The organism is Erwinia typographi, assembly GCF_000773975.1.
Classification (GTDB): domain Bacteria; phylum Pseudomonadota; class Gammaproteobacteria; order Enterobacterales; family Enterobacteriaceae; genus Erwinia; species Erwinia typographi.
Window position 1 is genome coordinate 1 of the sequence record NZ_JRUQ01000079.1, and the last position, 46,916, is coordinate 46,916.

General features: G+C 54.4%; 40 protein-coding genes. 10 read left to right on the plus strand and 30 right to left on the minus strand.

From position 1 onward, the window contains the following. Positions 1 to 15 precede the first annotated feature (15 nt). The 9 genes from gbpA to NG99_RS24130 form a co-directional block, all read right to left on the minus strand. Positions 16 to 1,449: an N-acetylglucosamine-binding protein GbpA gene (gene gbpA / locus NG99_RS24090; RefSeq protein ID WP_034898646.1), complete on the minus strand. Its 1,434-nt coding sequence runs from the start codon at positions 1,447 to 1,449 to the stop codon at positions 16 to 18. A 235-nt stretch (positions 1,450 to 1,684) separates the two neighbouring features. Then, positions 1,685 to 2,419, minus strand: coding sequence for a phosphate signaling complex protein PhoU (gene phoU / locus NG99_RS24095; RefSeq protein WP_034898648.1), 735 nt, complete (start codon positions 2,417 to 2,419; stop codon positions 1,685 to 1,687). A 17-nt stretch (positions 2,420 to 2,436) separates the two neighbouring features. Then, a complete protein-coding gene (pstB, locus tag NG99_RS24100; protein WP_034898651.1) occupies positions 2,437 to 3,207 on the minus strand; it encodes a phosphate ABC transporter ATP-binding protein PstB in 771 nt (256 codons plus the stop codon). 42 nt (positions 3,208 to 3,249) lie between these two features. Further along, positions 3,250 to 4,137: a phosphate ABC transporter permease PstA gene (pstA, locus tag NG99_RS24105; RefSeq protein WP_034898653.1), complete on the minus strand. Its 888-nt coding sequence runs from the start codon at positions 4,135 to 4,137 to the stop codon at positions 3,250 to 3,252. Further along, entirely contained in the window at positions 4,134 to 5,096 is a 963-nt protein-coding gene (pstC, locus tag NG99_RS24110) for a phosphate ABC transporter permease PstC (RefSeq protein ID WP_034898656.1), read from the minus strand. The genes pstA and pstC overlap by 4 nt, the downstream gene beginning before the upstream one ends. A gap of 85 nt (positions 5,097 to 5,181) precedes the next feature. After that, on the minus strand, positions 5,182 to 6,222 hold the full coding sequence (gene pstS, locus NG99_RS24115) for a phosphate ABC transporter substrate-binding protein PstS (RefSeq protein WP_034898657.1): 1,041 nt from the start codon (positions 6,220 to 6,222) through the stop codon (positions 5,182 to 5,184). A 139-nt stretch (positions 6,223 to 6,361) separates the two neighbouring features. Beyond that, positions 6,362 to 7,111, minus strand: a complete 750-nt coding sequence (locus NG99_RS24120) for an FCD domain-containing protein (RefSeq protein WP_408606436.1) — start codon at positions 7,109 to 7,111, stop codon at positions 6,362 to 6,364. Positions 7,112 to 7,201: 90 nt separating this feature from the next. After that, entirely contained in the window at positions 7,202 to 9,568 is a 2,367-nt protein-coding gene (locus NG99_RS24125) for a glycoside hydrolase family 31 protein (protein WP_034898664.1), read from the minus strand. Between the two features lie 30 nt (positions 9,569 to 9,598). Next, positions 9,599 to 10,906, minus strand: a complete 1,308-nt coding sequence (locus tag NG99_RS24130) for an MFS transporter (protein WP_034898666.1) — start codon at positions 10,904 to 10,906, stop codon at positions 9,599 to 9,601. A 317-nt stretch (positions 10,907 to 11,223) separates the two neighbouring features. Between NG99_RS24130 and uxaC the strand changes: the two genes are divergently transcribed. Next, positions 11,224 to 12,633 carry a glucuronate isomerase gene (gene uxaC, locus NG99_RS24135; protein WP_034898669.1) on the plus strand — a complete coding sequence of 470 codons (1,410 nt, stop codon included), beginning with the start codon at positions 11,224 to 11,226 and terminating at the stop codon, positions 12,631 to 12,633. Positions 12,634 to 12,679: 46 nt separating this feature from the next. On the opposite strand, the gene glmS is transcribed toward uxaC, so the two are convergent. The 18 genes from glmS to ravA all read right to left on the minus strand — a co-directional run bounded on the left by glmS (position 12,680) and on the right by ravA (position 33,433). Continuing rightward, the gene (glmS, locus tag NG99_RS24140) at positions 12,680 to 14,512 is read right to left on the minus strand and encodes a glutamine--fructose-6-phosphate transaminase (isomerizing) (RefSeq protein WP_034898671.1); all 1,833 of its coding nucleotides are present in this window, start codon (positions 14,510 to 14,512) and stop codon (positions 12,680 to 12,682) included. A gap of 185 nt (positions 14,513 to 14,697) precedes the next feature. Then, positions 14,698 to 16,068, minus strand: coding sequence for a bifunctional UDP-N-acetylglucosamine diphosphorylase/glucosamine-1-phosphate N-acetyltransferase GlmU (gene glmU, locus NG99_RS24145; RefSeq protein WP_034898673.1), 1,371 nt, complete (start codon positions 16,066 to 16,068; stop codon positions 14,698 to 14,700). Positions 16,069 to 16,193: 125 nt separating this feature from the next. After that, positions 16,194 to 16,613: a F0F1 ATP synthase subunit epsilon gene (locus tag NG99_RS24150; RefSeq protein WP_034898675.1), complete on the minus strand. Its 420-nt coding sequence runs from the start codon at positions 16,611 to 16,613 to the stop codon at positions 16,194 to 16,196. Between the two features lie 24 nt (positions 16,614 to 16,637). Beyond that, positions 16,638 to 18,020: a F0F1 ATP synthase subunit beta gene (gene atpD / locus NG99_RS24155; RefSeq protein ID WP_034898676.1), complete on the minus strand. Its 1,383-nt coding sequence runs from the start codon at positions 18,018 to 18,020 to the stop codon at positions 16,638 to 16,640. A 63-nt stretch (positions 18,021 to 18,083) separates the two neighbouring features. Further along, positions 18,084 to 18,953: a F0F1 ATP synthase subunit gamma gene (atpG, locus tag NG99_RS24160; RefSeq protein ID WP_034898679.1), complete on the minus strand. Its 870-nt coding sequence runs from the start codon at positions 18,951 to 18,953 to the stop codon at positions 18,084 to 18,086. Between the two features lie 54 nt (positions 18,954 to 19,007). Next, on the minus strand, positions 19,008 to 20,549 hold the full coding sequence (gene atpA / locus NG99_RS24165; protein ID WP_034898680.1) for a F0F1 ATP synthase subunit alpha: 1,542 nt from the start codon (positions 20,547 to 20,549) through the stop codon (positions 19,008 to 19,010). Positions 20,550 to 20,563: 14 nt separating this feature from the next. Next, entirely contained in the window at positions 20,564 to 21,097 is a 534-nt protein-coding gene (gene atpH / locus NG99_RS24170; protein ID WP_034898682.1) for a F0F1 ATP synthase subunit delta, read from the minus strand. A 14-nt stretch (positions 21,098 to 21,111) separates the two neighbouring features. Further along, positions 21,112 to 21,582, minus strand: a complete 471-nt coding sequence (gene atpF / locus NG99_RS24175) for a F0F1 ATP synthase subunit B (RefSeq protein ID WP_034898684.1) — start codon at positions 21,580 to 21,582, stop codon at positions 21,112 to 21,114. A gap of 102 nt (positions 21,583 to 21,684) precedes the next feature. Next, a complete protein-coding gene (gene atpE, locus NG99_RS24180; protein WP_003849523.1) occupies positions 21,685 to 21,924 on the minus strand; it encodes a F0F1 ATP synthase subunit C in 240 nt (79 codons plus the stop codon). A gap of 50 nt (positions 21,925 to 21,974) precedes the next feature. Then, positions 21,975 to 22,793 carry a F0F1 ATP synthase subunit A gene (gene atpB / locus NG99_RS24185; protein WP_034898688.1) on the minus strand — a complete coding sequence of 273 codons (819 nt, stop codon included), beginning with the start codon at positions 22,791 to 22,793 and terminating at the stop codon, positions 21,975 to 21,977. An 8-nt stretch (positions 22,794 to 22,801) separates the two neighbouring features. Further along, positions 22,802 to 23,182, minus strand: coding sequence for a F0F1 ATP synthase subunit I (gene atpI, locus NG99_RS24190; protein ID WP_034898690.1), 381 nt, complete (start codon positions 23,180 to 23,182; stop codon positions 22,802 to 22,804). An 814-nt stretch (positions 23,183 to 23,996) separates the two neighbouring features. After that, positions 23,997 to 24,644, minus strand: a complete 648-nt coding sequence (rsmG, locus tag NG99_RS24195) for a 16S rRNA (guanine(527)-N(7))-methyltransferase RsmG (RefSeq protein ID WP_034898692.1) — start codon at positions 24,642 to 24,644, stop codon at positions 23,997 to 23,999. Positions 24,645 to 24,753: 109 nt separating this feature from the next. After that, positions 24,754 to 26,643, minus strand: coding sequence for a tRNA uridine-5-carboxymethylaminomethyl(34) synthesis enzyme MnmG (gene mnmG / locus NG99_RS24200; protein ID WP_034898694.1), 1,890 nt, complete (start codon positions 26,641 to 26,643; stop codon positions 24,754 to 24,756). Between the two features lie 460 nt (positions 26,644 to 27,103). Continuing rightward, positions 27,104 to 27,547 carry an FMN-binding protein MioC gene (mioC, locus tag NG99_RS24205; RefSeq protein ID WP_034898697.1) on the minus strand — a complete coding sequence of 148 codons (444 nt, stop codon included), beginning with the start codon at positions 27,545 to 27,547 and terminating at the stop codon, positions 27,104 to 27,106. 128 nt (positions 27,548 to 27,675) lie between these two features. Beyond that, positions 27,676 to 28,137 carry a transcriptional regulator AsnC gene (asnC, locus tag NG99_RS24210; protein WP_034898699.1) on the minus strand — a complete coding sequence of 154 codons (462 nt, stop codon included), beginning with the start codon at positions 28,135 to 28,137 and terminating at the stop codon, positions 27,676 to 27,678. Positions 28,138 to 28,257: 120 nt separating this feature from the next. Then, positions 28,258 to 30,396 (minus strand): 5-histidylcysteine sulfoxide synthase, encoded by a 2,139-nt coding sequence (gene ovoA / locus NG99_RS24215; RefSeq protein WP_034898703.1) that lies wholly within the window; start codon positions 30,394 to 30,396, stop codon positions 28,258 to 28,260. Positions 30,397 to 30,479: 83 nt separating this feature from the next. Next, positions 30,480 to 31,940: an ATPase RavA stimulator ViaA gene (gene viaA / locus NG99_RS24220; protein ID WP_034898705.1), complete on the minus strand. Its 1,461-nt coding sequence runs from the start codon at positions 31,938 to 31,940 to the stop codon at positions 30,480 to 30,482. Beyond that, complete coding sequence (ravA, locus tag NG99_RS24225) at positions 31,937 to 33,433, minus strand: ATPase RavA (protein ID WP_034898729.1); 1,497 nt, start codon at positions 33,431 to 33,433, stop codon at positions 31,937 to 31,939. Before ravA ends, viaA begins: the two co-directional genes overlap by 4 nt. Positions 33,434 to 33,690: 257 nt before the next feature. Here ravA and kup point away from each other — a divergent pair, with 257 nt between their 5' ends. Next, positions 33,691 to 35,559 carry a low affinity potassium transporter Kup gene (gene kup / locus NG99_RS24230; protein WP_034898707.1) on the plus strand — a complete coding sequence of 623 codons (1,869 nt, stop codon included), beginning with the start codon at positions 33,691 to 33,693 and terminating at the stop codon, positions 35,557 to 35,559. Between the two features lie 92 nt (positions 35,560 to 35,651). On the opposite strand, the gene NG99_RS24235 is transcribed toward kup, so the two are convergent. Continuing rightward, on the minus strand, positions 35,652 to 36,767 hold the full coding sequence (locus NG99_RS24235) for a lactonase family protein (RefSeq protein WP_034898710.1): 1,116 nt from the start codon (positions 36,765 to 36,767) through the stop codon (positions 35,652 to 35,654). Between the two features lie 420 nt (positions 36,768 to 37,187). Between NG99_RS24235 and NG99_RS24240 the strand changes: the two genes are divergently transcribed. Next, positions 37,188 to 37,826 (plus strand): NAD(P)H-dependent oxidoreductase, encoded by a 639-nt coding sequence (locus NG99_RS24240; protein WP_034898712.1) that lies wholly within the window; start codon positions 37,188 to 37,190, stop codon positions 37,824 to 37,826. Between the two features lie 118 nt (positions 37,827 to 37,944). Here the strand turns inward: NG99_RS24240 and NG99_RS24245 are convergent, their stop codons facing one another. Continuing rightward, positions 37,945 to 38,325, minus strand: a complete 381-nt coding sequence (locus NG99_RS24245) for a winged helix-turn-helix transcriptional regulator (RefSeq protein WP_034898713.1) — start codon at positions 38,323 to 38,325, stop codon at positions 37,945 to 37,947. Positions 38,326 to 38,374: 49 nt separating this feature from the next. Here NG99_RS24245 and NG99_RS24250 point away from each other — a divergent pair, with 49 nt between their 5' ends. The 7 genes from NG99_RS24250 to rbsR all read left to right on the plus strand — a co-directional run bounded on the left by NG99_RS24250 (position 38,375) and on the right by rbsR (position 45,143). After that, positions 38,375 to 39,190 carry an SDR family NAD(P)-dependent oxidoreductase gene (locus NG99_RS24250; RefSeq protein WP_034898714.1) on the plus strand — a complete coding sequence of 272 codons (816 nt, stop codon included), beginning with the start codon at positions 38,375 to 38,377 and terminating at the stop codon, positions 39,188 to 39,190. Between the two features lie 162 nt (positions 39,191 to 39,352). Further along, a complete protein-coding gene (gene rbsD / locus NG99_RS24255) occupies positions 39,353 to 39,772 on the plus strand; it encodes a D-ribose pyranase (protein ID WP_034898716.1) in 420 nt (139 codons plus the stop codon). Between the two features lie 7 nt (positions 39,773 to 39,779). Further along, complete coding sequence (gene rbsA / locus NG99_RS24260) at positions 39,780 to 41,285, plus strand: ribose ABC transporter ATP-binding protein RbsA (protein WP_034898718.1); 1,506 nt, start codon at positions 39,780 to 39,782, stop codon at positions 41,283 to 41,285. Further along, positions 41,282 to 42,250: a ribose ABC transporter permease gene (rbsC, locus tag NG99_RS24265; protein WP_034898720.1), complete on the plus strand. Its 969-nt coding sequence runs from the start codon at positions 41,282 to 41,284 to the stop codon at positions 42,248 to 42,250. Before rbsA ends, rbsC begins: the two co-directional genes overlap by 4 nt. A gap of 22 nt (positions 42,251 to 42,272) precedes the next feature. Further along, a complete protein-coding gene (gene rbsB / locus NG99_RS24270) occupies positions 42,273 to 43,151 on the plus strand; it encodes a ribose ABC transporter substrate-binding protein RbsB (protein WP_034898722.1) in 879 nt (292 codons plus the stop codon). 57 nt (positions 43,152 to 43,208) lie between these two features. Then, positions 43,209 to 44,138 carry a ribokinase gene (rbsK, locus tag NG99_RS24275; protein WP_034898724.1) on the plus strand — a complete coding sequence of 310 codons (930 nt, stop codon included), beginning with the start codon at positions 43,209 to 43,211 and terminating at the stop codon, positions 44,136 to 44,138. A 3-nt stretch (positions 44,139 to 44,141) separates the two neighbouring features. Further along, positions 44,142 to 45,143, plus strand: coding sequence for a ribose operon transcriptional repressor RbsR (gene rbsR, locus NG99_RS24280; protein ID WP_408606437.1), 1,002 nt, complete (start codon positions 44,142 to 44,144; stop codon positions 45,141 to 45,143). On the opposite strand, the gene mdtD is transcribed toward rbsR, so the two are convergent. After that, positions 45,140 to 46,543, minus strand: a complete 1,404-nt coding sequence (gene mdtD, locus NG99_RS24285) for a multidrug transporter subunit MdtD (RefSeq protein WP_034898728.1) — start codon at positions 46,541 to 46,543, stop codon at positions 45,140 to 45,142. The two genes, rbsR and mdtD, sit on opposite strands and share 4 nt — an antisense overlap. Positions 46,544 to 46,916: the final 373 nt, after the last annotated feature.

A 46,916-nucleotide genomic window follows, 5' to 3' on the forward strand; every position in this document is an offset into this window, starting at 1 on the left:
GAATCGTGTACAGGGTCAGTTGGTGCCAACGCCTGGTTCAAACTGGTTGGCACTTTTGCTCCACTGCTTACAGTAACCACTGTTCGGGAAAGGCAAACATTCGTAAACCGTCCAGTTACGCGGGTGCATGACGCGGGTACCAGCTTTGTAGCTTGACATATTTGCCGGAAAAACACTCAGATCGTCAACCACTACAGGAGTTGTATTCTCTGCCGTATCTTGTTCAAGCTTAAAGTTAATGCTGTCTGGTTGTAGAATATCGCCATTGGCATTCGTAGCAATAACCTTGAGGATATAATCACCTGGATCAATGCCCTCAAGCTGGATACTCAGCGCCCTGTTTGTGTTGTTCACCTCAGTTTTGAGATATCCCCTGGCCAGTCCGGACTTATCGTAAACTTTTGCTTCAATATTCAGACGACCAGAGACATCAGCGTTAAATTTCACCTCTGATTTACCAGCCATGATTTTTCCAGCGCTGAAATGGGTTAAGGCAATACGTTCCTGAATTGCTGGAGTCTGGGATTCTTTGTAAGAGAGGGCGAAATTTTTCAGCGCAGTCAGATCGCTTCGGATAAATAAGTAGTTATGTCCGAACACCGGTTCAACTGTTTTCGTTGTGCTGTTCATCACGCCAGCCTGGAACAGACCTTGAGATTGCTGGTTGATAACTTCCGCCAGGGCTTTTGACCAGCGATTTTTGTCCGTCAGATCTTTATTACTGATGTAAAGCTGATAATTAAGGCCTTTAATTACGCCATTTTTATCGAAGAAGCTAATTGAAACCGTATCACCGACCTTAAGATCTTTACCGTAAATAACGCCATCGACCTGTTTCCATTCATTCTCAACCGGCGCCTGGTTTTGATCGTTATCCTTACCGCCAAAGTCTACGTCAATAACCTGGTAGAAGCTGTTGGCCGTATCGGCAATACGCCAGACGCCATAAATAACCTGATAGCCAGTACGCTCAGGAACATTACACTCCTGGGTAGTAATATGCTCAGGCACTTTATTATTACCCTGCACGGTACAGAAAGGCGTCAGTTCAAAAGCGCCTCTGGTCAGAGGCTTGTTCGCATCCCAGTCCTGCTTAGTAATGTAATAGGTCCAGCTGGTCGTTTTATGCGGAGCGGTATGGTTCCAGGTAAATTTCTGCTTACCCGCTTTAATCGGGGTTTTCGCCCAGGCATCCATCGACTGGCGATTCAGCTGAGAAAAGGTAGGAATACTTGCGCTGGCCAGTTCACCATCAAGCGGCAGTTTGGTGGAGGGAAAACCGGAACCCTGCTCAACGCTTTGTGGCTCCCAGGTCACATTGCCACAGTCAAGGTTTTGTCCCAGTTTACATTGATAAGCGCGGCTGGCGGGCTCCTGAATATAACCGTGCGCCCAGGCACCGGTAACCGTAAGCGCGGAGACCGCTAATGCCAGAATCTTCAACTTCATAATTTACATTCCCTTTAGTATGAAAAACATCAAACCGGATACGTTCCGGAAAACAGAATGCTCGACGATTTCATCAGGGGATTTCAAATAATACCCTCTTAAGTGCAAAAAAAAGAGGTTTACCTAAGGGAGAGGGATTTACTGGTGAGAGACTTGCTGGAAATCTTTAATTTTACTTGCTTAATTGAGCAATGAATGACGGCAAAGCGGGGTAATTGCTTCGCCGTCACGGCGGTCAGGTCGGATTATTACTGTTATCATCACCTGTTAACAATTTATCGAGTTCGTCACCGCCAACGTGACGGAAATCCTGCCCCTTCACGAAGTAGAAGATAATTTCACAAATATTCTGGCAGCGGTCACCGATACGTTCGATAGCGCGGGCGCAGAACAGTGCGGTTAACACGCTTGGAATAGTGCGTGGATCTTCCATCATATAAGTCATCAGCTGACGCACGATGCCTTCGTATTCCTGGTCGACTTTTTTATCTTCCCGGTAGATTTCAATCGCCGCCGACAGATCCATTCGCGCAAAAGCATCCAGCACGTCGTGCAGCATCTGGATGGTATGGTGTCCCAAAGACTCCAGGCTTACCAGCAGCGGCTGATGGCTCTGACCAAATTTTTCCAGCGCCGTGCGGCTGATTTTTTCGGCCACGTCGCCAATGCGTTCCAGTTCTGAGATGGTTTTGATGATCGCCATCACCAGACGCAGATCGCTGGCGGTGGGCTGACGTTTGGCGATGATGCGCACGCAGGCTTCATCAATCGACACTTCCATCATGTTGACCTTCTGGTCACCGTCGATCACCTGCTTCGCCAGCTCGCCGTCCTGGTTGTGCATCGCGGTGATGGCATCCATCAACTGCTGCTCAACCAGCCCGCCCATAGTCATGACCTGGGTACGGATATGCTCCAGCTCGGCGTTAAACTGCCCGGAGATATGTTTATTCAGATTCAGGTTATCCATCGTATTCTCCAGTCAACTCAACCGTAGCGGCCGGTAATGTAGTCTTCAGTTTGCTTCTGGTGCGGCTTGGTGAACAGCGTGTCAGTATCGCTAAATTCTATCAGTTCGCCCAGATACATAAATGCCGTGTGATCGGAGCAGCGTGCAGCCTGCTGCATGTTGTGCGTCACGATAACTACGGTGTAATCCTGCTTCAGTTCGGTGATCAACTCTTCAATGCGACCGGTAGAAATAGGGTCCAGCGCCGAGCAAGGCTCGTCCAGCAGCAGAACTTCCGGGCGGATGGCAATGCCACGAGCGATGCACAGGCGCTGCTGCTGCCCACCAGAAAGACTGTAACCGCTCTGGTGCAGCTTATCTTTGGTTTCCGTCCACAGCGCGGCTTTGGTCAACGCCCACTGCACGCGTTCGTCCATATCCGCACGAGAAAGCTTTTCGAACAGGCGCACGCCAAAGGCAATGTTGTCATAGATCGACATCGGGAAAGGCGTGGGTTTCTGGAAAACCATCCCCACGCGAGCACGCAGCAGAGCAATGTCCTGGTTAGCGGTCAGAATATTTTCGCCATCCAGCAGGATCTCGCCTTCCGCGCGCTGCTCAGGATAAAGCGAGAACATTTTATTAAAGGTACGCAGCAGCGTGGACTTGCCGCAGCCTGACGGGCCGATAAACGCGGTCACCTGATTTTTCGCGATATCCAGGTTGATGTTTTTCAGCGCGTGAAATTTCCCATAATAGAAGTTCAAATCACGAACCTGAATCATCTTGCTTGTAGTGTTGTCAACCATTCTTTATCTCGCTAATTGCGCCGCCGCAGCCGCGCTTATCAATTAATGTTTGCTTCTGGCGAAAACTACGCGCGCCAGAATATTCAGCAATAGCACGCAGACAGTAATCAGCAGCACGCCCGCCCAGGCCAGACTCTGCCATTCGGAGAACGGACTCATGGCGAATTTAAAGATGGTCACCGGCAGGTTAGCCAACGGCTGCATCATGTCGGTGCTCCAGAACTGGTTGGAGAGCGACGTGAACAGCAGCGGGGCCGTTTCTCCGGCGATGCGGGCAATCGCCAGCAGTACGCCGGTCAGAATCCCCGACACGGAAGCTTTCAGCGTGATAGCAGAGATCATCTTCCACTTCGGCGTACCCAGCGCATAGGCCGCCTCACGCAGGCTGTCCGGCACCAGTTTCAGCATGTTTTCCGTGGTGCGGATAACAATTGGAATTTGCAGCAGCGCCAGCGCAATCACGCCGGCCCAGCCAGAGAAGTGCTGCATCTGAGCCACCACGAGAGTGTAAACAAACAGCCCAACCACAATCGACGGCGCGGACAGCAGGATATCGTTAATAAAGCGAATCACCTCGGCCAGCCAGGATTTGCGGCCATACTCCGCCAGATAAATCCCCGCCATAATCCCCAGCGGTGTACCGAACACGGTCGCCCAGAGGATCAGCAGGCCGCTGCCCGCAATGGCGTTCGCCAGACCGCCACCAGCCGTATTGGGCGGCGGCGTATTCTCGGTGAACAGCGACAGCGTCATGCCGTCCAGACCGCGCGTGACGGTAGCAAAGAGGATCCACACCAGCCAGAACAGGCCAAAGGCCATCGTCATCAGCGACAGAGCCAGCGCAATGCGGTTTTTCATCCGACGCCACGCCTGCATTTTGCGGCGCGACGCTTCCAGTTCAGCGCGAGCCTGCATTTCCATGGTGGTCATGAGCGCGCTCCTTCACTTTTCGCCAGGCGTAATATCATCAGTTTTGAGCAGGCCAGGACAATAAAGGTAATCACAAACAGGATCAGCCCCAGCTCCATCAGGGCGGCGGTATGCACACCTGATTCCGCTTCAGCAAATTCGTTGGCCAGCGCCGAGGTGATACTGTTGCCCGGCATAAACAGAGAGGCGCTGTCGAGCTGGTAGGTGTTACCGATGATAAAGGTCACCGCCATGGTTTCACCAAGCGCACGGCCGAGTCCCAGCATGACGCCGCCAATCACGCCGTTTTTGGTGAACGGCAGTACAACCCGCCAGATCACTTCCCACGTAGTGCAGCCAATGCCGTAAGCCGATTCTTTCATCATTACCGGCGTTTGTTCGAACACATCGCGCATCACCGAGGCGATGTAAGGGATAATCATGATGGCAAGGATAATACCGGCGGCCAGAATACCAATACCAAATGCCGGACCGGAGAACAGCGCGCCGACAATGGGAACATTCGCCATCAGGTCGCCCAGCGGGGTCTGGAACCAGGTTGCAAACAGCGGGGCAAAGATAAACAGGCCCCACATGCCGTAGACAATGCTGGGGATCGCCGCCAGCAGCTCAATCGCCGTACCCAGCGGGCGGCGCAGCCAGCCAGGCGCCAGTTCAGTCAGGAACAGGGCAATGCCGAAGCTAACGGGCACGGCAATGATCAGGGCAATAACAGAGGTCACGATAGTCCCATAAATCGGAACCAGCGCACCAAATTGTTCGTTGGGGGCATCCCAGGTTTTGGTCCACAGGAACGAGAAACCAAACTTCTGCATGCTGGGCCAGGATGAAAAAATCAGCGAAACAATAATGCCGCCGAGCAGAAATAGCACAATCAGCGCGGCCAGTTTTACCAGCGCACTGAAGATGATGTCACCCTGCTTACCGGGAGCTTTGAATGTAGGCTTGCTTGCAGCCATAGCGTTCTCGATGTTGAAAGTGTAGGGACGGCACTGAAGTGCCGCCCGATGGCACGGGCCGGAACGAACCGGCCCCTACAACAGCTTAGTACAGGGCTTTACCTGAGCTGTCTTTCACGTTGGTTTTCCAGGCGGCGCGAATCTGTTCAACTACAGAGTCTGGCAGTGAGGCGTAGTCCAGGCTGTTAGTGGTTTTGCCACCGTTTTTGTAAGCCCAGTCAAAGAACTTCAGCACAGCAGCGCCTTTCTCAGCGTTAGCCTGCTCTTTCTGCACCAGGATGAAGGTGGTAGAACTGATTGGCCAGGCGTTGTCGCCTTTCTGATAAGTCAGGTCCTGGGCGAAAGATTCGCTCCAGTTTGCGCCTTTCGCGGCATAGCTGAAGCTTTGTTCGCTTGGAGAAACGGCTTTACCATCCGCATCCAGCAGTTTGGTGTACGCCAGGCCATTCTGCTTGGCATAAGCGTATTCTACATAGCCGATTGAGCCAGGCAGACGCTGAACGAAGGCTGCCACGCCGTCGTTACCTTTACCGCCCAGACCGACAGGCCAGTTAACGGTGTTGCCTTTACCAATTTTGCTGTTCCAGTCGCTGTTTACCTTCGCCAGGTAGCTGGTGAAGACGAAAGAGGTGCCTGAACCGTCAGCGCGGCGAACCACGTTGATGTTGGAGTCCGGCAGCTTAACGCCGGGGTTCAGTTTGGTGATGGCTGGGTCATTCCATTTTTTGACATTGCCGAGGTAGATATCCCCCACCGTTTTACCGTCCAGCGTCAGTTCACCAGATTTGATGCCGGGGATATTAACCGCCAGCACTACGCCACCGATCACGGTAGGGAACTGGAACAGACCATTTTTTTGCAGATCTTCATCTTTCATCGGCGCATCGGAAGCCCCGAAATCAACAGTTTTAGCGATGATTTGCTTCACGCCGCCGGAGGAACCAATGCCCTGATAGTTAATTTGCGCGCCGGTAGCAGTGTTGTAGTCAGCAGCCCATTTGTTATAAACAGGTGCCGGGAAGGTTCCACCAGCGCCAGTCAGGTTAGTGGCTGCGAAAGCAGAAACCGCGCTCAATGACAGAGCAACCGCTACACATTGAGCCAGAGATTTTTGCATCAGTGTCATGTTCCCTCCAGGGGATTTCAAGTCAGGCTTTATGCCGTTTTAACAGGAATACTCATTGCTGCTGGAGGCAAAATAGGACAGTTTGATGACAGTAAAATGTACGCTATGTGACAGTTTTATGACGGCGGACGTATTTCACTCAGGGGGTAACGCGGATAGGCCAGGAGCCGAAAAGATAGCCATCAAATTCAGGGGCATCAACATCAGACAAAGCCATCAGGCGCTGCTTTACGTTTTCCAGATGCGTCCACATCGCCAGCTTGGCGGCGGCGGCATCTTTCTTTTGTAGTGCGGCCAGGATGAGCTGATGATCCTTAAGCCACTCACGGCGATACTCTTTACTGGAAATCCGTTCATGCAGCTGTTGCCACATCGGATTGTTTTCCCGGTTGGCCCAGCACTGCTTCCACATTTCCGTCAGCATATTATTGTGCGTGGCTTCGACAATGGCGAGATGAAAAAGCTTGTCGCCATCCTCACCACCGCCAAATTCAATGTCGTTGATTTCGGCCTCAAGCGCAGCACGCATCTTCTTTATGTCGACGGGCGTGACCTGAAGCGCGGCAAATTCGGCAATATTGCTCTCTAAAAGTTGTCGGGCCTGCAACAGTTCGAACGGACCAATCAGAGAAGCCCGACCGTCAGGTTGCCGTTCGTCAGGCACGGCGATCACATAGATCCCCGACCCTTTGCGCACCTCAACGAAGCCTTCAATTTCCAGCATGATCAGCGCTTCACGAACCACCGAGCGCCCCACGCCCACCAGTTCGGCAATATCGCGCTCGGGCGGCAGGCGGGTGCCAATGGCATATTTTCCTGAATGAAGCTCTTCCTTAAGGTATTCACCCACTTCCCTGTATTGACGCTTAACCTCAACGCTCATAGCCACTGCCCCAGTATGGAAATACTGCCTGTGATAGTAGGAAAATGCTGAAGATCGGTCAACCAGTACGCCACGCTGGTTGACAGGTCTGATGGCTCAGGGCAGCGTCCAGCGTTGCTGACGCTCTCCATTGATGGTCAGCGCGCGAGTTTCGCCAGCGGGGAGCTGAATCTCCAGCGTTTGCCACGCAGGACGATAGTTACCGCGAACGCTGAACGCAATGTTGATGCACTGCGCATCGCTGCTCACCGTCCAGCTTAGCCATAGCGCCTCTTCACGCTGCCAGCCCCAGCTTTCTCCATCATCTTCAAACAGCATCCCCGACTCTTTCGCTATGCCCGGCGCAGGGAACAGCAGCAGCGTACGCTGGTCGTCAGTCGCGTTATCAATGTGCCCAACGCGGCTTGCATGAGGCAGCACGGCGCCTCCCCTGACCATCAGCGGTAGCCTTTCCAGCGGAGCCTCTACCACGATGGTCTGGCCGCCTTTGTGCCACTTACCGCTGTGGTAGTCATACCATCCTGTAGCGTTCTCCGGTAGGTAGATCGCCCGCTCACGCTGCTCAGGCTCCACCACGCTGGCCACCAGCAGATCGCGGCCCAGCATAAAATCGTCCGTCTCGGCAAAGGTGCGGGGATCGTGCTCATGGTCGAGGAACGTTGGGCGCAGCATCGGCTCGTCGTCCTGGCTGGCCTGCCACAACAGCGTGTAAAGATAGGGCATCAGCCGGTAGCGCAGCGCCATCGCTTCCCGGATAGCCGGGGTGAATTCCGGGTACATCCAGGGTTCGTTCACCGTGCGATCGTCATTCCATGAGTGGATAGTGAAGCGCGGGTGCATGACGCCATTCTGTACCCAGCGTACAAACAGTTCCGGGTCAGGCTTCAGACCGGAGAAGCCACCCACGTCATGCCCGACGTTATACAGGCCGGAGAGGCTCATCCCCACGCCCATGCGGGTGTTATAGCGCAGCGTCTGCCAGCTGGTGCGGTTATCGCCGCTCCAGGTTTGCACATAGCGCTGCATACCCGCGCAGCCGGAGCGAGAGATCAGGAACGGGCGCTTTTCCGGCGCAAACCGCTGCTGGGCTTCCATCGAGGCGCGCATCATCAGTAGCGGCATCACCGGGCGGATCAGTTTGATTGGCAATGGCTGACCGAACCCGTGACAGCGCGCCTCTCCATCCCAGACTTCGTATTCATTATTGTCGTTCCAGGTGGAATCAATCCCCTTTTCCAGCAGCTGGCTGGTGACGTTTTCCTGCCACCAGGCGACGGCCGCCGGGTTGGTGAAGTCGAGATGAGAGCCTTCATCATCCCAGAAAACCGAGCGTTCAGGCGCGTCTGACTCGGAATCACGGATAAACAGGCCCTGCTGCGCCACTTCGTTGTAGCGTGGATGGTCCTGTAGCAGGCAAGGTTTGATATTCGCCGCCAGCTTCATGCCAGCCTGATGAAACGCGCCGCTCATCACGGTCGGCTGCGGCACCTTGTCATAGTTCCAGTTAAATACGTAGCGCTTGTCATTAATGGAGGTATAGCCGGACGAGAGCTGGAAGGAGTCACAGGGAATGGCATGTTCCTGGCACAGCGAGATAAAGTTCATCAGCTGATTCTGCGCGTCCGGCGCGTCGGTGTAATGCATGGTGGAGCCGCTATAGCCCAGGCTCCATTTCGGGCCAAACAGCATTTTTCCGGTCAGGCGGACAAAGGCTTTGGTCACATCAAGCACTTTTGGCCCGAGGAACAGGTAATAGTCCAGGTCGCCAGCTTCAGCCTGATAGCGGCGGTAGGGCAGATGGTAATTGTCCAGCTCATTGCCTAAATCAAGCTGCGTGGTGCTGAGGTTGTCATAAAACAGCCCGAAGCTGACCGGATCGCGGCGCGTCAGGGTAAACGGAATATGCTTGTAGAGCGGATCGGTCGAGGCGGCGCTATAGCCCATCGCGTCCAGGTTACGCATTTCAAAACGGCGCCCGGTGCGGTTCAGATCGCCAGCCTTCTCACCCAGGCCGTAATAGTTGTCCTCACTGTAACGACGCTGGTAGTGCGCCACGCCGTCGCCGTGAGCGTTTAACAGGTAGGCTCCGGTCGGACGGTCGGCGCAAAGCGGCTGCCACCCTGCCGTCTCTGAAAGATATTCCCACTCCAGCCACAGCGGCTGATGGAGGGTAACCCGCAGACGTTCGGTGGTGACCACCAGCCTGCCGTCCTGCTGCTCACACTGATAGCCCGGCAGGGAGAACCCTTCGCAGCTTTCCCGCAAACGCCCTTGCCACGGGACATCCTGCTCCGGCGCAATGCTCCAGGTGCGATCCAGCGCCAGCTCTCCCCGCTGCTTAATCAGCACCCTGCACAGGCCCTCTTCCAGCACGAACAGGCGAAACAGGTGTTGGCCATCAACGCACAGCTCAACAAATTCGGCGGTTTTCTGCTGTAACACCCAGTTCTTCAATGTTTTCATCGTTTACTCTTCACGTTAACTGTCTGAACATCAGGCCGGGCGCGTTTTACTACGGCGTTCGGCGATAAAGGCGACGAGGAATACGGCACCAATAAGATCAAAAAAGCCCATCGCCACAAACAGCGGATTAAATCCGATGGTGTCGGCGGTGACGCCAATCAGTAGCGAGAACAGGAAGCTGGCGATCCAGGCAAACGAGCCGCGCATTCCGTTTACCGTCGCCATCTGCCCTTTATCAAAGGATTCAACGACCAGCGCGCTCAACATGCAGGAGATCACCTGGTGACCGAAACCGCCGATGGAGATCAAAATGATGGTGATATAGGGGTCTTTGGTGAGCGCTACCACCGCCAGCGACAGCATCAGGAAGGCTCCGGTAACGGAGCTGGCTACCACCGAGTTCACCAGCGAACAGCCAAACAGGCGAGTATAAAGTTTGGTCAGATAGCCGCTGGCGACGCTGCCGAGGTCGGCAGCCAGAAACGGCAGCCAGGCAAACATAGCGATCTGTTTTAAATCCATCCCGCGTTCGTTAGCCAGGTAAAGCGGCACCCAGAAGCTCAGCACCGCCCAGGCAGGCTCCGCCATAAAGGCTGGAATGGCAATGCCGTAGAAACGTTTATTTTTGGAGACGCTCTTCAACGCTTTGAAGAAGGGAAGCCTGACCGCGTCCGGCTCATTGTCCTGCTTGATTAAAGCCAGCTCGTCTTTATCCAGCCGGGGATGATTTTCCGGTGAGTGATAGAACAGCCACCACAGAATAACCCACAGCAGCGCCAGTACCCCGGAGAAGAAAAAGGCGCCCTGCCAGCCCCAGTACAGGTGCGTAAAGTAGATGATCGGCGGCGCCAGCATCGCGCCGATCGAAAAGCCGACGCCAGCCCAGCCAGCCGCAATGGGCCGCTCTTTTTTCGGAAACCATTCGCCAATGGTTTTGGCATTTGCCGGGGTGGCGGCGGCCTCCGCTGCGCCCATAAAAAAGCGCAGGATAGCCAGGTGCATCCAGCTTCCCGCACCGGCATGCAGCAGGCTGACAATCGCCCAGATCCCGGCACAGATAGCAAACCCCAACTTGAGGCCAATAACATCAATCAGCCAGCCGCACAGCGGCTGAAAGAGGGTGTAGGCAAGCTGGAAGGCCCCGACAATCCACGAATACTGCTCGGTGGTGATCCCCAGGCTGGCTTTTAACTCGGGGGCAAGAATGCCCAGCGAGTTGCGGGTCAGATAGTTTACCGTCACGCCAAGCAGGAACAGCACCAGAATCCACCAGCGTAACTTTTTGATTTTCCTTTTACTACCCACCGCTTGTTGTGCACTATTTGCAGCCAGGCTCATCGCTTATCTCCTGTCGAAAGAGGTAACAGCGGGGTTCAGTCTCAGACTCAAAAAGCCAGATTTCCGATCGACACCATCACCCTGGTTGCCTGCATCTTGCGGATAAGGTGAAAAAGTGGTCAACATAAAAAGTACAGATGAGTGATATCACTCACAACAATAGCCACTATTGGTCGACCAAAACCAAATATTGGTGTTTTATGAAGGTTAACCCTCTTTATGCGAACATTTAATGAGCGAATGCGCGCCTTATCGCAGAAAGTGGTCAACCAAATACCCTGCCATCCCCGGCGGACTGGCGAAACGGAGCGTACTCAATGACGGCTTTTATGGGTGAAGATTTCTTACTGCGCAGCGACGCCGCACGCGAGCTTTATCATCGCTATGCGGCCGACATGCCCATCTACGACTATCACTGCCACCTTAATCCGCAGGATATTGCTGAAGACCGCCAGTTTGAGAACCTCAGTCAGATCTGGCTGGAAGGCGATCACTACAAATGGCGGGCGCTGCGCGCGGCAGGCGTGGCGGAGTCCCTGATTACCGGCGACGCCAGCGATTACGATAAATACCTTGCCTGGGCGCAAACCGTACCAAAAACGCTGGGCAATCCGCTCTATCACTGGACGCATCTGGAACTCAGGCGGCCGTTCGGCCTGACCGGACAGCTATTTAATCCTGAGACCGCCGAACCTGTCTGGCAGCGCTGTAAAGAGATGCTGAGCACGCCTGAATTCTCCGCGCGTGGGATCATGCGGCAAATGAAGGTGAAAATGGTGGGCACCACCGACGATCCCGTTAGCGACCTTGGTTATCATCGCCAGATAGCTAACGACGCCACGTTTGATGTCGCCGTGCTGCCAAGCTGGCGTCCTGACCGGGCGTTTAAAATCGAGCTGGATGGCTTCCCCGCCTATATTGACCTGCTGGCGGAAGCGGCAGAGTGCGAGATTACCGGCTGGGAAAGCCTGCTCAGCGCGCTGACGCGGCGCCTGGACCACTTTGATGCGCACGGCTGCCGCGCCGCGGATCATGGCATTGAGGTGGTTCGCTTTACGCCCATACCTACAGAAGCCACCCTGAGCCGCCTGCTGGCGCGTCGGCTGGCCGGGCAACAGCTGGATGAAACCGAAATTGCAGGCTTCACCACCGCGCTGCTGGTGTGGCTGGGCCAGCAATACGCGAAGCGTGGTTGGGTGATGCAGTATCATATCGGCGCGCTACGCAACACTAACAGCCGCATGTTTAAACTTATCGGTGCGGATACCGGCTTTGATTCGATCGGCGATCGGCCTTACGCCAGAGAACTGTCGCAGCTGCTGGATGCGATGGACCAGACCGACGAGCTGCCAAAAACGATCCTCTACTGCCTGAACCCGCGCGATAACGAGACCATCGCCTCGCTTACCGGCAATTTTCAGGGAGGCGGCATCGCCGGTAAGATCCAGTTTGGCTCCGGCTGGTGGTACAACGATCAGAAGGACGGGATGCAGCGCCAGCTTGAGCAGCTCTCGCAGCTCGGCCTGCTGAGCCAGTTCGTCGGGATGCTGACGGATTCCAGAAGCTTCCTTTCCTATACCCGACACGAGTACTTCCGCCGCATTCTATGCAATATGCTGGGCGAGGGGATGGAACAGGGCGAAATCCCGTACGAAACAGAGTGGATTGGAGAGATGGTGCAGAACATCGCTTATCACAACGCGCAGAGGTACTTCGCCAGGGCATGATTCGAAAGAGTTGCCTGGCTAAATCGCCAGGCAACTTTTAAAGGTCTTATTCCACCGTCACTGACTTCGCCAGGTTACGCGGCTGGTCAACGTCGGTGCCCTTAATCAGCGCGACATGGTATGACAGCATCTGAAGCGGGACGGTGTAAAAGATCGGGGCGATAATCTCTTCCACATGCGGCAGAGGCACGATCCGCATCCCTTCAGAGTTGCTGAAGCCCGCATCCTGGTCGGCAAACACATACAGCAGGCCGCCACGCGCGCGCACTTCCTCGATGTTCGACTTCAGTTTTTCCAGCAGCTCATTGTTCGGCGCTACCACAATCACCGGCATATCGGCATCGATCAGCGCCAGAGGGCCATGCTTCAGCTCACCCGCCGCATAAGCTTCTGCATGAATGTAAGAAATCTCTTTCAGCTTCAGCGCCCCTTCCATCGCAATCGGATACTGATCGCCACGGCCGAGGAACAGCGCATGATGCTTGTCGGAGAAATCTTCGGCCAGCGCTTCGATTAGCTTATCCTGCGACAGCATCTGCTCAATCCGGCTTGGCAGAGCCTGCAGGCCGTGCACGATGTCGTGCTCAACCTGGCGATCCATGCCCTTCAGGCGGCCTACTTTAGCCACCAGCATCAGCAGCACGGTCAGCTGGGTGGTGAAGGCTTTTGTCGAGGCTACGCCGATTTCGGTGCCCGCTTTGGTCATCAGCGCCAGATCCGACTCACGTACCAGCGAAGAACCGGCAACGTTACAGACCGCCAGCGAGCCGAGATAGCCCAGCTCTTTCGACAGGCGCAGCGCGGCCAGCGTATCCGCCGTTTCGCCCGACTGAGAGAGGGTGATCAGCAGGCTGTTTTTGCGCACGGCCGATTTACGGTAGCGAAATTCAGAGGCAATCTCCACGTCGCAGGGAACGTTAGCCAGCGCCTCGAACCAGTAGCGCGAAACCATACCGGAGTTGTAGGAGGTTCCGCAGGCGACGATCTGGATGTGTTCAACCTGTTTAAGCAGCTCGTTAGCCTGAGGGCCCAGCTCGGAGAGATCGACCTCACCATGACTGAAACGCCCGCTAAGGGTGTTTTTGATCGCCATCGGCTGCTCGTAAATCTCTTTCTGCATGTAGTGACGGTACTGACCTTTATCGCCCGCATCGTACTGGACGTTAGATTCGATTTCGCTGCGCTGCACCTGCTCGCCCTGGCGATTAACAATCGTCACGTCACGGCGGGTTATCTCCGCAATATCGCCTTCTTCGAGGTAGATAAAGCGGCGGGTAACCGGCAGCAAAGCCAGCTGGTCGGAGGCGATGAAGTTCTCACCGACGCCGCGGCCAATCACCAGCGGGCTGCCAGAACGGGCGGCCACCAGCACGGAGGGATCGCGGCTGTCCATGATCACCATGCCATAGGCACCGCGCAGCTGAGGGATAACCCTCAACACCACATCACGCAGCGAACCACCCTGCTGTTTTTGCTCCCAGTGAACGAGGTGAGCAACAACTTCGGTATCGGTTTCTGAAGCAAACTTGTAGCCACGTTCAATCAGCAGTTCGCGCAGCGGCTCGTGGTTTTCAATAATGCCGTTATGCACGATGATGATGTGTTCAGAGATATGGGGATGCGCATTAGCCTCAGAAGGCTCGCCGTGCGTTGCCCAGCGGGTGTGCGCAATGCCCGTTCCGCCGACCGGCGGGGTGGCTTCCGCCGCTTCCGCCAGCATGGCTACTTTCCCCAGGCGGCGCAGGCGCGTGACCTGACCTTCTGCGGTAACCACTGCCACACCGGCAGAGTCATAGCCCCGATATTCGAGGCGGCGTAACCCTTCAAGCAAAATTTCAGCAATATCACGCTGGGCTACTGCACCAACAATTCCACACATAGTTTTATTCCTGACGTTATGGCCACGGGGGCCATTAACTTTGTCTTCTGACCTGATTAGCCCGGATTGCTCCGGTTCCCCGAGCCTTTGTAGAGAGTGGGGATTATATTTATGACTGCCTTTACGGGAGGGATGGATCCCTCCTCAGAATAATTTAGCGGCGGCCTGAGCCGCCCGGTTAATGCTTACTTCTTCTTCTGCGGCCGCTGCCAGCCTGTTTTCAGATTCTGGTCCTTGCGGTTATAAACCAGCCCTTCGGCAGCCACGTCTTTCATCACCGTGGTGCCTGCGGCAATGGTAGCGCCAGCAGCCACCGAAACTGGCGCAACCAGTTGGGTATCCGAACCGACAAAAACGTCGTCGCCGATCACCGTCAGCGACTTATTCACGCCGTCGTAATTACAGGTGATGGTGCCGGCACCGATATTGACGTTCGCGCCAATTTTCGCATCGCCCAGATAGCTCAGATGCCCGGCTTTCGAACCTTTACCCAGCGAAGCCTTTTTCATTTCAACAAAGTTGCCAACGTGCGCGCCTTCCGCCAGCTGCGTGCCCGGACGCAGGCGGGCAAACGGCCCTACCGTGCAGGCCACAGACAGCTCAGCATCTTCCAGCACGCTGTAAGGGCTGATTTCACAATCATCGCCAATCGTACAGTTTTTCAGAATACAGCCGCTGCCGATTTTTACCCGATCGCCCAGAGTGACCTTGCCTTCGAGGATCACGTTGATATCGATCTCAACGTCTCGCCCGTGGGTCAGATCACCACGCAGATCGAAACGAGAGGGATCTTTTAACATCACGCCAGCCAGCAGTAACCTCTCAGCCTGTTCGCTTTGATACACGCGCTCCAGCGTCGCTAGCTGAAGGCGATTGTTAACGCCGTCTGTTTCCGTAGAGCGGGCAGGATGCACCGCTTCTGTCACGCGGCCTTCCTGGTGAGCGAGAGCAATAATATCGGTGATGTAATATTCGCCCTGCGCGTTGTCGTTGGTCAGCTTGCCCAGCCAGCGCTTAAGGTCAGCGCCGTTAGCCAGCAAAATGCCGGTATTGATCTCGGTAATGGCTAACTGGGCAGGCGAAGCATCTTTCTGCTCGATAATCCCCACCACGGAGCCATTTTCACGAAGGATACGACCATACCCGGTTGGATCATCCAGTATCACCGTCAGCAGCGCTATACCGCCCTGGGGTTTGACGCTGCGCAGACGCTGGAGGGTTTCCACAGAGATTAGCGGTACGTCGCCATACAGCATCAAAATGTCTTCATCGTCGGCGAAGAAAGGGGCCGCCTGCTGCATCGCATGGCCAGTGCCCTTCTGCTCGGCCTGCAATATCCAACTGAGCGCCGGGTCCGTCAGCGTTGATTTCAGCAAATCGCCGCCGTGGCCATAAACCAGGTGAACCTTATCAGCGCCAAGCATATTAGCGGCATCAATGACGTGTTGCACCATCGGCTTTCCAGCCAGACGGTGCAGCACTTTCGGCAGGTCGGAGTACATGCGGGTTCCCTTGCCGGCGGCAAGGATCACCACGCTCATTGCGCTGGTAGACATAGACATCCTGAAGTTCTGTTATCAATCGGAAGTAAAGCGGTTTCACCGTGAAAATACTACATTTTTCTCGGCAAAAAAAATGCCAGTCAGTTTCCTGACTGGCATTTCTGCGGATTAAACCTGAGTTACATCGCTTTTTTGGTCAACTCGATCACGCGCAGTTTGGCGATCGCTTTAGCCAGTTCAGCCGACGCAGTTGCAAAGTCCACATCACCGTGAGAGCTGTTCATGTGCTCTTCGGCTTTGCGCTTCGCTTCCAGCGCACGAGCCTCGTCGAGGTCGGTGCCGCGGATCGCCGTGTCGGCCAGCACGGTGACCGCGCCAGGCTGCACTTCAAGCAGGCCGCCGGAGAGATAAATATACTCTTCGTCGCCCTTCTCTTTCACGATGCGAACCATACCAGGTTTAATGGCGGTCAGCAGCGGGGCGTGACCAGGGAAAATCCCCAGCTCGCCTTCGCTACCTGACACCTGGATTTTCTGCACTGTACCAGCGAACATCTGCTGTTCTGCGCTGACAACGTCCAGGTGATAAGTCATAGCCATAGTTAACCTCCAGAGAAACCGTAATTACAGTTTCTTCGCTTTTTCCACGGCTTCTTCGATGGAACCTACCATGTAGAAAGCCTGCTCTGGCATATGGTCGAATTCACCTTCCATGATGCCTTTAAAGCCACGGATGGTATCTTTCAGCGACACATACTTGCCTGGCGAACCGGTGAAGACTTCTGCCACGAAGAACGGCTGGGACAGGAAGCGCTGCATCTTACGAGAGCGTGCTACCACCAGTTTGTCTTCTTCAGACAGTTCGTCCATACCGAGGATGGCGATGATGTCTTTCAGTTCCTGATAACGCTGCAGCAGGGACTGCACGCCACGAGCGGTATCGTAGTGCTCCTGGCCAACAACCAGTGGATCCAGCTGACGGCTGGTGGAATCCAGTGGGTCAACCGCTGGGTAGATACCCAGAGAAGCGATCTGGCGGCTCAGAACCACGGTTGCATCAAGGTGCGCAAAGGTGGTAGCTGGTGATGGGTCAGTCAAGTCATCCGCAGGGACGTAAACGGCCTGTACGGAGGTGATTGAACCGGTCTTGGTAGAGGTGATACGTTCCTGCAGAACGCCCATCTCTTCCGCCAGCGTTGGCTGATAACCTACCGCAGAAGGCATACGACCCAGCAGTGCGGATACTTCCGTACCAGCCAGGGTGTAACGGTAGATGTTATCGATGAACAGCAGAACGTCACGACCTTCGTCACGGAACTTCTCAGCCATAGTCAGACCGGTAAGCGCTACGCGCAGGCGGTTTCCTGGTGGCTCATTCATCTGGCCATAAACCAGAGAAACTTTATCGATAACGTTAGAGTCGGTCATTTCGTGATAGAAGTCGTTCCCTTCACGGGTACGCTCGCCCACGCCGGCAAATACCGAGAAACCTGAGTGCTCAGCCGCGATGTTACGGATCAGCTCCATCATGTTAACGGTTTTACCCACGCCCGCACCACCGAACAGACCGACTTTACCGCCCTTAGCGAACGGACACATCAGGTCGATAACCTTGATGCCGGTTTCCAGCAGCTCTTGCGAGTTTGACTGATCTTCGTAAGAAGGGGCTGCACGGTGAATCGCCCAGCGCTCTTCTTCGCCGATGTCGCCTTTCATATCGATTGGCTCACCCAGCACGTTCATGATACGGCCAAGCGTTGCCACACCGACTGGCACTTCAATTGGGTGCTCAAGGTCAGTGGCTTCCAGACCGCGCTTCAGGCCGTCTGAAGACCCCATGGCGATGGTACGAACCACGCCACCGCCCAGCTGCTGCTGGACTTCCAGCACCAGACGAGCATCACCATTTTTAACCTCAAGGGCGCTGTACACTTGTGGTACTGCGTCCTGAGGGAACTCGACGTCCACCACGGCGCCGATTACCTGGACAATCTTTCCAGTAGCCATCTTGAATCCTCTACCTAATTCGTTTATACCCCGCCGGCGTACAGGCTGGCAGGGTATACCTGGTTAAACCGCGGAGGCCCCACCGACAATCTCGGTAAGTTCCTGGGTGATGCTGGCCTGACGAGCCTTGTTGTAGACCAACTGCAGCTCTTTGATCAGGTTTCCGCCGTTGTCGGTCGCCGCTTTCATCGCCACCATACGTGCGGCCTGCTCGCTGGCCAGGTTCTCTACAACACCCTGGTAAACCTGAGACTCGACGTAGCGACGCAGTAATGTGTCCAGCAGCGCTTTCGGATCCGGCTCATACAGATAATCCCAGGTACTCTTCTTCACCACGCCTTCGTCTTCGTCTGCTGGCGGTAACGGCAGCAGCTGAGCGATTTGTGGCGTCTGGGACATGGTGTTGATAAATTTGTTGCCGACAATAAACAGCTTGTCGAGACGACCTTCGTCATAGGCTTGCAGCATCACTTTCACTGGGCCAATCAGATCGGACAGAGAGGGTTTATCTCCCATGCCGGTCACCTGGGCAACCACGTTGCCGCCGACAGAGCTGAAGAATGACAGGCCTTTGGAACCGATAATCGCGAGATCGCTCTCAACGCCTTTATCAGACCAGCCTTTCATATCAGCCAGCAATTTTTTGAACAGGTTAATGTTCAAACCACCACAAAGCCCGCGGTCGGTAGATACGACCAGATAGCCAACGCGCTTAACGTCACGCTCTTCCAGGTAAGGGTGCTTGTACTCCAGATTCCCTAACGCAATGTGACCAATCACTTTGCGCATGGTCTCTGCATAAGGACGGCTGGCCGCCATGCGTTCTTGCGATTTACGCATTTTAGAGGCAGCGACCATTTCCATCGCTTTGGTGATCTTCTGCGTGTTCTGGACGCTTCCGATCTTACTACGTATCTCTTTTGCGCCGGCCATAAGCTTCTCCTCAAAGCCTTGCGGCCTGCCCCCGAAGGAACAAGCCGCCAGACATTACCAGGACTGGGTTTTCTTAAACGTTTCGAGGAGGCCTTTCAGCTTCTCTTCGATTTCGCCGTTATAGTTACCAGACTGGTTGATTTCAGCCATCAGCTCAGCGTGATCGCGATCCGCAAAAGCCAGCAGCGCCGCTTCGAAGCTACCGATTTTCGCCAGTTCAACGTCATTCAGGAAGCCACGCTCGGCCGCAAACAGCACCAGACCCTGCTGCGCTACGGACATCGGCGCATACTGTTTCTGTTTCAGCAATTCGGTCACTTTCTGACCGTGGCTCAGCTGTTTACGGGTTGCTTCGTCCAGATCGGAAGCGAACTGAGAGAACGCCGCCAGTTCACGATACTGCGCCAGCGCGGTACGGATACCACCGGACAGTTTCTTGATGATCTTGGTCTGAGCAGCACCACCAACGCGGGATACCGAAATACCAGGGTTAACCGCCGGACGAATACCGGAGTTAAACAGGTTGGTTTCCAGGAAGATCTGACCATCGGTAATCGAGATTACGTTAGTCGGAACGAACGCGGAAACGTCGCCAGCCTGAGTTTCGATGATCGGCAGCGCGGTCAGTGAACCGGTTTTCCCTTTCACTTCACCGTTGGTGAAACGCTCAACGTAGTCGGCGCTCACGCGGGAAGCACGCTCCAGCAGGCGAGAGTGGAGGTAGAACACGTCGCCAGGGAACGCTTCACGACCCGGTGGACGACGCAGCAGCAGGGAAACCTGACGGTAAGCAACAGCCTGTTTAGACAGGTCATCGTAAACGATCAGCGCATCTTCGCCGCGGTCGCGGAAGTATTCGCCCATTGCGCAACCGGCATACGGCGCCAGGTATTGCAGCGCAGCAGATTCAGAAGCGGTAGCCACCACCACGATGGTGTTAGCCAGCGCGTTGTGCTCTTCCAGTTTGCGAACCACGTTAGCGATAGTCGACGCTTTCTGACCGATAGCGACGTACACACACTTGATGCCGGAATCGCGCTGGTTGATGATCGCATCGATCGCCATTGCGGTTTTACCGGTCTGACGGTCACCGATGATCAGCTCACGCTGGCCGCGGCCGATTGGAATCATCGCATCGACTGACTTGTAGCCAGTCTGTACAGGCTGGTCAACGGACTGGCGATCGATAACGCCCGGTGCAATCACTTCGATTGGCGAGAAGCCATCGTTGTCGATTGCGCCTTTACCGTCGATAGGCGCACCCAGGGTGTTCACCACGCGGCCTAACAGGCCACGGCCAACCGGCACTTCAAGAATACGGCCAGTACACTTAACTTTCATGCCTTCGGCAAGGTCAGCGTATGGGCCCATTACCACGGCGCCAACGGAGTCGCGCTCCAGGTTCAGTGCGATGGCGTAACGGTTGCCCGGCAGGGCAATCATCTCACCCTGCATAACATCGGCCAGGCCGTTTACGCGGATGATACCGTCACTGACGGAAACAATAGTACCTTCATTGTGAGCTTCGCTCACTACATTGAACTGAGCAATGCGCTGCTTGATCAGTTCGCTGATTTCGGTGGAATTCAGTTGCATATGCTCCAGTCCCCTTAAGACTGCAATACGTCTGCAAGACGCTCAAGACGGCCGCGAACGCTGCCGTCAATGACCATATCACCCGCACGGATGATTACGCCTGCCATTACAGACTTATCGATTTTGCAATTCAGCTTAACTTTGCGTGACAGACGTTTTTCCATAGCGGCGCTGATTTTCGTCAGCTGTTCGTCACTCAGTGTAGTGGAAGAGATGACCTCAACCTCAGCGGTCGCATCGTGTGCGGCACGGAGGTGGATAAACTGATCCAGTACATCAGGAAGCGCTGGTAAACGTTTGTTTTCAGCCATCACCTTAATCAGGTTCTGACCTTCTTCATCCAGTTGCGAGCCGCAGATAGCGATGAACTGAGCAGACAACGATTCCGGCGCAAGCGCGCCGGAAAGAAGTTCTGCTACCTGTTCATTGCTGGCTACCTCGGTAGCGAACGCCAGCATCTGCTGCCAGCGATCGACACTTTGATGCTCAACAGCAAAGTCAAAAGCTGCTTTGGCGTAGGGGCGAGCTACAGTGGTAAATTCAGACATCAGCCCCTCCCTCCTTACAGTTCAGCGACCAGTTTATCAACGATGTCGCTGTTAGCAGCTTCATCCACGGAACGTTCAATGATTTTCTCGGCACCGGCAACCGCCAGCATCGCGACCTGCTTGCGCAACTCTTCACGTGCACGTTTACGCTCAGCGTCGATTTCAGCCTGAGCCTGGGTGACGATCTTGTTACGTTCCTGCTCAGCCTCAGCTTTGACTTCGTCCAGGATCTGCGAACGACGCTTGTTAGCCTGTTCGATGATAACCTGAGCTTCCTCTTTCGCTTTCTTCAGCTGGTCGGTCGCACTGGCCTGCGCGAGATCCAAATCTTTTTTGGCACGTTCAGCGGAAGCAAGGCCTTCGGCAACTTCTTTCTGGCGCTTTTCGATAGCGGCCATCAGCGGCGGCCATACGTACTTCATGCAGAACAGCACAAACAGGATGAACGCGATAGCCTGGCCGAGGATTGTTGCGTTAATGTTCACAGCACAATGCCTCTTGTTAAGTTAACTTTCTCTCCGGGCGGCAAGCCAACCGGAAGAATCGGTTCATCGCCAGATATCAGCCCGGCGATGAACTATCGGTTTTTACGCGACAGCAAACATCACGTACAGACCCAGACCAACAGCGATCATCGGGATTGCATCCACCAGACCCATGACAACAAAGAACTGCGTACGCAGCAGAGGGATCAGATCCGGTTGACGCGCGGCGCCTTCCAGGAATTTGCCTCCGAGGATGCCGATACCGATCGCAGCACCGATTGCCGCTAAGCCCATCATCACAGCGGCAGCCATGTACAGCAGATCCATATTCAGGTTTTCCATGACAGTCTCCAGTTTGTTTCAGTTAAAACGCAGTAGTGTTGAGAAAAAAATCAATGTTCTTCAGATGCCATCGACAGATAGACAATCGTTAAGACCATGAAAATGAAAGCCTGCAGCGAAATGATCAGGATGTGGAAAATGGCCCAGGGCACATTCAGAATCCACTGTGACCACCACGGCAACAGACCGGCAATCAGGATAAAAATCAATTCACCCGCATACATGTTTCCGAACAGTCGCAGACCCAGAGATACTGGTTTAGACAGCAGGCTCACACCTTCCAGAATCAGGTTGATCGGAATGAAAATCGGGTGATTGAAGGGTTGCAGAGTCAGCTCTTTAGTAAAGCCGCCAATGCCTTTCATCTTGATGCTGTAGAACAGAATCAAAATAAATACGCCAAGTGCCATCGACAGCGTGATGTTCACGTCCGCAGAAGGTACTACTCGCAACGCTGGCAAGCCCAGGATGTGCTCGCCGATATACGGCAGCAAATCGATAGGCAGCAGGTCCATTAAGTTCATCAGGAAGACCCAGACGAAAATCGTCAGAGCCAGCGGGGCGATTACTTTGCTTTTACCGTGGTACATGTCGCGAACGTTATCGTCGACAAAACCGACGACCAGTTCAATCGCGGCCTGCATTTTTCCGGGTACGCCGCTGGTGGCTGATTTCGCAACTTTACGAAACAGCACCAGGAACACCAGTCCCAGCACCACAGAGAAAAACATGGAGTCGATATTAAGTACCCAGAACGTCGCCGGGGCGTCGTGTGGATTCACTAGCTCGAAGGTACGCAGGTCAAGCTGAAGGTTATTCAGATGATGGCCTATGTATTCCTGCGGCGTAGAGATTTCTCCTGCAGCCATGATGCCTCTTACCCTTTGTTGTTAATTACAGCCGGTGCGACGATTTGCACAATCAGCACCGATAACCAGGTCAGTCCGAGCGGCTCAAACACCGCTCCAAATACCGCCAGCGCCAGGATGAGCAGGAGAATTGTTGCCAGAACCTTCAGCACCTCGCCCAGTAAAAAGCTCCAGGCTATGCGCCCCTTTACCGGATCTCCTGCCTGATGACGCCAGGCAAAAATCATAAACACAATGTTCGGCAGCCAGGCTGCCAGTCCACCTGCGAGGGCGGATAGGCCCCACGTCAGATCTTTAAGGGCAAACAGCGCGCCGATTATGACAAAGGTCACCAGCTGAAGCAGCAGCACGGTTCGGGCAAATTTTACTCTGTAAAGGGACACTGACATGACGCTGTAACTCTCCTGCCCCCTGAGGGGTATGTCGCGTGTCGTATAAAACTGCCTTTGCTCTGCTGAGTCAAGCAGCAAAAAACGAGCAAATTATACGGGGCGCCCCTGCGATTTCAATGGATAAGTAGCGAAAAGGTGAACAATTATTTAAATTTCTTTCGCGAGGTCTATTTTTTAAAACTGAGAAGAACGGCAAACCGAGCGAAATTTCCTGCAATAACCGACAAACCTTGCTCATAAAGCGTGCTGGCGATCACAATTCAGCAACTTAATGCTCAAGTTCTGTTCAGGATTAATCTTAAGTCAGTAAAAATCGATATATTAAAAATCATATTTATCAATAAATTGAGTTGATATATTTTAAAAATAGCAATTATTCTCACTTAAAACCTCTTATTGACATCCGTGACAATGAATTCATCTTCCTCAAGCCATTACTTACGCCGATTTATAATCGGGATATATTTTCCAGTGTGACTATCTTCACGGCGATAATGCGCTGAAAAGGTGATGACCTTGATAATGAAATGTAAACTCAAGGTTAAATGTTACCAGATGTGTCGGATAATTTCAGCCTGTACTTTTAACCTTGAAGAAACAACCCATCGCTTGAAAAAGTGTGAATAAGAACGTTTGACTGATGCATTTTCAGACAACCGCTGCCACCCATTTCCAGTAAGGCGGTGTTCACGGCAAAAAATAGTCACTGAACTTAACTAAAATCCTGCAACATAAAGCACTTACAGACTAAAGGGCTATTGCCATTAAGGGTGATAATAGCGTCAAAAACGGTCTGATTTAAGGCGTTTATTCAACCTGAATAAACGCCAAATGCCGCCTGATTGCTCATCTTTAACACAATCAAATGCCGCTCGCCTTCCAGCTGCGGAACCTGAAGTTTCACCACTTTATCAACGCTAAATCCGGCCGGTAATGCGGCTATTTCGTCTGCTGGAACTACCCCTTTAAGGGCATAAAATTGCCCGTTTTCTGCTGGCAAATGATGACACCAGCTAAGCATGTCGTTTAGCGAGGCAAAAGCCCGGCTGATCACCCCGTCAAACGGCGGCTCGGCGACAAAGTCCTCTACCCTGCTCTGCACCGGCTCAATGTTGGTCAGCTTCAGTTCATGCTGAACCTGCTTCAGAAAGCGTATGCGCTTGCCTAAGCTGTCCAACAGGGTGAAATGCGCATCGGGCCGGACGATAGCCAGCGGCACGCCAGGCAGGCCCGGACCGGTCCCTACGTCAATCAAGCGGCTGCCGCTCAGGTGCGGCTCAACGACGATGCTGTCAAGGATGTGACGAATCAGCATCTGCTCAGGATCGCGCACCGAGGTCAGATTATAGGCTTTATTCCACTTGTGCAGCATTTCAACATAACCTACCAGCTGTTTTTTTTGCTGATCGGACAGAGAAATAGCGGCGGCTTTAAGCAGCGAAGTGAGTTTCGTAATCACAATGACGTCCTGTGATGGTGGTTAGAAGCAAATGTATGCGTCGTGCGGTGTGAATGCCAGAAGGGCGGAAATAATCCCGCCCTCCGATCAGTCAGGTTAATGGCCTGCATCAGGCGCTTTTGCGCAGCAGTCCCTGTTTTTTCAGGTAGATAAGCAGAATAGAAATTGCCGCTGGGGTGATCCCTGAAATACGGGAAGCCTGACCGATCGAACCAGGCTTATGATCGTTCAGCTTGGCGATAACCTCATTGGAAAGGCCATTAACCTGGCGATAGTCTAGCTCAACGGGCAGCAGAGTATTTTCGTTGCGCAGCTGGCGATCGATCTCTTCCTGCTGTCGGGCGATGTAGCCTTCGTACTTCACCTGAATCTCAACCTGCTCGGCAGCCTGAGGATCGGCCAGTGCCGGAGCAAAGGTGCTCAACGTCATCAACTGCTGGTAGGTTACCTCAGGGCGGCGCAGCAGATCCTCGCCGTTGGCCTCTTTGGTCAGGCCAGCGCTTAATACGCCGTTAACTTCCTCAACGGACGCTGACTTCGGATGCACCCGGATATCACGCAGGCGCTGACGCTCCTGCTCAATGCTTTCCAGCTTCTGATTGAAGCGCGCCCAGCGTGCATCATCAACCAGGCCCAGCTCGCGTCCGGCTTCCGTCAGACGCAAATCGGCATTGTCTTCACGCAGCATCAAACGGTATTCGGCGCGTGAGGTAAACATACGGTACGGCTCTTTCGTACCGAGCGTGCAGAGATCGTCAACCAGTACGCCCAGATAAGCCTGATCGCGGCGTGGCGCCCAGGCTTCTTTGTCGGCAGAAAGACGACCAGCGTTCAAACCAGCCAGCAAGCCTTGCGCAGCGGCTTCTTCGTAGCCAGTGGTGCCGTTGATCTGTCCTGCAAAAAACAGACCCTGAATAAATTTGCTTTCCAGCGTTGGCTTCAGATCGCGGGGATCGAAGAAATCGTACTCAATAGCGTAGCCAGGGCGAACGATCTTCGCGTTTTCCAGCCCCTGCATTGAGCGAACGATCTGGATTTGTACGTCGAACGGCAGGCTGGTGGAGATACCGTTAGGATAGATTTCATTGCTGGTCAGCCCTTCCGGCTCCAGGAAGATCTGGTGTGCGTTGCGATCGGCAAAGCGCATCACTTTATCTTCGATAGACGGGCAGTAGCGTGGACCAATTCCCTCGATAACGCCGGAGTACATCGGGCTACGATCGAGGTTATTACGGATCACGTCATGCGTGTTCTCGTTGGTGTAGGTGATATAGCAAGGCACCTGCTGAGGATGCTGCGCCACATTGCCCATAAACGAGAAGACCGGCATTGGCGTATCGCCATGCTGCGGAGCCAGCACGCTGAAATCAATAGTTCTGGCATCAATGCGTGGTGGCGTACCGGTTTTAAGACGACTGACGCGCAGAGGCAGCTCACGAAGCCGACGGGCTAATGGGATCGAAGGAGGATCTCCGGCACGGCCGCCGCTGTAGTTGTCCAGACCGATGTGAATTTTACCGTCAAGAAAGGTTCCTACGGTCAGCACAACGGCTTTCGCACGGAATTTCAGCCCCATCTGGGTGACAGCGCCAACAACGCGATCGTTCTCGACGATAAGATCGTCAACCGCCTGTTGGAAGATCATCAGGTTGGGCTGGTTCTCCAGCGCGGTACGAACGGCCTGCCGGTAGAGCACGCGATCCGCCTGAGCACGGGTAGCCCGAACGGCCGGTCCCTTGCTTGCGTTTAGTATCCTAAACTGAATGCCAGCTTTGTCGATAGCCTGTGCCATCAGCCCGCCAAGTGCGTCCACTTCCTTAACCAGATGTCCTTTACCAATGCCACCGATCGCCGGGTTACAGGACATTTGTCCAAGCGTATCAATGTTATGGGTTAATAGCAGGGTGTGCTGACCCATTCGGGCAGCCGCCATGGCGGCTTCGGTACCCGCATGACCACCACCGATTACGATGACGTCAAAAGGATCTGGATAAAACATGGAACTGCACCTCGCGATTGTGCGATTTAGGGAGATTACTGTCAGGGCGTGGATTCTACTCAACTTTAGACGATGGGGAAAGCACGCTGCCCGGCGTGTATTAAAAAGAAGATCTTTTTTATTTAGAGATCTCTTTGTTAGATCTTCTATTAGGATCGACGATCGCTGTGGATAAGCCTTTTTTCCTGATAACGATCATTGGTTTATTGAGGATCGTTTGCTGTGAAAGATCGGTGATCCTGTGGCGTATAAGCTGGGATCTAAAGGACATGTTATGCACAGGCCTGGTCAGGGTGTCCGCTTGTTATTGGGATAAACACCGGTTATCACCGGGTATTAAGCATAGTTATCCACAATTAAAAGCCTCTTAAATGAGCAAAAAAGGGCAATATTTACAAAACTCGCTGCGGTTTTTAGCTTCTGGCGGAAGAAATCAGCACGATCCTGCCGCCAGCGATCCTCAGTTCAGCAGGTTTTTCCAGCTGGCGACCCACACTTCGGCGGGATCTTCAGGGATCTCATGTTCCAGCACGTCAATATCCAGACGATCGCCGATGCGTTTAGCCCCACAGGCGGTCAGCAGCACGTCCATCTTCTCTATTGCGCCACAGAAAAGATCGTACTCACGGTTACCAATGCCTACCGCGCCATAACCCACCTGGCTCAGATCCGGCTTTTTCTCTTCGATTTCATCAAAGAGCGGCTGCAGGTTTTCAGGAAGATCGCCAGCGCCATGTGTAGAGGTGACCACCAGCCAGGTTCCTTCCATGCTCAATTCATCAAGTTCCGGCCCATGAAGCAGCTCGGTAGAAAAGCCCGCTTCTTCCAGCTTTTCAGCCATCAGTTCAGCGACATATTCAGCGCTGCCTAAAGTGCTGCCAGTGATTAACGTTACGTCAGCCATGATAAGATCTCTGTACCACAAAGGCGGACATTGTACGCTGTGATCAAGCGGGGATCTACCTGTGGGTAAGTAGGGTTAATCCAGGGAACAAGCCCGGCGATCGGGCTGTGGATAATTTTATGCGCGGATCAGGGCCTGATGGTGCGCATGATCGGGTTTTGCAGGGAGATTAGCGTTTCGGTTGACTGGATTTCATCAATGGTTTGGATCTTGTTGATCAGCACCTGTTGCAGGGCATCAATCGATCGACACATCACTTTAATAAAGATGCTGTAGTGGCCGGTGGTGTAATAGGCTTCAACAACCTCATCAAGGCTTTCCAGACGAGCCAGCGCCGAGGGGTAGTCTTTGGCGCTCTTCAGAATGATGCCGATAAAACAGCAGACGTCGTAGCCGAGGTGCTTAGGGTCAATTTCAACCCGGGTGCCCTTGATGATCCCCGCCTGTTTCATTTTTTCCACGCGAACGTGGATGGTGCCGGGACTGACGTTAAAGGCCTTGGCCAGCTCAGCATAGGCGGTGCGGGCGTTAGCCATCAGCGCATTAAGGATGTCCCGATCGAGATTATCTATTTGCAGGTTATCCGCCATGATGGCTCCTGAGTTAACGAATATTCAGCTTATAGCGGGATAATGTGCAGTAAATAAGGCTGGCAGGCAATATTATTGTTGAATAAACAGCTGGCGCCGGGGCGCCAGCCGAAGGGGGACTTAACGTTTACGCCATACGGTGAGCTGTGCCACGGTATGCTGATATTTACGGGCGGTTTCGCGGATAACGAAAGGCACATCCTGCGGCGCGGCTATTTCCTCAAAATCGGCGGCCAGCAAACGTTGCAGCGCCTGACAGGTGGTCAGCGCCTCGCCATTCTCGCGAATGCCGCCCAGCCAGTTCTCCTTCGGCGTGAACTCTTCCAGCCAGGTATAGGGCGAGGAGAGCATCAGCACGCCGCCGGAACGGATCATCGGCGTCACGTCCTGCAGGAAGCGCAAGGGCTGACGCAGGCGGTCGATCAGGTTGGAGGCCAGCACCAGATCGTAACGATCGGGCTGCGGCTTGAGATTACAGGCGTCCCCCTGCACAAACTGAATGCGGCTGGCCTGTTCCTCCCCCAGATCGAAATCCTTCAGGCGAACCTGGCGATATTCCACCAGCTCTCCCTCTTCCTGGGTTACGTAGCGGAAATCTTCACCGCTGGTCAGCTGTAGCGCAACGTCGATAAAGCGAGCGGAGTAGTCCATGCCGACCACTTCACTGAAGTGGCGGGCAAGCTCAAAGCTGGCGCGTCCGGTTGCACAGCCAATATCCAGAGCGCGCTCCCGTTTTTCGGTGATCTGACAGGCAATCTCTACCAGCGTTTTGGCGTAGTTGGCGGTGGCAAAATAGTCCGGCCCATACTGGAAATCCAGATATTGCGACACCATGCTGTCGGTTTCATAGGGGTTAAGCATCTTTTTCTCCTGATGCATGGACTCCACGTAGCGGAAGCCTGCATGTTGGAAAAAGTGGCGACGGAAGGCGTAACGGGCGGATTTCAGCGCTTCGTTTCCGGTCGAGATCCAGCTACCTCCTTTGATCAGCGCATGTTTACCGTCAAAGGTTGGGGTTGAAAAGTCGTCATATAAAGGATGTACCTTAAATCCTTCCAGACCGTTGGTAGGCGTGGTGGTCCACTGCCAGACGTTGCCAGTCAGATCGTAAAACTCGCCCTGAGCGAAGTGATCGACAGGGCAGGAAGAGGCCCACCAGGCGAGGCTGATATTGCCCGGCGCTTCAGCGGGCCGATCGCCCTTAATCTGCTCGCGCAGCAGCAGCCATTCCGGCTCGCTGGGAAGCTGGATAGCATTGCCGGTCTCATCAGCTTTCCAGCGGCAGAAAGCGGCGGCTTCAAGCTGATTCACTTCTGCTGGCCAGTCCCACGGCATCGCAACTTCTTCCGTCATCAGGCGTAGTTTCAGGCTGTCAGGATCGCTGGCCGATCCTACCCAGAAGGTGGGCTGGGTGGCCTTTGCAAAATCGCGCCAGCCCAGGCCTTCTTCATCCCACCAGCGATCGTCCTGGTAACCTCCGGCGGCGACAAAATCAAAGAATTCAGCGTTACTGGTAAGCATCCTGCTGGCTTTAAACGGCTTCACTTCGGTAGTCAGCGTACCGTATTCGTTATCCCAGCCGTAGGTGTCATCGTTTTTCCCCTGAATGACTCGCGCACCGGCCACGGCGACCAGCGTGTTATCAGGAACGGTGATGCGATCGTGACGTGCCGAAGGGCAAATAGGCCAGTGGGCCTGAGGTTTGACCCATTCAACCGGCAGCTGGCGGATCAGCACGCTGGAGGTTTCCAGGTGAATGCGTTCGTGCTCAATGCCCATCAGGATCACCCATGCCGGGCTGTCCCAGCCAATGGGTAACGTCAGCGGCATCCGCTTGATAAAGGTTTCGATCAGCGAACGTACTTTGCCGCGGTAGTCGCGCAGTTCTGCCACGTCCGGCCACTGGTAGTGGCTGGTGTCCAGATCGTCCCAGCTCATTTCGTCCACGCCAATCGCCATCATCGCTTCGATGCTATCATCCACGCGCTGGTCCAGCAGCCCTGCGGCCATCATTTTGTTGATGTAGAAGGTGGCCGTGTGGCCGAAATAGAAGATCAGCGGATGGCGCAGTGAAATGGCTTTGGTGTAGTACGCTTTTTCATCGGCAAGACAGTCAAACAGGCTTTCATACAGTGACCATGTCTGGCCGAAGTAGTCGAGTATTTCCTGGCGTTTTTGCTCAATGCTGCCGCCGCTTAATAACAGCGTGTAGGTCGGTGCGGGCAATCCTGCTGCCCTGGTGTGTTGTTGTGCTGTCACGTAGTGCTCCCAATCTGCCCGTTGGCTAAAGCGTTACATGACTATAGCAAATAAGCATTGCCGGATTGTGTCTGAACAGAGTACTAGCGCTGCCAGCGGCGCAGCAGACGGCTTTTCAGCCCGGTGTCGAAGCGCCAGATATGGTCAAAGATACGCATAATGCCGGGTTTTCCATGATCGGACAGCGCAACGGCGTGGAAGCGCTGCTGCTGTTGCAGCTGGTGCTGTTTGATTCTTTTCACCAGATCTTCCGGCAGACGCTGCGCAATAAAGTCTGACACCATCACCGCATCGGCATCATTCCACGCTGAGGTGGCGAGTTTCAGCAGCACAGCATCCAGGCAGGCGGCCAGGTCGGTTCCGCCGCGAAAGCGCTGGCTGAGGAAGCGGATAGCCTGGGCAATGCCATCGCCAGCCGTCAGCTCATAGGCCACCACTTCATGGGCAAACAGCATAACGTAGCAGCGGCGGTTATCGGCCAGCGCTACTTTCAGCAGCGCGAGGCAGAAGGCTTTGGCGCAGCGCTCGTTAAAGCCCCCCATCGAGCCGGAGGTGTCGACGCAGACGATAAAAGGTCCGCGCGGCTGCTGATCATGCTGCTGGTGGCTGACCGGCCTCATCATCACCTTGTCATGCCAGGCATCGCCCTGAAGACGATAGGTGAGCAGCCTTTTCTCCACCAGCCGACGGTAGAACTCCAGCTCCAGCTCGCTGATGCCCAGCGTCGCCAGCTCAGGCGGCAGCAGGCGAAGAATATCGTCGCTCTGATGCAGGCCGCTGACTTCTTCCGGCACGCTTTGCGGCTCGCGAACCAGCTGGTGAAACGCCTCCAGCGGCGCGTCTTCGCTGGGGACGGCTTTTGCTTCTCTGCTGCGTCCCAACTGCTCTGCCAGCTTCTTTAGCGTCGGCTGCTGGGCCAGAAAATCGCCGTAGTCGACGATCAACTGGTAATCCCCGCGTTGTAGCGGACTTTTGCTCAAATCCCACAGGCGGCCGGCAGCAGCCTGATCGTTATCCGCCAGCACTGCCGCCAGCTGGCCGCTCATTGCCAGCCGCTGCTGAAGCTCGGCCAGCAGCTTCTCGCGCTCCTGATCCAAAAGCTGCTGGTTCAGCGTCAGCGTTTGCAGGGTCAGGCTCAGGCGCCAGCGCTGTAAAAACAGCGTTTGCTGTGCCTGACTGAGATCGGTGGGGTTGTTGTTGGCTATCAGCTGCCCGGCCTTTTCGGCAAAGGGAGAGTGGTGCTCACGGAGATAAGCCAGCAACTCCGGCATCTTCTGGCAGAAGGCGTGGCGATCGAAGCCCTGAAACTGCTGGAACAGCGCAAATTCGGCTGCTAAATCATCCGGCACCTCGGTAGTTTTTAGCTGTTCCAGCACTTCGGTTTTCCAGCGCGGCAGATCGCGCAGCAGCGCCTTTTTCATTCCGGGGAATTTTTCAAAAAAAATCGCCAGCTGGGGGCTGGCGAGCAGGGCGATCACCAGCTCTTCAAGCAGCTCGCCCTCACTGATGGTAAGAAGCGTGCTCAGCGTGTCGAGTGAGATCACCGACGCGCCTGCTTAAGCCGATCTGCAACCTGATGCAGACTCTCTTCAATGCGGGCCAGCCAGTCATCGCTGATAAAGAGACAGCGCTGATGCTGGCTGAACAGCGTGCGCTGTCCGCGTAGCTGGGTTTCCAGCTCGTCCAGCGCCTGCAAAATTTCTTCAGGCAGGCCGCTTGCCTGCTGTTTGCCCGGCAGCATAAGGCGGGATGCCTGTAAGCTGACGTCGCGCAGGGTAAGGCAGTCGTTGCCGTCTACGTGCAGATCCAGCGTCTGCGCAAAGCCGATGCCGTTTAGCTTGCCACGAATCTCCCCGCCTTTTTGCAGCCAGTGATGCAGCGGCTCGCGATCTATCACTACGTGCGTCACCTGCATATCGTGCAGCATCAGCGGTTTTTGCAGCATCAGCGTCAGCGTGTCGTCAGCCAGCGTGGTTGGCAGCTCATAGTGAGGCTTGCGGCTGAACATCCCGCCGTGTTTCTCAAGGCGGATAGCCTGCTCAACGCTTTTTTCCTGCTGCAACGCCAGACGGCGCGAGTCAATCTGCTCAAGCTTAATCAGCATTGGCTGCTGCTGCCAGGCCTGTTGGGTGAGGAGATTATCGATTTCGCGATCCAGCAGCTTCATCGAGTTAACGTCGTGCCACAGGCAATCCTTCAGCAGGATCAGGTCGACCGGCGCAATGCTGCTGCGGCCGCTGTAGAACGCGCAGGCCTGTAACAGATGGATAGCTTTTTTCCAGCGGCGATCGGAGATATAAGGCGCCTCTGGCTGGTTTTCTAACTGCTGGCGCAGCAGGAAGATCAGCTCAAAGACCTCTTCGGGCAGCGACACCTGGCTAATCCCTTTCTGCCACTCGCTGTACTCTTCATCGGTGATGCACAGTGAATCCACTACCGGATTGCTGTTTTCATCCTGCTGGTGGGTCAACATGCTGCGGAAATTCTGCTTTTCATGCACGTTATCCAGCCACAGACGGATCAACATGCGGTCATACAGCGCTTCCAGCCCGCTGTCAGCCTCCGGCAGCTCGTTTGAGGCGGTCACCAGCAGGCGCATGGGAATTTTTTCTTCGCTGTCCCCATTGCGGAAGCGGCGCTCGTTAATAGCGGTCAGCAGCGTATTGAGGATAGCCGGACCAGCTTTCCAGATCTCATCAAGGAAGACAATCTCGGCATCCGGCAGGTAGCCCTTCGTCAGACGCTGATAGCGACCTTCATCCTTCAGCGCCTGAATAGAGAGGGGGCCAAACACCTCCTCCGGCGTGGAGAAACGCGTCATCAGGTATTCAAAGGCGCGGGAATGCTGGAAAGCGTATTTCAACCGGCGGGCGATCAGGCTCTTGGCAATGCCCGGCGGGCCTAACAGAAAGACGCTCTCACCGCTCAGCGCGGCCAACAGACAGAGGCGAATCGCGTGGTGCCGCTCATAAAGCCCTTTTTCTAACGCATTGCTGAGGCGGGCGATTCTTTCCGCAAGTAAGTGGGGCTGAGGCATAATCAAACATTCATCCTTTTGTACGGTCTGGCCAGGGGGGAACTGGCGAGCGCAAACACTACTGGCTATGATGCTTGAAAGAGTTGATACGAGTCAGCTTTTTTCTTGTCAAAGAGTGACATGGTGCAGTGAAGTCATTTCTCATAACGCAATTAAGGATAGGCATTCATAATGATTCGTGCATACTGTGCGCTTTTTGATGGCTTGAAGAGCTGTGCGCAATACCGCGTCAGTCGGCTCCAACAAAAGACTAGTTTATGAGTTCTGAAAAAAAGCAGTCCATTGCCAGCGTAACCTTAGCCGCTATCGGCGTTGTCTATGGCGATATCGGCACCAGCCCTCTTTATACCCTCCGTGAATGCCTTTCCGGCCAGTTTGGCTTTGGCGTTGAGCGCGATGCGGTATTTGGTTTTCTTTCCCTGATTTTCTGGCTGCTGGTGCTGGTGGTTTCCCTGAAGTACGTCAGCTACGTGATGCGCGCCGATAACGCCGGAGAAGGGGGAATACTGACCCTGATGTCGCTGGCTGGCCGCAATACCGGGGCCAAAGCTACGGCGGTGCTGGTGATTATGGGGCTGATTGGCGGCAGCTTCTTCTACGGAGAAGTGGTGATAACGCCTGCCGTTTCGGTTCTCTCCGCTATTGAAGGGTTGGAGATCGCGTCGCCGAACCTGAATGCCTGGATTGTGCCGATGGCGATTGCCGTGCTGACGCTGCTTTTTGTTATTCAGAAGCATGGAACCGGTATTGTCGGCAAATTGTTTGCGCCAGTAATGATGCTGTGGTTTCTGGTGCTGGCGGGGCTTGGCGCGCTCAGTATTATCAATAATCCAGAGGTGCTGCATGCGCTTAACCCTTACTGGGCGCTGCACTTCTTTATGGAATACAAACAGGTCTCCTTCTTTGCTCTGGGCGCGGTGGTGCTGGCTATCACCGGTGTGGAGGCGCTGTATGCGGATATGGGCCACTTCGGCAAGCTGCCGATCCGCCTGGCCTGGTTCATCGTGGTGCTGCCTTCACTGGTGCTGAACTATTTCGGCCAGGGCGCGCTGCTGCTGAAAAACCCCGAAGCGATTAAAAACCCCTTCTTCCTGCTGGCACCCGACTGGGCGCTGATCCCGCTGCTGATTCTGGCGACGCTGGCGACGGTTATTGCCTCTCAGGCGGTCATTTCCGGCGTGTTCTCACTGACTCGTCAGGCCGTTCGCCTGGGCTATTTGCCGCCGATGCGCATCGTGCATACTTCAGAAGAAGAGTCCGGGCAGATTTATATTCCGTTTATCAACTGGCTGCTCTATTTTTCCGTGGTAATTGTGATTGTCGGCTTCCAGCACTCCAGCAATCTGGCTGCGGCTTATGGTATTGCGGTAACGGGCACTATGGTGCTGACCTCGATTCTTTGTACCACGGTGGCGATCAAAAACTGGCACTGGAACCGCTATGTGGTGCTGCTGGTGCTGGTGATAATGCTGTGCATCGACCTGTCGCTGTTCTCGGCCAACCTGGTGAAAGTGTTCTCCGGTGGCTGGCTGCCGCTCAGCCTGGCGCTGGTGATGTTTATCGTTATGACCACCTGGAAAAGCGAGCGCTTCCGCCTGCTGCGGCGGATGCATGAGCACGGTAATTCCCTTGAGGCGATGATTGCCTCACTGGAGAAATCGCCGCCCGTGCGCGTGCCTGGCACTGCGGTGTATATGTCCCGGGCGCTGAACGTGATCCCGTTTGCCATGCTGCATAATCTTAAGCATAACAAGGTACTGCATGAGCGTGTGGTGCTGCTGACGCTGCGTACGGAAGATGCGCCGTACGTGCATAATGTCCGTCGAGTCACCATTGAGCAGCTGTCGCCAACCTTCTGGCGCGTGGTGGCAAGCTATGGCTGGCGTGAAACGCCGAACGTGGAGGAGATCTTCCACCGCTGCGGGCTGGAAGGGCTGAACTGCCGGATGATGGAAACCTCGTTCTTCATGTCGCACGAGTCGCTGATTATCGGCAAGCGTCCGTGGTATCTGCGCCTGCGTGGCAAGCTGTTCCTGATGCTGCAAAAGAATGCGCTGCGCGCGCCGGACCAGTTTGAAATCCCGCCAAACCGGGTGATTGAGCTGGGTACGCAAGTCGAGATCTGATGGATGAACTCTGCTTTATAAGGGGGCCTGAAGAGGCCCCCCGGTTACATCGCTTGCCGCTTTTGCCTGGTGAAGCTTTACCTGTGCAAGCGTCAATAATTCACCACGGTTACCCAGTTCGCATCCTGTCCTACGGGCGCTTCTCCGATCCGTTTGAGTTTTCCGCTTTTTGCATCAATAGCATAGCTACCGATTACCGAACTTTTCTCACCGCTGGCAATAAGCCAGCGCCCATCCGTGGTTATCGTGATGCCGCGCGGCTGTTTTTCGACCTGCCAGCTGCCGATTAGCTGCAGCTTTCCGTCGTCCGGATTTACGCGATAGCCGCTTATTGTGCTGCTTGTACGCTCGGTGACGTACAGGAAATGGCCATTGGGCGTCAGGCCAAGGTCTGCCGACCAGATGCGCGGAGTGGTATCGCTGTAGCCAGGCAAACGCTCCTTACCGTGTTGCAGATGATACTGCGCCGCGACAGCATTCGGCGTTTCACTCACTTTCACCAGCTCGCCGCTGGTCTCACGGCGGAACTGCGTGATAATGCCGCCCATTTCGCCAATGTTATATAAATAGCGATTGTCCGGCGAAAGGACAGAATGACGTGGCCCGTTGTCTACAGCGGTTTTGACATAGCCCTGACCCAATGCGCCCAGTTCCCCCTCTTCGCTCAGCTTGAGTTGCAGCACGCGGTCAGTACCGAGATTACCGACATACACCGATTTGCCGGTGGTATCTACAATCACTGAATGCGCGGCGTGACCCGTTTTATAGCTACCAACCGGCGGGGCAATAATTTTGCCCTGGCTGTCGAGACGATAAACATGCACCACGTCGCCATCGTAAGAAGCACCCAGCAGAAAGCGCCCTTGTTTGTCAGTACTGATATAGGGGTAGCTGGCCGCCGCAGGCACTGCGCCGCCTTTCACCAGATCGCCTGTCTGGCGGTTAATATCCCACATCATTAGCTGTAGCGGCTTGCTGCGAATCGCGGCGTAAAGATGTTTACGATCGGCGCTCAGCGCCATCGGCATCACTTTAGCGCCAGCCTCCGTGTGCCCCAGCAACTTTAGTGCTCCAGTTTGTTCGTTGAGCGAATAACGAGCGATAGTCCCCTCATCAGCTTCCGAAACGTAGACAAAGGTCTGAGCCAGCAGAGGCGCACTCACCGCCATCGCGGCCAGTAAGGCGGCTGTACGTAAGGTATTTTTCACGCTAATTCCTTATCTCATCAGTGCGGGGCGTTTGGCATCAAAGTGCCAGTTATCAATCAGAAACTGCATGCCGATGGCATCGTTGCGAGTATAAGTAGCTGATTTTATAGCAGCTATGTAAGATTGCCTGAGACCCGTTGTGCAAACGAATAAGGTGGTAACGTATTCAGGGAGTTAGCTTATTTTGCGGCGGGAGCTTTAATGCAGGATTGTGCTGTGGCTCATATTTTGTTGAAGACCAGACTGGCTGAAATATAAAGCTGCGGCGGTTATTAATTGTCGCCACAGTAAGGGACATGAAATAGCTTCCATTGTTCATAAAAAGGTCGCGTAAAACCTTATCCTGTTGCCGTCAAAACGCGGAAGACGGTCACCGCGTGGTTATTCTGTCAATTCTCCCTGGACGATGAGGAATATGCAATGAGTCAGTTAATTGAATCCCTTCAATGGCGTTATGCAACAAAAAAATACGATCCGGCCAGAAGGGTGCCTGATGAAAAGCTGGAACGTATCCTTGAAGCGGTACGTCTGACGGCAACGACAAGCGGGCTACAACCCTTTGAGTTGCTGGTGGTGACGAATGCCGAAGTGAGAAGAAAAATCAGGGCGGTCAGCTGGGATCAGGCGCAGATCACCGACTGTTCTCATCTTCTGGTCTTTGCTGCCTGGGATGATATGACGCCTGAGCGCGTCAATATGATGTTTGACCTGACAAACGAGACGCGTGGATTCGTTAATCCAGGGTGGGAAAGTTACCGGCAGAAGCTGCTGGGTATCGTGAATGAGCGCGGCAGGGAGGGTAATTATCACTCTGCTGCCCGTCAGGCTTACATCGGCCTCGGTTCCGCCCTGATTGCTGCGGCGATGGAAAAAGTCGATGCCACACCTATGGAAGGTTTTGATCCAGCAGCGGTTGATGAAATTCTTGGTTTGCCGGCAAGGCACCTTCGCAGCGTGGTGATCTTACCGCTGGGGTATCGCTCGGAAGAGGGCGACTGGCTGGTCAGCCTGGAAAAAGTCCGCCGTTCGCGGAAGAACTTTATCACTGAGATAAATTAATCCTCAGATCAGGGCTGATAAATCCTTATTTTGGGGCTTCTCAACTTTCATGAAGTCGATGAACGCACGGACAGAAGCAGGCATGTGCGTGCGTTCCGTTGACTTTAAACCCGGCAGGCTACTTAGCCGGATGAGTGACAGAAAAAGTACGCGTAGCAAGCAGAACAGGCAGTAGTTGCCTGCCCATCTCTGATAATTGATATTCCACATGCAGAGGTTTTTCGCCAAAATCCATTCTTTCAATAAGACAATCCTCTGCCAGTTCGTGGAGATGCTGTGTCAGCATTTTTTGAGAAATGCCGGGGATGTCTCGCTTTAACTGAGAGGTACGCATTGAAGGATCAGCATAAAGCCTGAACAGTATTGGTAACTTCCATCGCCCCTGCAACATCCTGATTATTCTGGTCACATGGGCGACCGAGCCCTCGGGTCCCAGGCAGATATCTTTATCCTCCTGCGTAACAGGCACTTTAAAGTGCCTACTTGTCACTTCTTCCATCCGTCTTTACCTTATGAAAACACACCGGAACCACGATAAGCTTTCAAATATGAATTTACAATTAGACGGTAAAAAGGTGCTGGTCACCGGCAGCAGTAAAGGGATTGGCGAAGCTATAGCCAGAAAGTTTGCGTCTGAAAATGCTGTCGTCATTGTACACGGTCGAAATCACGCTCAGAGTGAGAAAGTGGCCAATGATATTGTCGCTCAGGGTGGAAAAGCCTTTTTTGTAACCGGCGATCTGACCGACGATCAGCAGGTACAGCGACTGGTTGAAGAGGCTGAAAAGCTTGCTGGCACTATTGATATCCTCGTCAATAATGCCGGGGGATCGGGTGACGCAAAGGTAGGTTGGTCGGAGACACAGACAGCCCCGTGGACGTATACCTACGATCGCAATGTTCTGGCGGCCGTTCGCGTCATTACGCGTCTGTTGCCTAAGATGCAGCAAGGCAAATGGGGACGCGTGATAAATATTTCCAGTATTGCGGCGATCGTGCCCCCTCCATCCTCACCGGACTACTCAGCATCCAAGTCTGCGATGAATGCTATGACCGTATCCATGGCAAAGGCAGTAGCCGCTGACGGTGTTACGGTAAATGCTGTTTCTCCGGGGACGATACGCAGTTCGAAGCTTGAGAGTCGATTCCGTGAGGCTGCTGCTGAGCGTGGCCTGATGAACCATGACGCGCCCTGGGAAGATATTGAGCGCGAAGTATTACCGCTATTTGCTCAGGTGCCCGTCGGACGAGTCGGGCATCTTGATGATATTGCCAATGCTGTTGTCTTCCTCGCCAGTCCACTCGCAGGGTATATCTCGGGTATCAATTTGCGAGTGGATGGAGCGATGTCGTCCAGTTTATAAATTTTGCCGGGTCAGACGTCGCCTGGATCAATACCTTCTACTGGACCCTCTACGCTAGCGAAACGTTTCGATGGCGATCACAATTTCACGCTTTACCCATTGTTTTCCCCGTTGCCTCTCATACACTTCCCGTCAGCGAAACGTTTCGCTCTGGAGTGAAAGATGAAAAAAGGCACCTTACTGAATTCTGATATATCGTTCCTCGTTTCCCGCCTGGGACATACCGACAGCCTGACGATAGGCGATGCTGGGCTGCCGATCCCGGCGGGCCCACAGCGCATTGATCTGGCGTTGGAGAAAGGTATTCCCAGCTTTATGCAGGTGGTGAGGGCGGTAACGGCAGAGATGCAGGTAGAAAATGCCATCGTCGCGGAAGAGATTAAATCTCACAATCCTCCGCTTCACGATGAGCTGCTGGCTCTGCTCGCCTCGCTGCAACAGCAGCAGGGAAACACTATTGCGATTCAGTACGTCAGCCATCAACAGTTCAAACAGCAAACCCAGCGCAGCCAGGCGGTGATCCGCAGTGGGGAGTGTTCCCCCTACGCGAACGTCATTCTTTGCGCTGGCGTGACCTTCTGAGGCCATGATGCAACCTTTACTGCAACTGCAAGGTATTGATAAATCCTTTCCCGGCGTGAAGGCGCTCTCCGGTGCCGGGCTATCCGTCTATCCAGGCCGCGTGATGGCGCTGGTGGGTGAAAACGGTGCCGGTAAATCGACCATGATGAAGGTGATGACCGGTATCTATCCGCGCGATGCGGGCACCATTACGTGGTTAGGCAATGAGGTTTTTTTTGCTGGCCCGAAAGCTTCTCAGGAAGCGGGAATAGGGATTATCCATCAGGAGCTGAACCTGATTCCTCAGCTCAGCATTGCGGAAAACATCTTTCTGGGCCGTGAGTTTGTAAACCGGTTTGGTCGCATTCAGTGGCATAAGATGCACGCCGAAGCCGACGTGCTGCTGAAACGCCTGAACCTGCGTTTCAGCAGCCACAGGCTGGTGGGCGAGCTGTCGATTGGCGATCAGCAGATGGTCGAAATCGCCAAGGTGCTGAGCTATCAGTCAAAAGTGATCGTGATGGACGAACCCACCGATGCGCTTACCGATACCGAAACGGCGTCTCTGTTCCGGGTGATCCGCGAGCTGAAGGCGCAGGGATGCGGCATTGTCTACATTTCGCACCGCATGAAGGAAATCTTTGAAATCTGCGACGACGTGACCATCTTTCGCGACGGCCAGTTTATTGCCGAAAGGGCCGTAGACAGCCTCGACGAGGATTCGCTGATTGAAATGATGGTGGGCCGTAAGCTGGAAGAGCAGTACCCACGGCTGGACAAAGCGCCGGGTGAGGTTCGCCTGAAAGTGGATCACCTCACCGGTCCGGGTGTCAATGATGTGAGTTTCACCCTGCGTAAAGGTGAAATCCTCGGCGTTGCCGGCTTGATGGGCGCTGGCCGCACCGAACTGATGAAGGTGCTGTATGGTGCGCTGCCCCGCATCAGCGGCACGGTATATCTCGACGGTAAAGACGTGACCACCCGTACGCCTGAAGAGGGGCTGCAAAACGGCATTGTCTATATCTCGGAAGACCGCAAGCGCGACGGTCTGGTGCTTGGCATGTCGGTGAAAGAGAACATGTCGCTGACGGCGCTGGATTATTTCAGCCACGGCGGCGGCCGCCTGAAGCACGCTGAAGAGCAGCTGGCGGTGGGAGATTTTATTAAACTTTTCAATGTGAAAACGCCTTCAATGGATCAGCCGATTGGGCTGCTTTCCGGCGGCAATCAGCAAAAAGTCGCTATCGCCCGTGGGCTGATGACCCGGCCAAAAGTGCTGATTCTGGATGAGCCGACCCGCGGCGTGGACGTCGGCGCAAAAAAAGAAATCTACCAGTTAATCAACCAGTTCAAGGAGGAGGGGCTGAGCATTATCCTCGTCTCCTCAGAGATGCCGGAAGTGCTGGGCATGAGCGATCGCGTGCTGGTAATGCACGAAGGGCGCCTGAGCGGCGACTTCCCAATTGAAGATGCCACGCAGGAAGTGTTAATGGCGGCGGCAGTAGGCAAGCAACATAGCGTGGAGCAACCATGAGTACCCAAACCCTTCGTGCCAACCGGATATTCAGCAAAAGCTGGCTGCTGGAGCAAAAATCGCTGATTGCGCTGATCGTGCTGATTGCCATTGTGTCGAGCCTCAGCCCGAATTTCTTCACCCTGAACAATCTGTTCAACATCCTGCAGCAGACCTCGGTCAACGCCATCATGGCGGTAGGCATGACGCTGGTGATCCTGACGTCCGGCATCGATCTTTCCGTGGGATCGCTGCTGGCGCTGACCGGCGCCGTCGGGGCTTCCCTGATCGGGCTGGAGGTCAATGCGCTGGTGGCCGTGGCGGCTTCTCTGGCGCTGGGCGCCGCTATCGGCGCGCTGACCGGTACGATTGTCGCTAAAGGAAAGGTTCAGGCCTTTATTGCTACGCTGGTCATGATGCTGCTACTGCGCGGCGTCACCATGGTTTATACCAACGGCAGCCCGATTAACACTGGCTTCAATGACAATGCCGACCTGTTTGGCTGGTTTGGTATCGGCCGTCCGCTGGGTATACCAACGCCGGTCTGGATTATGGCGCTGGTGTTCCTGGTCGCCTGGTACATGCTGCACCACACCCGCCTGGGCCGCTATATCTATGCGCTGGGCGGCAATGAAGCCGCTACCCGCTTATCCGGTATCAGCGTCAACCGGGTCAAAATTATCGTTTACGCCCTGTGCGGCATGCTGGCCGCGCTGGCAGGCACCATCGAAGTGGCTCGCCTCTCCTCGGCTCAGCCAACGGCGGGAACAGGTTACGAGCTGGATGCTATTGCGGCCGTGGTGCTGGGCGGTACCAGTCTGGCAGGCGGCAAGGGGCGCATCATGGGCACATTAATTGGTGCGTTAATCCTCGGTTTTCTGAATAACGGGCTGAACCTGCTCGGCGTTTCGTCTTACTACCAAATGATCGTCAAAGCTGTGGTGATCCTGCTGGCGGTGCTGGTAGATAACAAAAGTAGTAAATAACTCTCCCCTACAGGAATTTATGATGAAAATGAAACTGACTGTACTTGCTGTTCTGCTTGGCATGACCGTGAGCGCTAACGCGCTGGCAAAAGACACCATCGCGCTGGTGGTCTCCACATTAAACAACCCGTTTTTCGTGTCTTTAAAAGATGGCGCTCAGAAAGAAGCGGACAAGCTGGGTTACAACCTGGTGGTGCTGGACTCTCAGAATAACCCGGCGAAAGAGCTGGCTAACGTGCAGGACCTGACCGTTCGTGGCACCAAACTGCTGCTGATCAACCCAACGGATTCTGATGCGGTGGGCAACGCCGTTAAGATGGCTAACCAGGCCAATATCCCGGTGATCACCCTCGATCGCGTTGCCTCGCAGGGCAAAGTGGTCAGCCATGTGGCCTCTGATAACCGTTTCGGCGGAAAAATGGCCGGTGATTACATCGCGAAAAAGCTTGGCGATAATGCGAAAATTATCGAACTGTCGGGCATTGCCGGAACCTCTGCCGCTCGTGAGCGTGGCGAAGGTTTCAAAATGGCCGCCGATGCCCATAAATTTGTGGTGCTTGCCAGCCAGCCTGCTGATTTCGACCGCACTAAGGGGCTGAACGTGATGCAAAACCTGCTGACCGCTCACCCTGACGTACAGGCAGTATTTGCGCAGAACGATGAAATGGCGCTGGGCGCGATGCGCGCATTGCAAACTGCAGGCAAATCTGATGTGGTGGTGGTCGGTTTTGACGGCACCGCAGATGGCATGAAGGCCGTTGAAGGCGGCAAGCTGGCGGCAACGGTGGCTCAACAGCCGGAGCAAATCGGCGTTATCGGCGTGGACACGGCTGATAAAGTGCTGAAGGGTCAGAAGGTTCAGGCCATCAACCCGGTTGACCTCAAGCTGGTCGCCAAATAAATCAGCACGGCACGCGCCACCTTCAGCAGGTGGCGCCTTTTTATGGACGATACCTAAATGAAGAAGAGCGGCAAGCTGGCTGTCCTTGGCAGCATCAACGCAGATCACATCCTCAACCTCGCAACCTTTCCACGCCCCGGCGAAACGGTGATCGGGAAACAGTATCAGATCGCCTTTGGCGGCAAGGGAGCCAATCAGGCGGTGGCGGCCGGGCGCAGCGGCGCAGATATCGCTTTTATCGCCTGTGTGGGTGAGGATGATATTGGTCAGCGTATCCGCCAGCAGCTGATTGAAGACAAGATTGACGTGACGCCAGTTGAGGCTGTGGCCGGAGAATCTACCGGCGTGGCGCTGATTTTCGTTAACGGCGAGGGCGAAAACAGCATTGCTATTCATGCTGGCGCCAACGCTGCTTTAACCCCTGCGCGGGTAGAAAAACATCGGCAGACGATTATCGATGCGGATGCGCTGTTAATGCAGCTGGAATCTCCTTTAGAGAGCGTGCTGGCCGCGGCGAAAATTGCCCATCGACATCAGACAAAAGTGATCCTCAACCCCGCCCCGGCTACCCCGCTTTCTGATGAGCTGCTGGCGCTGGTGGAGATGATTACGCCTAATGAAACCGAAGCCGAAATCCTGACCGGTGTCCATATCGACAATGATGAAGATGCGGCCAGAGCCGCGGCGGCGCTGCACAATAAAGGCATCAGCAGCGTGCTGATTACGCTGGGTAGCCGTGGCGTGTGGCTGAGCGAACAGGGTCACGGTCGGCGCATTGCTGGTTTTAAGGTTGAAGCCGTAGACACTATTGCTGCTGGCGATACCTTTAACGGAGCCCTGATGACCGCGCTGCTGGAAGGTATGTCAATGGAGCTGGCGGTGCAGTTCGCACATGCCGCCGCCGCCATTGCGGTTACCAGGCCCGGCGCACAGCCTTCCGTGCCCTGGCGTAGCGAAACCGACGGCTTTTTGCAGCAGCAGAGGTAACACTTGGCCACTATGAAAGATGTCGCGAGACTGGCGGGCGTATCAACCTCAACCGTTTCCCACGTCATTAACAATAATCGTTTTGTTAGTGAAGCGGTGCGGGAAAAAGTTACTACCGCTATTTCTCAGCTTAACTATGCCCCGTCTGCGCTGGCCCGCAGTCTGAAAATCAATCAGACCCGTACTATTGGTATGCTGCTGACGGCGAGCAGCAATCCGTTCTATGCGGAAGTGGTGCGTGGCGTAGAAAGAAGCTGCTATGAGCGCGGCTACAGCCTGATTCTTTGCAACACTGACGGCGATGAAGACCGGATGAACCGCAGCCTTGAAACGCTGCTGCAAAAGCGCGTTGATGGGCTGCTGATCATGTGCACCGAAAGTCATATCCCCTCGGCTGAGATCCTGACCCGCTATCCTTCAATCCCTTCGGTGATGATGGACTGGTCACCCTTTGACGGCGGTAGCGACATTATTCAGGATAACTCCCTGCTGGGCGGCGAAATGGCTACCCGCTACCTGATTAACCGTGGCTATACCCGCATTGCCTGCATTGCTGGCCCGCAGGATAAAACGCCGGCGCGTTTGCGTCTTGAGGGGTTCTATAAGGCCATGGCCCAGGCTGGCTTACCGGTGCTACCGGGCTACAGAGTGGATGGTGACCTGGAGTTTCAGGGGGGATATAACGCAATGAATCAGTTGCTGTCCGTTAACCCGGTACCGGAAGCGGTTTTCACCAGCAATGATGCGATGGCGGTCGGGGTTTATCACGCGTTGTTCCAGGCCGGACTTTCGGTTCCTCAGGATATTGCCGTGATTGGCTATGACGATATTGAACTGGCTCGCTATATGACGCCGCCGCTGACTACCATTCATCAGCCTAAGGATGAGCTGGGCGAACTGGCGATTGATACCCTGCTTCATCGCCTGGCGCAGCCTGGTGGCAGCCAGCAGCTGCTGGTGCTGACACCGGAACTGGTAGAACGCGGATCTGTCGGTGAACGTTAAGCACTTTTCTTGCGCTTTTCCCGGTTGGAAATCAGATGCCTCCCGTCGCCGGGTTTCAGCATCATAAAGACCAGTCCTGAGATAACCGTGACGATGCCCATGGTCAGGAACGTAGCGTGGAAGTGCTGAACGGTGGTGCCATCAAAGTTTTCATAGAAACGCAACACCGCGGCGCTGACCGCCACCCCAAAGCTGATCGCCAGCTGTTGGGTCACCGCCAACATGCTGTTGCCGCTGCTGGCGTTCGCATCATTAAGATCGGCCAGCGTAATGGTGTTCATGGCGGTAAACTGCGTCGACATTGCCATCCCCAGGATAAACAGCGGCAGCATGAGTATTGCCAGGCTCATTGCTGGCGTTTGCAGCGAGAAGCTGGCAATTAGCACGCCAATAATCACGCTAATCCAGACCAGCGTGCTCCTGTAGCCGAACCAACGCAATACCTGAGTCACCGTTGATTTAGCCATGATCGATCCTACGGCCGTGGGGGCCATCATGCAGCCGGCAAGAATGGCGGAATAGCCGAAGCCTACCTGGAGCATCAGCGGCATCAGGAAAGGAATGCAGCCGGTTCCCAGGCGGGAGGCAATGTTGCCCAGAATGCCGACGGAAAAGGTTCGGGTTTTAAACATCGGCAGAGGGATTAGCGGGGTAGGGTGGCGACGGGCGTGTACTATATAAAGAAGAAGCAGAAGAATACCGCCTGAGGTCACTGCCAGCGCAATGGTGGTGGCTACGATCTTTTCGCCAAATAGCTCAATTCCGCTGGAGAGCAGCACCAGCCCAATGCCAAACAGCAAAAAACCCAGCAAATCAAAGCGACGCTTTGGCGTGGTAAAGTCCGGCATATATTTGCGCGCGTAGACTATCCCGGCAATCCCCATCGGAATATTAATCAGAAAGATCCAGTGCCAGGTGGCATAGGTGACCAGCAGGCCGCCCAGTAGTGGACCTAATACCGGCCCGATCAGCCCTGGCATCGTGACAAAGTTCAGCACGGGCAACAGCTCGCTGCGCGGATAGGCGCGCAGTAACGCAAGGCGCGCCACGGGCATCATCATCGCGCCGCCCACGCCCTGCACAATCCTGAATACCACCAGCGAGGTTAAAGACCCGGAAAGTGCGCAGGCGAGTGAGCCTAAGGTAAAGAGCGAGACGGCCACGATAAACACTTTGCGGGTGCCGAAGCGATCTGCCAGCCAGCCGCTGACCGGGATAAGCAGAGCAACGGTTAAGGTGTAGCTGATAACGGCGGACTGCATCGCCAGCGGAGAACGGTTAAGACTTTGCGCAATAGCCGGGAGGGCAGTATTCAGTATCGTGGCATCCAGCGCCTGCATAAAGAAAGCCATGGCGGCGATCCACGGAAGTCCGGCCATACTGCGCGCGGATTTTATCATTTAGCGTCCTTATCTTTATTCAGTACCGGTATGGCAAGTCTGCAATACATAGAGAATAGCACCAGCTGAAGACGTTTCGCTGTGTATAAAACGGCTTTTAAACGGTGAGTTGATGTAAAAAACGCCATAAGACGGGTTTTTTTTCACCTTTTGGTGAAAAAAGAGGCGGTCAGATTTTTTTTATTAAGAAACGCTTGCGGGTCGTCAGGAACTCCCTATAATGCGCCTCCACTGACACGGAACAACGGCTTACAGGCCACCGGGTCAGGAAGAGAAAATTGAGAAAATCTCTTGACTCTTCAGCGGGAAAGCGTAGTATCTGCACCCCGCGCCACACGAGATTATGTGGCACTGCTCTTTAACAATTTATCAG

Coding starts and splice junctions, on each gene's coding strand:
- glmS (WP_034898671.1), bottom strand. CDS start 14,512: ATGTGTGGAATTGTTGGTGCAGTAGCCCAGCGTGATATTGCTGAAATT.
- pstA (WP_034898653.1), bottom strand. CDS start 4,137: ATGACCACCATGGAAATGCAGGCTCGCGCTGAACTGGAAGCGTCGCGC.
- kup (WP_034898707.1), top strand. CDS start 33,691: ATGAGTTCTGAAAAAAAGCAGTCCATTGCCAGCGTAACCTTAGCCGCT.
- atpD (WP_034898676.1), bottom strand. CDS start 18,020: ATGGCTACTGGAAAGATTGTCCAGGTAATCGGCGCCGTGGTGGACGTC.
- rbsA (WP_034898718.1), top strand. CDS start 39,780: ATGCAACCTTTACTGCAACTGCAAGGTATTGATAAATCCTTTCCCGGC.
- NG99_RS24125 (WP_034898664.1), bottom strand. CDS start 9,568: ATGAAAACATTGAAGAACTGGGTGTTACAGCAGAAAACCGCCGAATTT.
- phoU (WP_034898648.1), bottom strand. CDS start 2,419: ATGGATAACCTGAATCTGAATAAACATATCTCCGGGCAGTTTAACGCC.
- rbsB (WP_034898722.1), top strand. CDS start 42,273: ATGAAAATGAAACTGACTGTACTTGCTGTTCTGCTTGGCATGACCGTG.
- atpI (WP_034898690.1), bottom strand. CDS start 23,182: ATGTCAGTGTCCCTTTACAGAGTAAAATTTGCCCGAACCGTGCTGCTG.
- rbsK (WP_034898724.1), top strand. CDS start 43,209: ATGAAGAAGAGCGGCAAGCTGGCTGTCCTTGGCAGCATCAACGCAGAT.
- pstS (WP_034898657.1), bottom strand. CDS start 6,222: ATGACACTGATGCAAAAATCTCTGGCTCAATGTGTAGCGGTTGCTCTG.
- uxaC (WP_034898669.1), top strand. CDS start 11,224: ATGACGGCTTTTATGGGTGAAGATTTCTTACTGCGCAGCGACGCCGCA.
- rbsD (WP_034898716.1), top strand. CDS start 39,353: ATGAAAAAAGGCACCTTACTGAATTCTGATATATCGTTCCTCGTTTCC.
- NG99_RS24245 (WP_034898713.1), bottom strand. CDS start 38,325: ATGGAAGAAGTGACAAGTAGGCACTTTAAAGTGCCTGTTACGCAGGAG.
- pstC (WP_034898656.1), bottom strand. CDS start 5,096: ATGGCTGCAAGCAAGCCTACATTCAAAGCTCCCGGTAAGCAGGGTGAC.
- mnmG (WP_034898694.1), bottom strand. CDS start 26,643: ATGTTTTATCCAGATCCTTTTGACGTCATCGTAATCGGTGGTGGTCAT.
- ravA (WP_034898729.1), bottom strand. CDS start 33,433: ATGCCTCAGCCCCACTTACTTGCGGAAAGAATCGCCCGCCTCAGCAAT.
- rbsC (WP_034898720.1), top strand. CDS start 41,282: ATGAGTACCCAAACCCTTCGTGCCAACCGGATATTCAGCAAAAGCTGG.
- atpE (WP_003849523.1), bottom strand. CDS start 21,924: ATGGAAAACCTGAATATGGATCTGCTGTACATGGCTGCCGCTGTGATG.
- asnC (WP_034898699.1), bottom strand. CDS start 28,137: ATGGCGGATAACCTGCAAATAGATAATCTCGATCGGGACATCCTTAAT.
- NG99_RS24130 (WP_034898666.1), bottom strand. CDS start 10,906: ATGAGCCTGGCTGCAAATAGTGCACAACAAGCGGTGGGTAGTAAAAGG.
- pstB (WP_034898651.1), bottom strand. CDS start 3,207: ATGGTTGACAACACTACAAGCAAGATGATTCAGGTTCGTGATTTGAAC.
- glmU (WP_034898673.1), bottom strand. CDS start 16,068: ATGTCTACCAGCGCAATGAGCGTGGTGATCCTTGCCGCCGGCAAGGGA.
- NG99_RS24250 (WP_034898714.1), top strand. CDS start 38,375: ATGAATTTACAATTAGACGGTAAAAAGGTGCTGGTCACCGGCAGCAGT.
- mioC (WP_034898697.1), bottom strand. CDS start 27,547: ATGGCTGACGTAACGTTAATCACTGGCAGCACTTTAGGCAGCGCTGAA.
- mdtD (WP_034898728.1), bottom strand. CDS start 46,543: ATGATAAAATCCGCGCGCAGTATGGCCGGACTTCCGTGGATCGCCGCC.
- atpA (WP_034898680.1), bottom strand. CDS start 20,549: ATGCAACTGAATTCCACCGAAATCAGCGAACTGATCAAGCAGCGCATT.
- atpG (WP_034898679.1), bottom strand. CDS start 18,953: ATGGCCGGCGCAAAAGAGATACGTAGTAAGATCGGAAGCGTCCAGAAC.
- atpB (WP_034898688.1), bottom strand. CDS start 22,793: ATGGCTGCAGGAGAAATCTCTACGCCGCAGGAATACATAGGCCATCAT.
- atpH (WP_034898682.1), bottom strand. CDS start 21,097: ATGTCTGAATTTACCACTGTAGCTCGCCCCTACGCCAAAGCAGCTTTT.
- gbpA (WP_034898646.1), bottom strand. CDS start 1,449: ATGAAGTTGAAGATTCTGGCATTAGCGGTCTCCGCGCTTACGGTTACC.
- NG99_RS24240 (WP_034898712.1), top strand. CDS start 37,188: ATGAGTCAGTTAATTGAATCCCTTCAATGGCGTTATGCAACAAAAAAA.
- NG99_RS24150 (WP_034898675.1), bottom strand. CDS start 16,613: ATGGCTATGACTTATCACCTGGACGTTGTCAGCGCAGAACAGCAGATG.